Origin of the sequence: Streptomyces sp. NPDC058326 (assembly GCF_042879855.1) — a bacterium.
GTDB lineage: Bacteria > Actinomycetota > Actinomycetes > Streptomycetales > Streptomycetaceae > Streptomyces.
Window position 1 is genome coordinate 167466 of sequence record NZ_JBHVZO010000010.1, and the last position, 55497, is coordinate 222962.

The 55497-nt window shown below is 73.3% G+C and carries 52 protein-coding genes and 1 pseudogene (2 of these 53 running past the window's edge); 26 read left to right on the forward strand and 27 right to left on the reverse strand.

Annotated features, from left to right (window positions below):
• From ACFVYX_RS20185 to ACFVYX_RS20210, 6 genes are all read left to right on the forward strand, one after another.
• Nucleotides 1–326, forward strand: partial view of an MBL fold metallo-hydrolase gene (locus ACFVYX_RS20185; protein WP_389682751.1) — the 3' portion only. Its footprint begins 565 nt before the window's first position; 326 of the gene's 891 nt are visible here — the last part of the coding sequence; its start codon lies beyond the left edge, outside the window; its stop codon occupies nt 324–326.
• A 218-nt stretch (nt 327–544) separates the two neighbouring features.
• Entirely contained in the window at nt 545–2017 is a 1473-nt protein-coding gene (locus tag ACFVYX_RS20190) for a PLP-dependent aminotransferase family protein (protein WP_389682752.1), read from the forward strand.
• Nucleotides 2018–2283: 266 nt separating this feature from the next.
• Nucleotides 2284–3867: an alkaline phosphatase D family protein gene (locus tag ACFVYX_RS20195; protein WP_389682753.1), complete on the forward strand. Its 1584-nt coding sequence runs from the start codon at nt 2284–2286 to the stop codon at nt 3865–3867.
• Nucleotides 3868–3938: 71 nt separating this feature from the next.
• The gene (locus ACFVYX_RS20200) at nt 3939–5324 is read left to right on the forward strand and encodes an SWIM zinc finger family protein (RefSeq protein ID WP_389682754.1); all 1386 of its coding nucleotides are present in this window, start codon (nt 3939–3941) and stop codon (nt 5322–5324) included.
• Between the two features lie 53 nt (nt 5325–5377).
• Nucleotides 5378–8230 (forward strand): DUF6493 family protein, encoded by a 2853-nt coding sequence (locus ACFVYX_RS20205; protein ID WP_389682755.1) that lies wholly within the window; start codon nt 5378–5380, stop codon nt 8228–8230.
• Nucleotides 8231–8318: 88 nt separating this feature from the next.
• Nucleotides 8319–9746: a GNAT family N-acetyltransferase gene (locus ACFVYX_RS20210; RefSeq protein WP_389682756.1), complete on the forward strand. Its 1428-nt coding sequence runs from the start codon at nt 8319–8321 to the stop codon at nt 9744–9746.
• On the opposite strand, the gene ACFVYX_RS20215 is transcribed toward ACFVYX_RS20210, so the two are convergent.
• Nucleotides 9679–10899, reverse strand: coding sequence for a trans-sulfuration enzyme family protein (locus tag ACFVYX_RS20215; RefSeq protein ID WP_389682757.1), 1221 nt, complete (start codon nt 10897–10899; stop codon nt 9679–9681). The genes ACFVYX_RS20210 and ACFVYX_RS20215 overlap by 68 nt on opposite strands.
• A gap of 59 nt (nt 10900–10958) precedes the next feature.
• Here ACFVYX_RS20215 and ACFVYX_RS20220 point away from each other — a divergent pair, with 59 nt between their 5' ends.
• From ACFVYX_RS20220 to ACFVYX_RS20230, 3 genes are all read left to right on the forward strand, one after another.
• A complete protein-coding gene (locus ACFVYX_RS20220) occupies nt 10959–11456 on the forward strand; it encodes an Lrp/AsnC family transcriptional regulator (RefSeq protein ID WP_384114980.1) in 498 nt (165 codons plus the stop codon).
• 49 nt (nt 11457–11505) lie between these two features.
• Nucleotides 11506–13209 carry a DUF885 domain-containing protein gene (locus ACFVYX_RS20225; RefSeq protein WP_389682758.1) on the forward strand — a complete coding sequence of 568 codons (1704 nt, stop codon included), beginning with the start codon at nt 11506–11508 and terminating at the stop codon, nt 13207–13209.
• Between the two features lie 85 nt (nt 13210–13294).
• Entirely contained in the window at nt 13295–13744 is a 450-nt protein-coding gene (locus tag ACFVYX_RS20230) for an Lrp/AsnC family transcriptional regulator (protein ID WP_389682759.1), read from the forward strand.
• On the opposite strand, the gene ACFVYX_RS20235 is transcribed toward ACFVYX_RS20230, so the two are convergent.
• From ACFVYX_RS20235 to ACFVYX_RS20250, 4 genes are all read right to left on the reverse strand, one after another.
• On the reverse strand, nt 13734–16775 hold the full coding sequence (locus ACFVYX_RS20235; RefSeq protein WP_389682760.1) for an AAA family ATPase: 3042 nt from the start codon (nt 16773–16775) through the stop codon (nt 13734–13736). The genes ACFVYX_RS20230 and ACFVYX_RS20235 overlap by 11 nt on opposite strands.
• Nucleotides 16772–17941, reverse strand: coding sequence for an exonuclease SbcCD subunit D (locus tag ACFVYX_RS20240; protein WP_389682761.1), 1170 nt, complete (start codon nt 17939–17941; stop codon nt 16772–16774). Before ACFVYX_RS20240 ends, ACFVYX_RS20235 begins: the two co-directional genes overlap by 4 nt.
• A gap of 404 nt (nt 17942–18345) precedes the next feature.
• Entirely contained in the window at nt 18346–18972 is a 627-nt protein-coding gene (locus tag ACFVYX_RS20245) for a YigZ family protein (protein ID WP_389682762.1), read from the reverse strand.
• A gap of 9 nt (nt 18973–18981) precedes the next feature.
• Nucleotides 18982–20421, reverse strand: a complete 1440-nt coding sequence (locus ACFVYX_RS20250; protein WP_389682763.1) for a PucR family transcriptional regulator — start codon at nt 20419–20421, stop codon at nt 18982–18984.
• A gap of 186 nt (nt 20422–20607) precedes the next feature.
• Between ACFVYX_RS20250 and ACFVYX_RS20255 the strand changes: the two genes are divergently transcribed.
• Entirely contained in the window at nt 20608–22086 is a 1479-nt protein-coding gene (locus tag ACFVYX_RS20255; RefSeq protein WP_389682764.1) for a long-chain fatty acid--CoA ligase, read from the forward strand.
• Nucleotides 22087–22185: 99 nt separating this feature from the next.
• Nucleotides 22186–22626 carry a CoA-binding protein gene (locus ACFVYX_RS20260; protein ID WP_389682765.1) on the forward strand — a complete coding sequence of 147 codons (441 nt, stop codon included), beginning with the start codon at nt 22186–22188 and terminating at the stop codon, nt 22624–22626.
• 81 nt (nt 22627–22707) lie between these two features.
• On the opposite strand, the gene ACFVYX_RS20265 is transcribed toward ACFVYX_RS20260, so the two are convergent.
• Together ACFVYX_RS20265 and ACFVYX_RS20270 are read right to left on the reverse strand one after the other, a co-directional pair.
• Nucleotides 22708–23271 (reverse strand): YbaK/EbsC family protein, encoded by a 564-nt coding sequence (locus ACFVYX_RS20265; RefSeq protein WP_389682766.1) that lies wholly within the window; start codon nt 23269–23271, stop codon nt 22708–22710.
• A gap of 44 nt (nt 23272–23315) precedes the next feature.
• Nucleotides 23316–23888, reverse strand: a complete 573-nt coding sequence (locus tag ACFVYX_RS20270; protein WP_389682767.1) for a helix-turn-helix domain-containing protein — start codon at nt 23886–23888, stop codon at nt 23316–23318.
• Nucleotides 23889–23992: 104 nt separating this feature from the next.
• Here ACFVYX_RS20270 and ACFVYX_RS20275 point away from each other — a divergent pair, with 104 nt between their 5' ends.
• Nucleotides 23993–24856: an EamA family transporter gene (locus ACFVYX_RS20275; RefSeq protein ID WP_389682768.1), complete on the forward strand. Its 864-nt coding sequence runs from the start codon at nt 23993–23995 to the stop codon at nt 24854–24856.
• A 9-nt stretch (nt 24857–24865) separates the two neighbouring features.
• On the opposite strand, the gene ACFVYX_RS20280 is transcribed toward ACFVYX_RS20275, so the two are convergent.
• Nucleotides 24866–25633: an acyltransferase gene (locus ACFVYX_RS20280; RefSeq protein WP_389682769.1), complete on the reverse strand. Its 768-nt coding sequence runs from the start codon at nt 25631–25633 to the stop codon at nt 24866–24868.
• Nucleotides 25634–25765: 132 nt separating this feature from the next.
• On the opposite strand from ACFVYX_RS20280, the gene ACFVYX_RS20285 reads away from it, so the two are divergent.
• On the forward strand, nt 25766–26293 hold the full coding sequence (locus tag ACFVYX_RS20285; protein ID WP_389682770.1) for a gamma carbonic anhydrase family protein: 528 nt from the start codon (nt 25766–25768) through the stop codon (nt 26291–26293).
• A 107-nt stretch (nt 26294–26400) separates the two neighbouring features.
• On the opposite strand, the gene ACFVYX_RS20290 is transcribed toward ACFVYX_RS20285, so the two are convergent.
• On the reverse strand, nt 26401–27060 hold the full coding sequence (locus ACFVYX_RS20290; RefSeq protein ID WP_389682771.1) for a DedA family protein: 660 nt from the start codon (nt 27058–27060) through the stop codon (nt 26401–26403).
• Nucleotides 27061–27274: 214 nt separating this feature from the next.
• Nucleotides 27275–27712 carry a DUF4442 domain-containing protein gene (locus tag ACFVYX_RS20295; RefSeq protein WP_389682861.1) on the reverse strand — a complete coding sequence of 146 codons (438 nt, stop codon included), beginning with the start codon at nt 27710–27712 and terminating at the stop codon, nt 27275–27277.
• A gap of 157 nt (nt 27713–27869) precedes the next feature.
• Between ACFVYX_RS20295 and ACFVYX_RS20300 the strand changes: the two genes are divergently transcribed.
• Together ACFVYX_RS20300 and ACFVYX_RS20305 are read left to right on the forward strand one after the other, a co-directional pair.
• Nucleotides 27870–28973, forward strand: a complete 1104-nt coding sequence (locus tag ACFVYX_RS20300) for a hypothetical protein (RefSeq protein ID WP_389682772.1) — start codon at nt 27870–27872, stop codon at nt 28971–28973.
• Between the two features lie 176 nt (nt 28974–29149).
• Entirely contained in the window at nt 29150–30553 is a 1404-nt protein-coding gene (locus ACFVYX_RS20305) for an MFS transporter (RefSeq protein WP_389682773.1), read from the forward strand.
• Here the strand turns inward: ACFVYX_RS20305 and ACFVYX_RS20310 are convergent.
• The 3 genes from ACFVYX_RS20310 to ACFVYX_RS20320 all read right to left on the reverse strand — a co-directional run bounded on the left by ACFVYX_RS20310 (nt 30515) and on the right by ACFVYX_RS20320 (nt 33241).
• Nucleotides 30515–31360: a spermidine synthase gene (locus ACFVYX_RS20310; protein ID WP_389682774.1), complete on the reverse strand. Its 846-nt coding sequence runs from the start codon at nt 31358–31360 to the stop codon at nt 30515–30517. The two genes, ACFVYX_RS20305 and ACFVYX_RS20310, sit on opposite strands and share 39 nt — an antisense overlap.
• 232 nt (nt 31361–31592) lie before the next feature.
• A complete protein-coding gene (locus ACFVYX_RS20315) occupies nt 31593–32450 on the reverse strand; it encodes a patatin-like phospholipase family protein (RefSeq protein ID WP_389682775.1) in 858 nt (285 codons plus the stop codon).
• A gap of 47 nt (nt 32451–32497) precedes the next feature.
• Nucleotides 32498–33241, reverse strand: coding sequence for a DNA alkylation repair protein (locus ACFVYX_RS20320; protein ID WP_389682776.1), 744 nt, complete (start codon nt 33239–33241; stop codon nt 32498–32500).
• Nucleotides 33242–33487: 246 nt separating this feature from the next.
• Between ACFVYX_RS20320 and ACFVYX_RS20325 the strand changes: the two genes are divergently transcribed.
• Nucleotides 33488–34249, forward strand: a complete 762-nt coding sequence (locus ACFVYX_RS20325) for a TVP38/TMEM64 family protein (protein ID WP_389682777.1) — start codon at nt 33488–33490, stop codon at nt 34247–34249.
• A gap of 39 nt (nt 34250–34288) precedes the next feature.
• Here the strand turns inward: ACFVYX_RS20325 and ACFVYX_RS20330 are convergent, their stop codons facing one another.
• A complete protein-coding gene (locus ACFVYX_RS20330; RefSeq protein ID WP_389682778.1) occupies nt 34289–35458 on the reverse strand; it encodes a thiolase family protein in 1170 nt (389 codons plus the stop codon).
• 104 nt (nt 35459–35562) lie between these two features.
• Between ACFVYX_RS20330 and ACFVYX_RS20335 the strand changes: the two genes are divergently transcribed.
• Both ACFVYX_RS20335 and ACFVYX_RS20340 read left to right on the forward strand, forming a co-directional pair.
• Nucleotides 35563–36033, forward strand: a complete 471-nt coding sequence (locus ACFVYX_RS20335) for a winged helix-turn-helix transcriptional regulator (RefSeq protein WP_389682779.1) — start codon at nt 35563–35565, stop codon at nt 36031–36033.
• A gap of 81 nt (nt 36034–36114) precedes the next feature.
• The gene (locus ACFVYX_RS20340; RefSeq protein WP_389682780.1) at nt 36115–36987 is read left to right on the forward strand and encodes an undecaprenyl-diphosphate phosphatase; all 873 of its coding nucleotides are present in this window, start codon (nt 36115–36117) and stop codon (nt 36985–36987) included.
• Between the two features lie 101 nt (nt 36988–37088).
• Here the strand turns inward: ACFVYX_RS20340 and ACFVYX_RS20345 are convergent.
• A pseudogene (locus ACFVYX_RS20345) lies at nt 37089–37581 on the reverse strand (transposase).
• A gap of 442 nt (nt 37582–38023) precedes the next feature.
• Nucleotides 38024–38881, reverse strand: a complete 858-nt coding sequence (locus ACFVYX_RS20350) for a haloalkane dehalogenase (RefSeq protein ID WP_389682781.1) — start codon at nt 38879–38881, stop codon at nt 38024–38026.
• Between the two features lie 109 nt (nt 38882–38990).
• Here ACFVYX_RS20350 and ACFVYX_RS20355 point away from each other — a divergent pair, with 109 nt between their 5' ends.
• Entirely contained in the window at nt 38991–39593 is a 603-nt protein-coding gene (locus ACFVYX_RS20355) for a TetR/AcrR family transcriptional regulator (protein WP_389682782.1), read from the forward strand.
• A 144-nt stretch (nt 39594–39737) separates the two neighbouring features.
• Here the strand turns inward: ACFVYX_RS20355 and ACFVYX_RS20360 are convergent, their stop codons facing one another.
• Nucleotides 39738–40466 (reverse strand): alpha/beta hydrolase, encoded by a 729-nt coding sequence (locus ACFVYX_RS20360; protein ID WP_389682783.1) that lies wholly within the window; start codon nt 40464–40466, stop codon nt 39738–39740.
• A 298-nt stretch (nt 40467–40764) separates the two neighbouring features.
• Here ACFVYX_RS20360 and ACFVYX_RS20365 point away from each other — a divergent pair, with 298 nt between their 5' ends.
• The 3 genes from ACFVYX_RS20365 to lnt all read left to right on the forward strand — a co-directional run bounded on the left by ACFVYX_RS20365 (nt 40765) and on the right by lnt (nt 43328).
• Nucleotides 40765–40938, forward strand: coding sequence for a hypothetical protein (locus tag ACFVYX_RS20365; protein ID WP_389682784.1), 174 nt, complete (start codon nt 40765–40767; stop codon nt 40936–40938).
• A 142-nt stretch (nt 40939–41080) separates the two neighbouring features.
• Complete coding sequence (locus ACFVYX_RS20370) at nt 41081–41527, forward strand: nuclear transport factor 2 family protein (protein WP_389682785.1); 447 nt, start codon at nt 41081–41083, stop codon at nt 41525–41527.
• Nucleotides 41528–41609: 82 nt separating this feature from the next.
• Nucleotides 41610–43328: an apolipoprotein N-acyltransferase gene (lnt, locus tag ACFVYX_RS20375; RefSeq protein ID WP_389682786.1), complete on the forward strand. Its 1719-nt coding sequence runs from the start codon at nt 41610–41612 to the stop codon at nt 43326–43328.
• Here lnt and ACFVYX_RS20380 read toward each other — a convergent pair.
• Both ACFVYX_RS20380 and ACFVYX_RS20385 read right to left on the reverse strand, forming a co-directional pair.
• A complete protein-coding gene (locus ACFVYX_RS20380) occupies nt 43252–44157 on the reverse strand; it encodes a Gfo/Idh/MocA family protein (RefSeq protein ID WP_389682787.1) in 906 nt (301 codons plus the stop codon). The two genes, lnt and ACFVYX_RS20380, sit on opposite strands and share 77 nt — an antisense overlap.
• A 53-nt stretch (nt 44158–44210) precedes the next feature.
• Nucleotides 44211–45401 (reverse strand): FAD-dependent monooxygenase, encoded by a 1191-nt coding sequence (locus ACFVYX_RS20385; RefSeq protein WP_389682788.1) that lies wholly within the window; start codon nt 45399–45401, stop codon nt 44211–44213.
• Between the two features lie 92 nt (nt 45402–45493).
• Between ACFVYX_RS20385 and ACFVYX_RS20390 the strand changes: the two genes are divergently transcribed.
• From ACFVYX_RS20390 to ACFVYX_RS20400, 3 genes are all read left to right on the forward strand, one after another.
• Nucleotides 45494–46240 (forward strand): TetR/AcrR family transcriptional regulator, encoded by a 747-nt coding sequence (locus ACFVYX_RS20390; RefSeq protein ID WP_389682789.1) that lies wholly within the window; start codon nt 45494–45496, stop codon nt 46238–46240.
• Nucleotides 46241–46293: 53 nt separating this feature from the next.
• Nucleotides 46294–46821, forward strand: coding sequence for a DinB family protein (locus ACFVYX_RS20395; protein ID WP_389682790.1), 528 nt, complete (start codon nt 46294–46296; stop codon nt 46819–46821).
• 95 nt (nt 46822–46916) lie between these two features.
• Complete coding sequence (locus ACFVYX_RS20400) at nt 46917–47402, forward strand: hypothetical protein (protein WP_389682791.1); 486 nt, start codon at nt 46917–46919, stop codon at nt 47400–47402.
• A gap of 339 nt (nt 47403–47741) precedes the next feature.
• Here ACFVYX_RS20400 and ACFVYX_RS20405 read toward each other — a convergent pair whose 3' ends face one another.
• The 7 genes from ACFVYX_RS20405 to ACFVYX_RS20435 form a co-directional block, all read right to left on the reverse strand.
• On the reverse strand, nt 47742–48215 hold the full coding sequence (locus ACFVYX_RS20405) for a hypothetical protein (RefSeq protein ID WP_389682792.1): 474 nt from the start codon (nt 48213–48215) through the stop codon (nt 47742–47744).
• Between the two features lie 70 nt (nt 48216–48285).
• Nucleotides 48286–48969, reverse strand: coding sequence for a uracil-DNA glycosylase (gene ung / locus ACFVYX_RS20410; protein WP_389682793.1), 684 nt, complete (start codon nt 48967–48969; stop codon nt 48286–48288).
• Nucleotides 48970–49062: 93 nt separating this feature from the next.
• Entirely contained in the window at nt 49063–50640 is a 1578-nt protein-coding gene (locus ACFVYX_RS20415; protein WP_389682794.1) for an ABC transporter substrate-binding protein, read from the reverse strand.
• Nucleotides 50641–50788: 148 nt separating this feature from the next.
• Nucleotides 50789–51556 carry an SDR family oxidoreductase gene (locus ACFVYX_RS20420; RefSeq protein WP_389682795.1) on the reverse strand — a complete coding sequence of 256 codons (768 nt, stop codon included), beginning with the start codon at nt 51554–51556 and terminating at the stop codon, nt 50789–50791.
• A gap of 29 nt (nt 51557–51585) precedes the next feature.
• Entirely contained in the window at nt 51586–52347 is a 762-nt protein-coding gene (gene fabG / locus ACFVYX_RS20425) for a 3-oxoacyl-ACP reductase FabG (RefSeq protein WP_389682796.1), read from the reverse strand.
• Nucleotides 52348–52528: 181 nt separating this feature from the next.
• Entirely contained in the window at nt 52529–52912 is a 384-nt protein-coding gene (locus tag ACFVYX_RS20430) for a DUF3037 domain-containing protein (RefSeq protein WP_389682797.1), read from the reverse strand.
• Nucleotides 52909–53754, reverse strand: a complete 846-nt coding sequence (locus ACFVYX_RS20435; protein WP_389682798.1) for a HipA family kinase — start codon at nt 53752–53754, stop codon at nt 52909–52911. The genes ACFVYX_RS20430 and ACFVYX_RS20435 overlap by 4 nt, the downstream gene beginning before the upstream one ends.
• A gap of 408 nt (nt 53755–54162) precedes the next feature.
• On the opposite strand from ACFVYX_RS20435, the gene ACFVYX_RS20440 reads away from it, so the two are divergent.
• Nucleotides 54163–54729, forward strand: coding sequence for a hypothetical protein (locus ACFVYX_RS20440; RefSeq protein WP_389682799.1), 567 nt, complete (start codon nt 54163–54165; stop codon nt 54727–54729).
• 104 nt (nt 54730–54833) lie between these two features.
• Here the strand turns inward: ACFVYX_RS20440 and ACFVYX_RS20445 are convergent, their stop codons facing one another.
• Nucleotides 54834–55497: the 3' portion of a type III PLP-dependent enzyme gene (locus tag ACFVYX_RS20445; protein WP_389682800.1), read on the reverse strand. Its footprint extends 539 nt past the window's final position; the window shows 664 of its 1203 coding nt (coding positions 540–1203); its start codon lies beyond the right edge, outside the window; the stop codon is at nt 54834–54836.

Here is a 55497-nt window from a genome sequence, read left to right on the forward strand (position 1 = left end):
CGTCGATGCGGCGTTGCCGGGAGATCGGTGCCCGCTGGTACGGGACGGCCCATCAGAAGGGCGTGATCGAGGGCGCCGCGGAGTTCGCCGGACGGCTCGACGACTTCGCAGGGGTGGTGGAGCGGCGGGACGCGGCCCTCCTGGCGTACCTCGACGAGCCGCGGACGGTCGAGGAGATCGCCGAGCGCCGGCTGGTCTACCGGCCGCACGTCGATGGCGCCCATGTGAAGCCGGTCGAGCGACGGACCGCGGTGCGGCACCTGGACCGGCTGACCGGCGCGGGGCTGGTCGCGGAGGTCGGGGGAGGACGGTTCCGCGCCACGTAGCACCCAGTTGTCGCGGCGCCACCGGCCGGTTCAGGACGTCGGCCGATGGCCGGCCGTCGGTCTGCTGCTGCTGTTGCTGGGAGAGTGACCATCCGGCCCCGGCCGCGGACGAGTACGGGATGCCGAGAGGGATGATCGACGGGACTGCCGCGGCCGGCGCGGCGGAGGGGGACGGTCGGTATGAGGGCGTGCGACGGCGGCGGGGAGGGTCACACGGCATGAGCAGCCATGGACAGGCGGCATGGGAGCTGCTCCTGCCGGCCGTCGGCGCCCCGGCGCGGCGGCGGGGGCGGGCCCTTCAGGAGGCGCTGCGCGAGGCCGTGCGCTCGGGGCGGCTCATTGCGGGGACCCGGCTGCCGTCGACGCGTGAACTCGCGGCCGACCTGGGCGTCTCCCGGGGCCTGGTCACCGAGGCGTACGAACAGCTCACCGCCGAGGGGTATCTGCGCAGCGACCGGGGGGCGGGCACCTGGGTGGGTGAGGCGGCCAGGGCCCGGCGGGCGGACCGCTCCCGGACGGCGGACGCTCGTCACGGCCCCGGGCCCGACTGCGGCACGCCGGTGCGCGGCGCCCACGGCCCGGGTCCCGAGACCTCCCGCGTCCGGGTGGACTTCCGCCCCGGCACCCCTGATCTGTCGCTCTTCCCGAGGGCCGCGTGGGCGGCGGCCCAGCGTGCCGTGCTCACGCGGCTGCCCCATCCGGCGCTCGGGTACCCGGACCCGCGCGGGGTGCCCGAACTGCGGGAGGCGCTGGCGGGGATGCTGACGAGGCGCCGGGGCGTGGTGGCCGATGAGGAGCGGCTCGTGGTCTGCTCGGGCGTGGCACAGGCGTCGACGCTGCTCGGCTTCGTCCTGCGGGCACGGGGGCTCGACGCGGTCGGCATCGAGGATCCCGGCAGTCCTGAGCACGGGAGGCTGTTCGCCTCGACCGGTCTGGACACGGTGTGGCTGCCCCTGGACGAGGAAGGGCTGCGGACAGGGCCGCTCGCCGCCTCGGACGTGCGGGCCGTGGTCGTGACGCCCTCGCACCAGTTCCCGTCCGGGATCAGCTGGTCGGCCGAGCGCCGGGCCGACCTCCTCGACTGGGCGCGGACGGTGGACGGCTACGTCCTGGAGGACGACTACGACGGTGATTTCCGGTACGACAGGGCGCCCGTCGGCGCACTTCAGGGACTCGATCCGGAGCGGGTCGTCTACGCGGGCTCGGTCAGCAAGTCATTGGCGCCCGGCCTGCGGCTCGGCTGGATGCTCGTTCCCGAGGCGCTGCTCGGCGAGGTCGTCGAGCGCAAGCGGACGATGGACCTCGGCAACCCCGTACTCGACCAGGCGGTGCTCGCGGAGTTCGTGACGCGGGGCGGTTACGACCGGCAGCTGCGCCGCTGTCAGCGGGCCTACCGGGAGCGCCGGGACGCCCTGCTCGCCGCCCTCGCGGAGCACCTGCCCGGCACCCGGGTGAGCGGCATCGCGGCCGGACTGCACGTCATCGCGCGCGTACCGGGGGATTACGGCCCGCCGGAACGGTTCCTGGCGCGGGCGGCGGAGGCGGGTGTGGCGCTGCGGCGCCTGGAGGAGTACGGCACCGCGCGGCCCGCCGACGGGGACGTACGGCTCGTCATCGGGTACGCGCACCTGGCGCCGTCGGCCGTGACGGCGGGGATACGGCTGGTGGCGGAGGCCGTCGGCCGGGGGTGAGGGTTCCTGCGGGATCAGGCCGGGGTGTTCCTTCGGGGTCAAGCTGCGGTGTTCCGGGATCAGGCCGGGGGTTCCTGGGGACATGCGGCCGGCGGGGACACGCGCGCGGGGTCGGCCGTCCCTGTGACCGGCGGGGGCGTCCTGTCGGCAGGACGCTCGCCGGGCCCGATGATCTGTTCACGCGGGGTTCGTATGGGCGCCGTCCCCGGCCGTTAGGCATGGGGTGACGCCCCCCGCCGCCTGGACACCACCTCGGAGGCCCTTCCATGTCCCAGCCCGTACCCGGCCCCTCCCCCGCCCGCCGCAGCGTGCTGCGCGGTTCGCTGGCCGCATCGGCGGCGCTCGCCGTCGGCGGCGCCGGTCTCGCCGCGCCCGCGTTCGCGCTGTCCGGCCGGCCCCGCGCCGCGTGGGGTGTCCAGACGGGCGACGTGACGAGCTCCTCCGGGCTCGTGTGGGTCCGGTCGGACCGTCCGGCACGGATGCTCGTCGAGACCTCGGCGAGCGAGTCGTTCCGGCGGGTGCGCCGCCACCACGGGCCGCTGATCGGCTCGGGCTCGGACTTCACCGGCACCACCGCCCTGCGCGGCCTGCCGGCGGGCGAGCAGATCCACTACCGGGTCACCCTCGCCGACCCGGACGATCCGCGCCGCACGGGCGAGCCGGTCGTCGGCACCTTCCGTACGGCCCCGGACCGGCGCCGCGACGGGGTCCGTTTCCTGTGGTCGGGGGACGTCGCGGGGCAGGGCTGGGGCATCAACCCGGACATCGGCGGCTTCCGGGCGTACGAGGAGATGCGCCGCCTCGACCCGGACTTCTTCCTGTGCAGCGGCGACTCGGTCTACGCGGACGGGGTGATCCAGCCGAGCGTGACGCTGCCGGACGGACGGATCTGGCGGAACGTCACGACGCCGGAGAAGTCGAAGGTCGCGGAGACGCTCGACGAGTACCGGGGCAACTTCCGCTACAACCTGCTGGACCACAACGTCCGCGCGTTCAACGCGCAGGTGCCGTCGGTGGTGCAGTGGGACGACCACGAGGTGCGCAACAACTGGTACCCGGGCCAGATCCTGGACGACGCGCGCTACACGGAGAAGGACGTGGACGTCCTGGCCGCGCGTGCCCTGCGCGCCTTCGGCGAGTACACGCCGGTCTCCACGCTCCACGCGCGCGCGGGGCGGGAGCACCGGATGCACCGGGTGGTGCGGTACGGGCCGCTGCTCGACGTGTTCGTGCTCGACATGCGCTCGTACCGGAACGCCAACTCCCCCGGCCGCCAGGCCGACGACACCACCGGCATCCTCGGCGCCGCGCAACTGGCCTGGCTCAAGCGGGAGCTCACCGCCTCCACCGCCGTGTGGAAGGTGCTCGCGGCGGACATGCCGCTCGGCCTTGTCGTACCGGACGGCGCGACGAACTTCGAGGCGATCGCGCAGGGCGACCCGGGCGCGCCGCTGGGCCGTGAGCTCCAGATCGCGGAGCTGCTGCGCTTCGTCAAGCACCGCCGGATCACGGGCACGGTGTGGCTGACGGCGGACGTGCACTACACCTCGGCGCAGCACTACGCGCCGGAACGGGCGGCGTTCAAGGACTTCGCGCCGTTCTGGGAGTTCGTGTCCGGGCCGCTGGCGGCGGGCGGGTTCCCGGCGAACGCCCTCGACGCGACCTTCGGTCCCGAGCGGGTGTTCGTCCGGGCGCCGGAGCGGGCCAACCTGTCGCCGATGGAGAGCCCGCAGTACTTCGGAGAGGTCGACATCGACGGCGACAGCGGGGAACTGACGGTGCGGCTCCGCGCCGAGGGCGGGACGGTGCTGTTCAGCAAGGTGCTGCGGCCGGGCCGGGTCGGGCAGTAGGACCGGGTCGGGCGCGGGGCGCGGAGGCCCTGTCCCGGTGACTGTCAGTGCCGGGACCTACCGTCGTATCCATGACGCGATCCGTACAGGCGCTCGCCTACGCCCGCCCGTCCGCGCTGGAGTCCACGGGCTCCGGCCGGCTGCTCGGGCTGGAGACGGCGGGGGGTCTCACTCCCCGGGGGGCCGAGGCCCATCCCCGCTTCTTCTCCGGCTTCCTGGCTGCTTCGCAGGCCGCCGCCCGTGGGCTGCTCGCGGTCGCCGACGTGGCCGCCGCCCGGTACCACCAGCGGATACGGACCGGGTCGCTGGATCCGGTGGTGACGGGGAACGGGGACCGGCTGCGGTTCGAGTCCTTCTCCGGCTGCGGCGGGGTGTACGCGCGCCTGGACGTGCTCGACGAATGCCTGGGCGGTGCGGAGACGGGGCACGGCACCACCCATGTCGACGTCAACGATCCGCTGCGGCAGGCGCTGTCGCGGATGACGGGGGACGATCCTCTGCATCTGCGGGTGGGCCCGGAGGAGATGGCGGTGACCACGCTCGCCGGGGCGGTCGTGGAGAAGAAGGTCCCGCTGCCGGACCGCTGGCTGCGGGGCTTCGCCGAGGCTCAGGTCGCCTCTGCCCGGTTCGATCAGCGGGCCGGACTGAGCGGGGCGGAGGCCGTCCGCTTCCTCCGGTCCCTGCCCCGCGGCCAGGCCCGGGGACGCGGCTCGCTGTGGATCGCGCAGTCCGGCCGGACCCTGCGTCCGACGACCCGGCCCGGCGCCGGCGCGGTGTGTCTGCCGGGACCTGACCGGCTGACCGCCCTGGAGCGGGTGTTGCGGCACGCGACGGGCCTGCGGGTGTACGGGCCGGTGCCGGACGGCGCTCTGGCCACGGCGAGCGCCTGGGAGGTGACCCTGCCGGGCATGCGGCTCACGCTGACGCTGTCGCCTGACCCGGCGCGGGGCTTCTCCGGCGAAGGCGGGGTCCTGGAGGCCCTCGCGACGGAGGAGGCCGCGCAGGACGCCGAGCTGGTCGCGGTGCTTCTGGCCTGGGAGCCCAGGATCGACCTGGCGGATCTCGCGGCGCAGGCCGGGATCACGGTCGACCGGGTGCGCGCGGCGCTGACCCGGCTCGGCACGGCGGGCCGGGTGGGGTACGACGTGGCGGACGCGGCCTACTTCCACCGGGAGCTGCCGTACGACACCGACCGGGCCGAGCGGCACAACCCGCGCCTGGTGAACGCGCGCCGGCTGCTCGCGGACGGAGCGGTGGAACTCGACGGGGACCTGGCGACGGTCGCCTCGGAGGAACGGCGTTACCGGGTGCGGGAGTCGGACGGGGTGCTCAGTTGCACCTGCCCGTGGTGGGCGGACCACCGGGGCCGTCGGGGCCCGTGCAAGCACGCGCTCGCGGTACGGATGGCCCGGCGGGGCGCGGGACTCGCCGGTCCGGCGGCGGGAGCGGTCCGTTGAGGGGGCCCGAGGCGGAGTCACGGAAGACGGGGAACGGGGCAGGGGCGCGCGGCATGGATCACGCAGCGGGTACGAACAGAACCGAGGGGAGCGCGAAGGCCGTGGGCATCGAGAAGGCCGTGGGAACCAGGAAGGCCATGGGGACCGGGAAAGCCGTGGAGACCGGGAAGGCCGAGGAGACCGGAAAGGCCGAGGAGACCGCGAAGGCCGGGGAGACGGGCAAGGCCGAGGAGACCGGGAAGGCCGAGGGCATCGAGAAGCTGATGGAGGCCGTGCGCGCGGGGCGCGCCGAGGGGGTGCCCGCGCTGCTCGAACCGATGGGCGCCGCGGAGCGGAAGGCCGCCCTGCCCCGGCTGAAGGCGCTGCGCACCGAGGTGCGGAGCTGGGAGGCCGAGCGCCCGCGAGAGGCGGCCGATGTCCGGCGCGCGCTGTACGTCGCGGGGGCCGGCTGTCACCCGGGGGCGTCGGCGGCGGCGACCTGGCTCGGCGGCCGTGACCTGCTCGTCCGGTCCGCCGCGGACAGCGACCTGGTGCTGCGGGTGACCGCCGACCGCGGTCCGGAGTGGCTGGCCGATCTCGCGGACCGGCTCGCCGCGCGGCCGGCCGTGGCGGAGGCCGGCTACGGGCTGATCCGCGGTCTGGTGGAGCGGTCCGGCTGCCCGGTGCCGGCGTCCGACGGCTACGTCCGCGCCTGGGCACGTGAGATCACCCCCGGCAGCCGCTGGTTGCGGAGGGCCGACGCTCCCCTGCTCCTCGACCGGCTGCGGGAGGATCCGCAGACGCCGGTCCTGGCGGTCCACGCCCTGACGATGGCGGAGGCCCCGCAGCAGATGACCTGGGCAGGCGGTGACGACGCGCGGAGGCACTGGCCCACGGCGGTCGCGGCGCTCGTCGCGGAGGGCCTGCTCGACCGGGCCCAGGTCGTGGACGCCGCCGTCTCCCGGCTGCTGCGGGGCGGTCGCCTCCATGTTCTGCGGTTCCCGCTGGACGTGCTGCGGCTGGTCGAGCCGACCGCGGCCGAGTTCCGGGAGCGGGTGCCGGACCTGATAGGGATCGTGGCGGACGCTCCGTCGCCGGTCGCGGGGTACGCGCAGGAGGTTCTGGCCGGGCAGGCGGCCGACGGGGCGCTGTCCACGGACGCGCTGGCCGAGATGACGGGCGCGGCGCTGTTCAGGACCGAGAAGAAGCTGGTGCAGGCACAACTGGTCCTGGTCGGCGGGGTGCTGGCGCGGGAGCCGGGCGCGGCGGGCGCGCTGCTGCCCGCGGTGGCGGAGCTCTTCGGGCACGAGGACACCGGCCTCCAGGAGCGGGCGCTGAAGCTGGTGGGCCGGCATCTGTCCGCCGTGGACGCGTCCGTGCGGGCGGAACTGGCCGATGGGGCCGGTCTGCTGAGCCCTTCCCTCCGGCCGGGTGCCGCGGCGCTGTTCGGGGAGGTCCTGGCGGACGAGAGCCGGCTGCCGTACGAGGAGATCCTGCCGCCGGTGCCGGCCCCCCGGTCCGTGGAGCCTCCGGCGTCGACGGTCGAGGCGCTGGTGGAGGAACTCCTCTCGAAGGGGGTCTCCGACGATCCGGTGCGGTTCGAGCGGGCCTTCGACGGCCTGGTGCGGCACGCGCACCGGGACCGGGACGGGCTGACGCGAGCGGTACGGGAGGCGTTCACCGTCGCGGACTGGGAGCGGCCCCACCACTTCACGCACCACTCCCACGGACTGCACGCGGTGCTCGCGGGGCTGCTCGGAGTGGTGGACCGCTCGTGGATCGACGCCCGCCTGACGCGGGGGCAGGAGACGCCGGACTGCCTCCACCAGGCGCTCACGGAGATCAGGGACACCCGGCTGTGGGAGGCCGCCGCGCTGATCGGCACGGACGCTCTGCCCTTCCTCCTCGCCGCGCCGACCGTGGAGACCGGCGGCATCGACCCGTCGGTGCTCGTGGAGCGGCTGCGCGTCTGCCGGGACGCGGGCGTCGAGCCCGCTCCCGCGGATCTGGCGCAGGCCCTGCTGCGGGTCCTGCGGAGCGGTGCCCCGGCCGGGCGGGCGGCCGGGGAGGCGGCGGCGCTGGGGTCTCCGGCCGGGCGGCGGCTCGCCGCGTGGCTGCGGGCGGACGAGCCGACGGCGGTGACGGTGCGGTTCCTGCGGCGGGAGGAGGACCGGACGCTGCTGCGCCGGTCGGTGTCGGACCGTCTGGTGGTCGACATCGCGGACCGTGCCGTGCCGCGCGAGGAGTTCCCGCCCGCCTTCCGGTGGCTGGGCGGCACGCTGGAGGCGGCGCCCCGCCGCTGCTACCACTGGATCGAGGGCGCGGAGCACTGGGCCTCGGTCCTGCCGGCCGACCGCGAGGTGCTCGCGGCCTGCGTGCTGCCTTCGCTCGCGCGGGCCGTCGACGGCGCACGGGAGCCGGCCGAGCCGCTGACCGGGATGGCGGAGGCCGAGGGCCGGGTCGGCCGGGCCGTCGCCCTCGCCGTGGCGCTCGGTCTGGGCGGCGGGGACGCGGACGACCGGCTGCGGGCGGTGGACGCGCTGCTGGTGCTCGCGGCCCGGGGCGATCTGGACGCGCGCCGGGTGGGCGAGGAGCTCGGGTGGCTGGTGGCCGAGGGCTCGGTCAAGCCGAACCGGCTGGCGGACGCGGCTCGGACGGCGGCGGTCACCGGGGCGTACGGCACGGTCTGGGCGGTCCTGGCGGCGGCGCTGCCGGAGCCGCTGGCCGTGGCGAAGCCGGTCCGGGGGCTGGGCGAACTGCTCGCGGTGGCGGCCGACTGCGTGGAGCGGTGCGGGGCCCGCGGCGTGCCGCCGGGGCTCGACGAGCTGGTGGCGCGGGGCGGTTCCACACAGCTCGCCACACAGGCGAAGCGCCTGCTGAGCGCACTCCGCCAGGGGATCGATCGGAGTCTGACAGAAACGGTCTGAATCCTTATTTAAGCCGCCAGATGGGCGCTTAACCCGTCAGTCACAAAGCGTTCGTGATCACGCAACACCACTGGGTCACAGTGAGGTCATGACCGATGTGACGTCTTCGAAGAGCGCCCGCCGTCCCCACCACTGGCGGCACGACCTGATCGAGCTCGCCGCACTGTTCACCGCCGTGGTGGTGGCCGACACGATCGCCAAGACCATCGCCAAGGGGCCCGACGGCCACTACCTGCTGGTCTTCTCGGCGATCGCGCTGGTCGCCACCGCCGCCTTCCACACCTGGTGGGCACGGAGGCACAGTCATGCGAGCCATGCCCCGCCCGCCGGTCACCCCGGCGGGCACCCCCTCGCGACCCGCCCGGCCGAGGCCACCACGGCGGGAAGCCCGGAGGAGCGGGAGGAGTCCGGAGTGCCCGTCGAGACCACGCTGTGGCGGATGCGGACCACCGTCGCGGACACCCCGGGCAGCCTCGCCGCCCTGTGCACGGTCCTCGCCCGCCTGGGCGTGGACATCCTCACCCTCCAGACGCATCCGCTCGCCGACGGAACGGTCGACGAGTTCCTGCTGCGCGCTCCCGCCGACCTCTCCGCCCAGGCCCTCGCCCGCGAGACGGCGGCGGCCGGCGGCCGTGACACCTGGACCGAGCGGGCCGACGCCCACGACCTGGTGGACACCCCCACCCGGGTCCTCGGCCTGGCCACCCGTACCGCGCTCGACGCGGCCGAACTGCCGCTCGCGCTGCGCCAGCTGCTCGGCCGCTGCACCCTCCACTCGGTGCCGGCCGTCTCGCTCACGGGCCGTCCCACCGGCGAACAGGCCCCGGTCGAAGGCGTCCTGGAGGAGACGGCGATGCGGCTGCGCGACCCCAACGGCGGCACGCTCATCGTGGAGCGGCCCTATCTCCCCTTCACCCCGACCGAGTTCGCGCGGGCGCGCGCCCTCGTGGAGCTCGACGCGCGGCTCGGTCCGCGCGTCCCGCACAGCCAGGACGTGCTGACCCTGCCCGAGGGGAACGAGATCACCGTCCGCCGGGCCGACCAGCGGGACCTGGTGGCCGCGCGCGCCATGCACGACCGCTGCTCGGCCCGGACGCTCGGCCTGCGCTACCACGGCCCCGTCGGGGACGCCGACCGCTACCTCGACCATCTGCTCAGCCCCCGCTTCGGGCGCACCCTCGCCGTGCAGACGGCCTCCGGCCGTCTCGTCGCCCTCGGGCATCTGCTCTGGGACGGCGACGAGACGGAGGTGGCGCTGATGGTGGAGGACGACTGGCAGCGGCGCGGCATCGGCTCCGAACTCCTCGGCCGCCTCGTGGCGATGGCCGAGGAGGCCGGCTGCGCGAGCGTGTACGCCGTGACCCAGTCGTCCAACACCGGCATGGTGGCCGCGATGCGGGCGCTGAACCTGCCCCTCGACTACCAGATCGAGGAGGGCACCCTGGTGATCACCGCGCGGCTGGCCTCGGCACCGCGGCCGGCCGGCCGGCAGCGGGAACAGGAGCAGCGGCAGTGACGGGCGGAGCGCTGAGGGCCTGGGTCAGATCCCGCCACAGGTCCTCGACGTCCTCCAGACCCACCGACATCCTCAGGAGCCGGTCGCTGACGCCTGCCGAGCGCCGGTCGCCCTCGGCGACGATCCGGTGGCTGATGGAAGCCGGGTGCTGGATGAGGGTGTCGACGCTGCCGAGACTGACGGCCGGGGTGATGAGGCGGACGCCGGCGATGACGTCGTGCGGGTCGCCGTACACCTCGAAGGCGATCATCGCGCCGCCGATCCGCGGGTAGTGGACCCGGGCGATCCGGGGGTCGGTGGCCAGCCGTCGTACGAGCTCCGCCGCCGTCGCGGACGCCGCCCGCACCCGTACCGGCAGGGTGGAGAGACCGCGCAGCAGCAGATAGCCGGCGAGGGGGTGGAGCACCCCTCCGGTGGCGAAGCGGACCTGGCGGAGGGTACGGGCGAACTCCTCGTCGCAGGCGACGATGCCGCCCATGACGTCGCCGTGTCCGCCGAGGTACTTGGTCGCGCTGTGCAGCACGATGCGGGCGCCCTGCTCGACGGGCCGCTGCAGCACGGGCGTGGCGAAGGTGTTGTCGACCAGGAGCGGCACGGAGCCGCAGGAGTGGGCGAGGGCGCGGATGTCCGCCTCGGCGAGGGTCGGGTTGGCGGGCGACTCCACCATGACCAGGCCGGTGTCGGGCCGGATCGCCTCCGCGACGCCCGCCGGGTCGGTCCAGGTGACCTCGGTGCCGAGCAGGCCGGCGTCCAGGAGGTGGTCGCTGCAGCCGTACAGCGGACGGACCGCGACGACGTGGCGCAGGCCCTGGGCCGCCCGGGCGAGGAGGACCGCGGTGAGGGCCGCCATGCCGCTGGCGAAGGCGACCGCCGCCTCGGCGCCCTCGAGGCGGGCGAGGGCCTCCTCGAAGCGGGCGACGGTGGGGTTGTCGAGCCGGGCGTAGACGGGCGGCCCGTCGAGCCGGGCACCGGTGGTGGCGAACTCGTCGATCCGCGCGGCCTCGGCCCGTGCGTCGTACGAGGGGTAGGTGGTGGACAGATCGAGCGGCGGGGCGTGCAGACCGAGCGAGGCGAGGTCTTCGCGGCCGGCGTGCACGGCTTCGGTGGCGAGGGCCCTCGGGGTGACCGAGGAGCCGTAGTCCATGGCGTCCATGGCGGCACTGTGAACGGATACCGGGAAGTAGGGGGGAGACTCCGTGTTACGTTCGGCCCATGGCCGATTCTGTCGTACTGGACGCGGTCGATCTGCACATTCTTCGCCTCCTGCAGAACGACGCCCGGACCACCTATCGTGAGCTCGCCGCCGAGGTCGGGGTGGCACCGTCCACCTGCCTCGACCGGGTGGCGCGGCTGCGCCGCACAGGCGTCATCCTCGGACACCAGCTACGACTGGATCCGGCCAAACTCGGCCGTGGGCTCGAAGCGCTTCTCCTCGTCCAGGTCCGACCGCACCGGCGGGAACTGATCGGTCCGTTCGTCGACCGGATCCGGGCCCTGCCGGAGTCCCGTGCGCTCTTCCATCTGACGGGACCCGACGACTACCTCGTGCACGTGGCCGTCGCGGACCCGTCCGACCTGCAACGACTCGTGCTAGACGAGTTCACCTCGCGCCGTGAGGTGGCCCGCGTCGAGACCCGGCTGATCTTCCAGCAGTGGGAGTGCGGCCCGCTTCTGCCGCCCTCGACGGGCCCTTCCTTGTCAGCCGACTGAGGCCCGACGAGGGTGACGCGGGCCCGCCGGAGAGGCCAGGATGACCCCCATGCCAGAGACTTCCAGCAGCCCGCTGCCCCGCCAGGTCGCCGACGACCACGTCGACGCACTCATCGCCCTCGACCCGATCACCGGTACGTACCTGGGAGTCAAGGAGAGCGCCGGACTGCTGCCCGACTTCTCGCCCGCCGGCCAGCGGGCCGTGGCCGACCTCGCCCGCCGTACGCTCGCCCGGCTCGACGAGGCGGAGCGCGCCCCGGGCGCGGACAGCGAGGCCGAGCGGCGGTGCGCCCGGCTGCTCCGGGAGCGGCTGACGGCGGAGATCGCCATGCACGAGGCCGAGGAGGGGCTGCGTACGGTCAGCAACATGCGCTCGCCCGCGCACAGCGTCCGCATCGTCTTCACCGTGATGCCGACGGAGACCGAGGACGACTGGACGGCGGTCGCCGCCCGGCTGCGCGCGGTCCCGGCGGCCCTTGAGGGGTACCGTTCCTCGCTCGCCCTCGGTCTGGAGCGCGGGCTGCGCGGCGGGCCGCGTCCCACCGCCACCTTCGTGGACCAGCTCACCGAGTGGGCCGGCGCGGAGAGCGGGGAGCCCGGCTGGTTCGAGGAGTTCGCCACGGCGGGGCCCGGCACCCTGCCCGAGGAGCTGCGCGCCGAGCTCACGAAGGCCGGCCGGGACGCCTCCGCGGCCGTGGCGGCGCTGCGGGACTGGATGCGGGACGTGTACGCCCCCGCCGTCGCGGACGCCCCCGACACCGTGGGCCGCGAGCGCTACCAGCGCTGGACCCGCTTCTTCAACGGCACCGACCTCGACCTCGACCAGGCGTACGCGTACGGCTGGAGCGAGTATCACCGGCTGCTCGGCGAGATGCGGACAGAGGCCGAGAAGATCCTGCCCGGCGCGGGCCCCTGGGAGGCGCTCGCCCACCTCGACGAGCACGGCACGCACATCGAGGGGGTGGAGGAGGTCCGGGTCTGGCTCCAGGGGCTCATGGACGAGGCCATGGAGGCCCTCGACGGCACCCACTTCGAACTGGCCGACCGGGTACGCCGGGTGGAGTCCCGCATCGCGCCGCCGGGCGGCGCCGCCGCGCCGTACTACACCGGCCCGTCCGAGGACTTCTCACGTCCCGGCCGCACCTGGCTGCCGGTGGACGGCACGACCCGCTTCCCGGTGTACGACCTGGTGTCGACCTGGTACCACGAGGGCGTTCCCGGCCATCACCTCCAGATCGCGCAGTGGGTGCACGTCGCCGACCGGCTCTCCCGCTACCAGGCGACCATCGGCAAGGTCAGCGCCAACTCGGAGGGCTGGGCGCTCTACGCGGAGCGGCTGATGGACGAGCTCGGCTTCCTGCCCGACGCGGAGCGGCGGCTCGGCTACCTCGACGGGCAGATGATGCGCGCGTGCCGGGTCATCGTGGACATCGGCATGCACCTGGGCCTGGAGATCCCGAAGGACTCGCTCTTCCGCCCGGGCGAGCGGTGGACCCCGGAGCTCGCCCAGGAGTTCTTCCAGCGGCACAGCAGCCGTCCGCCGTCCTTCGTCGAGAGCGAGATGACGCGCTACCTCTCGATGCCGGGCCAGGCCATCGGCTACAAGCTGGGCGAGCGGGCCTGGCTGCTCGGCCGCGCCAACGCGCGGGCGGCGCACGGCGACGCCTTCGACGCGAAGGCCTGGCACATGGCGGCGCTCTCGCAGGGTCCGCTGGGCCTCGACGACCTGGTCGAGGAACTCTCGCGCCTCTGAACCGTGAGCGGCGGATTTCCCCGGCCGATCACTTGATCGACCGGGGAATCCCCTGCTATTCCTCGTTCATGACGAGCGAGCGTTCATGACCGGCGAGTACGCCCCCGACGCCACCGACTGGCGCATTCTCGAAGCCCTCCAGGCCGAGGGCCGCGCCAGCTTCGCCGAGCTCGCCCGCACCGTGGCGATGTCGCCGTCCGCGGTGACCGAGCGGGTGCGGCGCCTCGAAGAGGCGGGGGTGATCACGGGGTACACGGCGATCGTCGACCACGACCGGCTCGGCCTGACCGTCCTCGCGTTCGTACGGCTGCGCTACCCCCACGGCAACTACAAGCCGTTCCATGACCTGCTCGACACCACGCCGGAGGTCCTGGAGGCCCACCACGTCACCGGCGACGACTGTTTCGTGCTCAAGGTCGCCGCCCGCTCGATGCGGCACCTGGAGGAGATCTCCGGGAAGATCGCCACGCTGGGCGCGGTGACCACCAGCGTGGTCTACTCCTCGCCGCTGCCCCGGCGTTCGCTCAGCCGCTGAGCGCGTCCCCTCCGGTACGCAGCCGTACCTCCGAGCCCTGCCGCCCCTTGACGACCTCCAGCTGAGCCGGGATCCGGCGGCGCAGGTCGCCGACGTGGCTGACGATGCCGACGCTGCGGTCCCGTTCGCGGAGCGAGTCGAGGACGTCGAGGACCTCGTCGAGCGTCTGCTCGTCGAGGCTGCCGAAGCCCTCGTCGATGAAGAGGGTGTCGAGCCGCACACCGCCCGCCTCGTCGGTGACGACGTCGGCGAGACCGAGGGCGAGAGCGAGGGAGGCGAAGAAGGTCTCGCCGCCGGAGAGCGTGGCGGTGTCGCGCTCGTTGCCCGTCCACGCGTCGACGACGCGCAGGCCGAGCCCTGCCCGCTTGCCGCCGGAGCGCGCGTCGGAGTGGACGAGGGTGTAGCGGCCGGAGGACATCCGCTGGAGGCGGGCGGTAGCCGCGGCGGCGACCTGTTCGAGACGGGCCGCGAGGACGTACGACTCCAGGCGCATCCGGCGCTCGTTCTCGGCGGAGGTGCCGGCGGTGAGGGTGGCGAGGCGGGCCACCCGGTCGTACTCCTCGCGGAGCGGCCCCAGGCGGTGGACCTCGGTCAGGACCTGCCGGGAGAGACCGGCGAGGTCCGTCGCCCGGTCACGGGCGGCGGCCAGGGCGGAGGCGGCCTCGCGGAGCGCGCGTTCGGCCGCCGCGTGGGCGGCCTCGGCTGTGGCCGGATCGGCGGGCGGGAGGGCGGCCGCCGCCGCGGTGCCGGGCTCGGCGAGCCGGTCCGCGACGGCGGCGGCCTCGGCCTGCCAGGCGTCCACCCGGTGCTGGTGGTCCCGCCGCTCGGTCTCGCTGAGGAGCGCGGCGGCCGCCTCGGCGGGGGTGGTGAAGCCCGCGCGGTAGGCGGCGTCGGCGAGCCGGTCGTCGGCCTCCTTGAGGCGCTGCGCGGCGAGTTCGGCGGAGCGTACGGCTCCGGTGGCGTCGACCAGGAGGGCGATCCGCCGCTCCAGACGGGTGGCGTGCTCGGCCACGCTGCCGAACGCGCCGCGGCCACGGGCGAGTTCCTCGTCGAGAGCCGCCTGCTCCCGCTCCAGCGCTTCGCGCCGCGAGGTCCGTGCGGCGACCCGTCGCTCGGCCTCCCGCTGTGCGCCGACGCGCTCCTCGTACTCCCGCTCGGCCCGCGCGAGGGCCTCACGCACGCTGTGGCTCTGCCCGGCGAGCGCGTGGGCCTCCGCATGGAGCCGGGACAACTCCTCGACCTCCGCGGCGAGTTCACGGACGGACGGCTCGGCCGCCTCGGGGTCCGCGCTGCCCGCCAGGGCGTCGGTGCGGGCCGTCGACCAGGACTCGCGGGTGACGGCGAGGTCGCGTTCGGCGGCCGTACGGGTCTCCTCGGCACGGGCGTAGGCCGCATAGGCGGCTTCCTCGCTGGCGCGGTCGACGTGGTCGGCGGTGGTGCGGGCGGGGGCCGGGTGGGCGAGGGAGCCGCAGACCTGGCAGGGCTCGCCGTCGGTGAGGGTGACCGCGAGTTCGGCGGCGATGCCCTCCAGGCGGCGGGACTTGACGTCGAGCCAGTTCTCATGGCAGGTGTTCCGGCGCTCGCGCGCGGCCGCGAGGCGCTCATCGGCCGCCCGGGTGTCCTCGGCGAGCGCGTCACGGCGCCGGGCCGCGGCCAGCCGGCGGCGGGCGGGTTCGAGGCGGCCCGCGAGGTGCTCGGCACGGGCGGCGGCGTCCCTGGCGGCCTCGACGCGCTCGGTGAGGGCGGCGCGCCGCGGTTCCCAGCCCGCGAGCCAGTCGGCCGCGTCGCGGAGGACGTCGTCGTCGGCGCGCGCCTCGCGCGCGAGGACGGCACGCTCCTCGGCCGTCGCGGCGGCGCGGCGCTCGGCGCGGCGGGCGGCCTCCAGGCCGCCGAGCTCCTCGCGGAGCCGGTTCTCGAGGGCGGAGAGGTGTTCTGCACCGGCGTCGGCGAGGTCGGCGGGCAGCAGGGCGCGCGCGCGTTCCCTGGCGGCACGCGCGGTGGCGTGCTCGCGCTCGGCGTCCTCGCGCAGTCCGAGCGCGGGAGCCACCCGGTCCGCCTTGAGGCCGCGGTCGAGGGCGGCCTGGAGCCGCTCGCGCTCGGGGGCGCGGGCGGCGAGCCGCTCCTGGCGGAGGAGCGCGTCGGCGTGCCGGGCCTGGCGGGCGGCGAGGTCGTTCTCGGCATCGAGCGCGGCACGTGCGGCGCCCTGCCGCGCCTCGGCCGCGTCGAGCCGTACGCGCGCGATGTCGACGGCCTCGCGGGCCTCGGTACGGGCGATTGCGGCCCAGCCGAGGATCGCCTCGGCGAGCCCGGGGTCGCCGGGCCGTCCTTCGACGGAGGTACGGGCGACGCCGAGGCCCCCCGCGGCCTGGCCGGCCCGGTGGGCGAGGGCGAGCAGCCGCTCGTCCCCGTCCTCGACCTGCTGCTGCGCGGCGCGCCGGAGTTCGGCGAGGCGCTCCTCGACGGCGGCGAAGCGCCGGGTGTCGAAGAGGCGGCCGAGGAGCCTGCCCCGGGTCTCGGCGTCGGCACGCAGGAACTTCGCGAAGTCGCCCTGCGGGAGGAGGACGACCTGGCAGAACTGCTCGCGGCTCATGCCGACGAGCTGGGTGATCTCCTCCCCGGTCTCCTGGTGGGAGCGGCTGAGACCGGCCCAGGTGCCGGTGGCCGGGTCGTACTCGCGCAGCCAGGTCTGCGCCTTCTCGGTGGTGAAGCCGTCACCGCGCTTCTTGGGGCGCTGCTGGGCGGGCCGCCGGGTGATCTCCAGGCGCCGCTCCCCCACGGTCAGTTCGAGGACGACCTCGGTGGACGTGCCGAGGGGGGCGTGGTCGCTGCGCAGGGACAGGCCGGGGGTCTGCCGGACGCCGGGCACGCTTCCGTACAGGGCGAAGCAGACGGCGTCGAGCACGGAGGTCTTGCCGGCGCCGGTCGGCCCGTGGAGGAGGAAGAGCCCGGCGGAGGACAGGGCGTCGAAGTCGACGGTCTGGGTTCCGCCGAAGGGGCCGAACGCGGTGATCTCCAGACGGTGCAGCCTCACCGGCCCACCTCGCGCTCGGCCGTGTCGACCCGGACGTCGTCGAAGGCGCCGTACAGGACCGTCCGCTCGGGCCCGTCGAGGGCCGCGCCGCCGCGCACATGGGCCACGAAGTCCTCCGCGATCTGCTGGTCGGTGCGGTCCCTGAGCCGCTGGGCGTAGGAGGCGCCGGGGTCGTCGCCGGTCCGCTCGGGGTCGAAGACCAGGTTGAGGGTGTGCGGGAAGCGGCCGGTGAGCCGGGCCATGGGGTCGGCGGGGCGTACGGGGTCGGTGAGCGTGGCCTCGATCCAGGACTGCTCGTGGGGGGTGAGCGCGGGGTCGGCGAGGAGGTCGTCGAGCCGTCCCCTGATCCGGGCGAGGGGGCGGGGGACGGGGCAGTCGAGCCGCTCGGAGGTGAGGACGGCTCCGTCGGCGCCGAGGTCGATCAGCCACATCGTCTTGCGGTGGTCGGCCTCGGAGAAGGAGTACGCGAGGGGGGAGCCGGAGTACCGCACGCGCGGGGTGAGGGTCTGGCTGCCGTGGAGGTGGCCGAGGGCGACGTAGTCGACGCCGTCGAAGACGCCGGCGGGGACGGCGGCGACGCCGCCGACGGTGATGTCCCGCTCGCTGTCGCTGGGCGCGCCGCCCGCGACGAACGCGTGGGCGAGCACGACGGAGCGGGTGCCGGCGGGGCGGCCCGCGAGGTCGGCGCGGACCCGGTCCATGGCGGCGGCGAGCACGGCCTCGTGGCCGGCCTTCTCGGCGCCGAGCTGTTCCCGGACGAGGGCGGGTTCGAGGTAGGGCAGGCCGTAGAGGGCGACCTCGCCGTGCTCGTCGGCGAGGACGACGGGGGTGCCGATGCCGGCGGGGTCGGTACGGAGGTGGATGCCGGCCCGCTCGATGAGTCCGGCGCCGACGCCGAGGCGGCGGGCCGAGTCGTGGTTGCCGGAGATCATCACGGTGGGCACCCCGGCCCCGGCGAGCCGGTGCAGTGCGCTGTCGAAGAGCTCGACGGCGGGCAGCGAGGGCACGGCCCGGTCGTAGACGTCGCCGGCGACGAGGACGGCGTCCACCCGGTGCTGGTGGACGGTCGCCACGAGGTGGTCGAGGAAGGCGGCCTGGGCGTCGAGGAGGCCGACGCGGTGGAAGGACCGGCCGAGATGCCAGTCGGAGGTGTGCAGGAGCCTCACGATGCCGTCCCACCCCGCATGTGCGCCGCTCCTCGCCGCTGGTTCCCGTCGTGTGCGGCCTCCACGCTATCCCGCCGGGGCGGGTGGTCGGGGCCGTACGCGCTCCCCGGTGGGAGGTGCCGGCGCGCTCAACGGGCGGGCGGACGACGGGAGTACGGGCCGGGCGGCGCCGGTCGGGGGCGGGCCCGCCCGCGCCCGTCACGTGTCGGGCATCACGCGCGGGGGCCCGGGCGCCGGCGCCGGGCGCGGGGCCTCGGGGTCGGACGTCACGCGAGGGGACTCGGCGTCACGCGTGGGGCCTCACGATGCGGGCGTCACGCGCGGGCAGGCTCCGGACCTCACGCGTGGAGCCTCACGATCCGGGCGTCACGCGCGGGCAGGCTCCGGACCTCACGCGTGGAGCCTCACACGTCGCCGTACGCCTCGCCGCCCGGTTCGAACGAGGCCGTGCCCGCCGTGGCGTCGGCGAGCCAGGCGCGGAAGGCGGGGACGTCACTGTCGGGGAGTCCGATCTCGATGGTGACGGCGTCGGCGTACCGCACCTCGCGGACGGCCCGCCCGGTCGCCCGCAGGTCGTTCTCCAGCTTGCCCGCGCGCTGGTGGTCGACGGTGACGGTGGCGAGCCGGAAGCGCTGCCTGGTCACCGTGCCGAGCGCGTCGAGGGCCTCGCCGACCACTCCGCCGTAGGCACGGATGAGGCCGCCCGCGCCGAGCTTCACGCCGCCGTAGTAGCGGGTGACGACGGCGGCGACGTACCGCATCTCGCGGCGCAGCAGCATCTGGAGCATGGGGACGCCCGCCGTACCGCCGGGCTCGCCGTCGTCGCTCGCCTTCTGGACGGAGGCGTCGGCTCCGATGACGTACGCGAAGCAGTTGTGGGTGGCGGTCGGGTGCTCCCTGCGGATGCGCGCGACGAACTCCTGCGCCTCCCGCTCGTCGGCGACGGGCGCGAGCGCGCAGAGGAAGCGCGAGCGGTTGATCTCGGTCTCGTGCACACCCTCGCGGGCGAGCGTGCGGTACTGCTCCTGCATCCGGCCAGCCTACGTTCCCTCGGTGTCACGCTCCCCGGCGGCCGGATCGGCCGCGGTTCCCAGGCCCGCGTACGGCAGGGCGCGCAGGGCCAGGGCCCAGCCGAGGCGGGCCTCACCGGACTCGCTGGAGCGGCCGGTGAGCTCGGCGATGCGCCCGATGCGGTTGAGGACGGTGTTGCGGTGGCAGTAGAGCTGGTCCGCGGCCCGGGAGGCCGAGCAGCCGTGGTCGAGCCAGGCCCGAAGCGTGGAGAGGAGCGCGGCCCGTTCACCGCCGGTGGCGAGCACCGGCCCGAGGTGGACGGTGACGATCCGCTCGGCGATGTCGGTGCGCCCGCTGAGCAGCACCTGGGCGAGCCGGTCGTCGAAGACGGCGACCTCGCCGCTGCCCGCGCGGAGGGTGCGGAGGGTCTGTTCGGCGAGTCGCAGGGCGCGGCCCGCCTGGGAGAGGCGCTCGAACTCCGGGGAGACACCGGCGGTGGCCCCGGTCCGCCCGCCCAGGCCGTCGAGGAGGGCACGCAGGGCGGGGTCGGGTCCCTGACCGGCCGCCCGGAGCCGGCCGGCGGGCGCGTCACGGCGGGGCAGCCGGACGATGCCGGCGTACCGGCCCGAGCGGGGCCGCCAGAAGGACCACAGCCCCTGGGCCTCCAGGACGGGCGCGGGGTGCGGCGGAGCGGCCGGGTCCTGGGCCGCGACCACGACGACGTACCGGTCGACCGCGGGGACGCCGAGCGCGGCCGCGGCGGCCGAGGCGACGGCGGGGTCGTCGGCGCGGCCGTCGAGCAGCGCCTCGAAGAGCGCGACGCGCCGGGTGTCCTGCCGGCTCTGCAGCTCCAGCTGGGCGATCCGGTACGCGTCGGCCATGGCGACCGAGTAGCGGTCGATGGTCTCCCAGACACCGCTCGCCATGTCGAGCTCGACGTCGCGGCTGTCGGACTCCCGCCCGGCCCTGACCCGCAGGTGCTCGGCCATGACCTGCCAGAGCACCCGGCCACCGCGCCGGTAGGCCTGGAGGACGGTGTCGAGCGGCACTCCCTGCTCGGCGCGGCGGCGGCCGGTCTCGCGGGCCGCCCATTCGAAGTCGCCGCCCGTCGCCTGGAGGCCGCCGAAGTCCTCCAGGGCGCGCAGCAGGTTGTCGCGGCAGATCTCCCAGAGGTCCTCGCGGGTGACGGGGGCGTCGGAGGCGTACGTACCGGAGTGGGCGCGGATGTCGTCGACGGCGCGGTCGGTGAGCCGGTCGATGTCGGTGAGCATCGCGGTGGCGAGGGAGCGGCGGAGCGCGCCGGATCCGCTCAGGGCGGTGTGGATCCCGACGGAGCCGGTCAGAGGTGGCCGGCCGCCACCCGAGCCGCCCAGGGGTGGCCGGCTGCCGCCGGTGCCGCTCGGGGGGGTGCGGCGTCCGCCGGGGCGCGGGGCCGCGGGGTCGCCGGGCGCCGGCGGGTTGTGCGTCATGGCAGGCACCGTAGCGCCGGAATTTGGCGAATGCCACGGGTCGGGCGGGCCGCCGGGGCCGCTGCCCAGTTCGGCGGGCCACATGGTGGGCATGTGCACATGGCGTCCGGGCGGGGTCGCGGCGGATTCTGTGCCGTGTCACCGATCGTCAACAGAGCTGTTGACTCCGCGTCCCTGGAGCGTGTCATGTCACTGAGCGTCGCCGGCGTGCTGGGCGAGTCCGCCCGCCACTTCCCCGACCGGATCGCGGTCGTCGAGGGCGCGACCCGGCTCACCTACGGGGAGCTGTGGACGGAGGCCCTGCGCTGCGCCGGCGGGTTGCGGGAGGCGGGGGTGAAGCCGGGCGACCGGCTGGCCGTACTGCTGCCGAACACGATCGAGTTCCTGCGCGTGTACTACGGCGCGCTCGCGGCGGGCGCGACGGTCGTCCCGGTGCACGCCCTGCTCGTCGCCGACGAGGTGCGGTACGTCCTTGAGCACAGCGGCGCGGTGGGGATCGTGAGCGGCGGGCCGCTGTGGGCGGTCGCCGACGAGGCGGCGCGGGCGGCCGGGGTGCGCGCCTTCCAGGGGGCGCCCTCCGCGGTGGAGCAGCCCGCCGCGGCGGAGCCGGCCGAGCCGTCGGACATCGCCGTGGTCCTGTACACGAGCGGGACGACGGGCCGTCCCAAGGGCGCGCTGCTCACCCATCTCAACATCGTCATGAACGCCGCCGTGACCTCGCAGGACCTCCTCGGGCTCGGCGCGGGCGACGTGGTCCTCGGCTGTCTGCCGCTCTTCCACAGCTACGGCCAGACCTGCGCGATGAACGGGACGCTGCGGCAGGGCGCGACGCTGGTCCTGCTGCCCCGGTTCAGCGGCCCCGCGGCCCTCCGGGTGCTCGCCGACGAGGGCGTCACGGTCTTCATGGGTGTACCGACGATGTACCACGCCCTGGTGGAGGCGGCGGCCGGCACGGACGCGCGTCCGGCGGCCCTGCGCGCCGCCGTGTCGGGCGGGGCGGCGCTGCCGGTCGCCGTCCTGGAGCGCTTCGAGGAGGCGTTCGACACGCAGGTCCTCGAGGGGTACGGCCTGACGGAGACCTCGCCGGTGGCGACGTTCAACCAGCCGCACATCGGCCGGCGGCCCGGGACGGTCGGGCATCCGGTCTGGGGCGTCGAGGTCGGCATCGCGGACGCGGCCGTCGACCGGGAGGTCGTGCTCCTCGCGGACGGCGCCGTCGGCGAGGTCGTCGTGCGCGGGCACAACGTCTTCGCCGGGTACCTCGACGACCCGGAGGCGACGGCGGCGGCGGTCGTGGACGGCTGGTTCCGCACGGGCGACCTGGGCGTACGGGACGAGGACGGCTTCCTGCGGATCGTCGACCGGAAAAAGGACCTGGTCATCCGGGGCGGCTTCAACGTCTATCCGCGCGAGATCGAGGAGGTGCTCGTGCGCCATCCCTCGGTCGCGGAGGTCGCGGTGATCGGCGTCCCCGACGAGGCGAAGGGCGAGGAGGTGTGCGCGGTGGTGGTACGCCGTGAGGGCGCCGCCCCGCTCTCCGAGGAGGAGCTCGTGGACTGGTCGCGGGAGCGCCTCGGCCGCCACAAGTACCCGCGGCTCGTGCGTTTCGTCGAGGAGCTGCCGCTGGGCCCGACGGGCAAGGTCCTGAAGCGCGCGCTCGTCTGACGCTCGGACGGGAGGGGTGATCGTCCGTGCGGGAATCAGGGCGCGGGGCGGCTCGTTGACCGGGAGGACGGGCCGCGCCGAGGAAAGGCAGCAGAAACGATGAGCGTCGACACCACGACCACGGAACCCACCGAGTACTCCGCGTCGGAGACGGTACGGCGGATCCTGACGTCCACGGGCGACACATGGGCGGTGGTGGGCCTCTCCACGAACCAGCAGCGGGCCGCGTACGGAGTGGCGGCCGTCCTCCAGCGCTTCGGGAAGCGGATCGTCCCGGTCCACCCGAAGGCGGAGACCGTCCACGGCGAGCGGGGCTACGCGTCCCTGGCCGACATCCCCTTCCCGGTCGACGTCGTCGACGTGTTCGTCAACAGCGAGCAGGCGGGCGGCATCGCCGACGAGGCCGTCGCGATCGGCGCCAAGGCGGTCTGGTTCCAGCTGGACGTGATCGACGAGCAGGCCTTCGCCCGCACCCGTGCGGCGGGCCTGGACATGGTCATGGACCGCTGCCCCGCGATCGAGATCCCGCGTCTCGGCTGACCGGCCGGCCTCTCCCTGAGCGGCCCGCGTCTCCGTGACCGGCCCGCGTCTCGGCCGGCCGGCCCGTCGGCCGTGGGCTCCTCAGCCGACCGGCAGGCCCAGGCCCTCCAGGACCACCGCGCCGGGGAGTTGGGCGAAGGCCTTGCCGGGGAGGATGAGCTTGCCGCGGCGGCGGCCGCTGCCGACGAGCACCCAGGGGAGGTCGATCACGGCGGCGTCCACGAGGAGGGGCCAGGCGGCGGGGAGGCCGACGGGGGTGATGCCGCCGTACTCCATGCCGGTCTCGCCGGTCGCGGTGTCCATCGGCGCGAACGAGGCCTTGCGGGCGCCGAGATGCCTGCGTACGACCCCGTTGACGTCGACCCGGGTCGCCGACCTCACGACGCACGCGGCCAGGGTCGTCGACTCACCCCGTCTGCCCACGACGACCACGCAGTTGGCGGAGGAGTCGAGCAGCGCGGGCCCGTGGTGCTCGACGAAGACGGCGGTGTCGGCGATGGCCGGGTCGGTGTCCACGTACAGCAGCTGGTCGGCAGGTACGGGACCGGTCCAGGCGCGGACGGCGGCGGCGACCGGGCCGGTCAGCAGGTCGAGGCAGTCGGCGGCGGGCCTGGCGTCGTCGAAGTCTCCGATGGGTGCGCGCATGCGGCTCACGCTAGCAATTGCCGCCCCGCGCGCGGCCGGTCGTCTCAGCGTACGGGCGGGATGGAGACGGCCATCGTCATCTCGGCGGGCTCGGCCCCGTCGTTGCGGTAGCCGTGCGCCGTACTGGCTTCGAAGGTGGCGGAGGTGCCGGCGGGCAGCACGTGTTCCTCTCCGTCCACGACCAGGGTGAGGACGCCCGCTGTGACGTGCAGCAGCTCGACCGTGCCCTCCGGGTGCGGGTCGGAGGCGCTCCCGTCCCCCGGCATGAGGGTCCAGGACCACAGCTCCAGGGGCCCTCGGGCCTCGGTGCCGACGAGGAGCGTGGTGTGGCTGCCGGTGGAGGTGGACCACATGCGGACGGCCTGGTCCGGCGGGACGAGCCGGACCTGGGGGCCCTGCTCGTAGTCGAGGAGGGTCGTGATGGAGACGCCGAGGGCGTCGGCCAGCTTCACGGTGGTGCCGACGCTGGGGTTGGTCCGCGCCTGCTCGATCTGGATGATCATGCCGCGGCTGACGCCCGACCGTGCGGCGAGGACGTCCAGGGTGAAGCTCCGCTCCTTGCGCCAGTGCTTCAGGTTCCGGGCGAGCGACTGCGTGAGCTGGTCGAGGTCCGACACATTCCGTCCAATATTCTGGATGACAGAGTTCAATACAGTGAACTACGGTGAGGTGTACCCGATTGTTCATTGCACTGTACTGCCGTCCGTGACTGCGAGGCCCCATGACCGCCCTGTTCGCCCTGGCCACCAGCCTGCTGTGGGGCCTCGCCGACTTCGGCGGGGGGCTGCTCACGCGCCGGATCCCCGCCCTCACGGTCGTCGTGGTCTCCCAGCTCCTCGCGGTCCTTGTCCTCGGCGCCGTCGTCCTCGCGACCGGCGCGTGGACGGAGGCGGGACCGCAGCTCTGGTACGCGGTCGGCGCGGGTGTCGTCGGCCCGGCGGCCATGCTCGCCTTCTACAAGGCGCTCGCGCTCGGCCCCATGGGCGTCGTCTCCCCCCTCGGCTCGCTCGGCGTCGTCGTGCCCGTCTCGGTCGGCCTCCTCGTCGGCGACCGGCCCGGACTCCTCCAGTTCGCCGGGATCGGGGTGGCGATCCTCGGGGTCGTCCTCGCCGGCGGACCGGAGCTGCGCGGGGCGCCCGTCCAGCGCCAGGCGGTCCTGCTGACCCTGGTCGCGGCCTTCGGCTTCGGGTCGGTGATGGCGCTCATCGCCGAGGCCTCCACGACGGTCACCGGCCTCTTCCTCGCCCTGTTCGTCCAGCGGGTCACCAACGTCCTGGTGGGCGGCGGAGCGCTCTACGTCTCGGTGCGGCGCGGCGGCAGGGCCCTGCCCGAGGGCGGCCCGCAGGTCGTCCGCGCGGCGCTCCCGGCCCTCGCCTTCGTCGGCCTCGCGGACGTCGCGGCCAACGGTACGTACGCGATCGCCGCCCAGCAGGGCCCGGTCGCCGTCGCCGCCGTACTCGCCAGCCTCTATCCGGTGGTGACGGCCCTGGCGGCCCGTGGCCTCCTCAAGGAACGCCTCCGCGCGATCCAGGCCGCGGGCGCGGGCCTCGCCCTGGTGGGCACGGTCCTGCTCGCGACCGGCTAGCGCGGGCCTTCAGGAGGTCACGGCCTCGGAGTTCCCCGTACGGCCGGCCTCCCAGGCCGCGAGGGCCTCCAGCTGCGCGGCGGTGACATGCTCCGGGATCGGCACCGGGGCCGGGGTCCGCAGCGGCGGCTGCCAGCCCTTCTCCGGGTCCCAGCCCCGGACGACCTTGGCCGGGGCGCCCGCCACGACCGAGTGGTCCGGGACCTCGCCCCGTACGACCGCGCCCGCCGCGACGACCACGTTCCGGCCGAGCCGGGCGCCGGGAAGGATCACCGCGCCCGTGCCGAGCCAGCAGCCGGGGCCGATGGTGACGGGCTCCGAGCGGGGCCACTGGCGGCCGACCGGCTCGTCCGGGTCGTCGTAGCTGTGGTTGGTCGAGGTGATGTAGACGTACGGGCCGCAGTACGTGTCCGAGCCGATGGTCACCTTCGCGTCGGCGATCACATGGCTGCCCCGGCCAAGGACCACCCCGTCACCGAGCGTCAGGACGGTGTCCGTGCCGAGGTCGAGGCCCGGCAGCATCCCCGCCGTCAGCGTGACCTGTTCGGCGACGATGCAGCACTCGCCGATCTCGATCCACCGCTCGCCGAAGACCGTGCCCTGCGGGAAGGCGAGCCGGGTGCCCGCGCCGAGGCGGCGGAAGCGCAGCTTCCCCGGGTGCTCGGCGGTGACGGAGCCGGCCTCCCGCACCCAGTTCCAGCCGCCCTGCACGGCGCGGGCGAGGACCCGGCGCCGCCAGGCGGCGAGGGAGGAGAACGTGTTTCTGTTCCTGGGCACTCGGACACGGTAGTCGGCGCCGTCGTACCTGATCACCGCGGTGCGCTGTGATGTCCGTCATGAGCACGGCATAGGGTGCGGCCGGGGGCGGTCCCCGGGTGTGACACGACGGCAGACGATCAGGAGCGAACCATGACAGAGGCGTTGATCAAGGGTGTGGGCGGCAAGGAGCCGCTGATCGACCCGACCGCCTTCACCGCCCCCACCTCCGTGGTCCTCGGCGAGGTGACGCTCGGCGCCCGCGCCAACATCTGGTACCACACCGTGCTGCGGGCGGACTGCGGCCCCATCGAGATCGGCGAGGACGCCAACGTCCAGGACAACTGCACGGTCCATGTCGACCCCGGCTTCCCCGTCTCGATCGGGGCCCGCGTGACCGTCGGCCACAACGCGACCGTGCACGGCTGTGTCATCGAGGACGACGTCCTCGTCGGCATGGGGGCGACCGTCCTCAACGGCGCCCGGATCGGCGCGGGCTCACTCGTCGCCGCGCAGGCGCTCGTCCCTCAGGGGATGGAGATCCCGCCGGGCTCGCTCGTCGCCGGAGTGCCCGCGAAGGTGCGCCGCCCGCTCACCGAGGAGGAGAAGGCGGGCATCAAGCTGAACGCCGAGATGTACCTGCACCTCGCCAAGGCGCACGCCGAGGCCTTCGAGGACTGAGAACCGAGGGCTGGGGACGGAGGACTGAGCCCTGCGGCCCCGGTACACGGAGGAGGGGGGGCCCCCCGGGGGGGGGGCGCCCCCCCTCCTCCGTGTACCACCAGAGGTCAGTCGGCCACCGCGACCGGCTCCGGAGCCGGCTGGGCGGCCTCCGCGTGCTCCGCCGCGGCCTTCTTGGCGCGGTTCTTGATGATCAGCATCGAGGCGACACCGATCAGGACGGCGAGGACGAGTCCGAGCCACGAGAAGCGCTTCAGCCACGCCTCGGCGACGATCCCGACCGAGTAGATGACGGCCGTGGTGCCGCCGGCCCAGAGGATGCCGCCGAAGACGTTGGCGACGAGGAACTTCCAGTACGGCATGTGCAGGACGCCCGCGAGCGGCCCCGCGAAGATGCGGAGCAGGGCGACGAAGCGGCCGAAGAAGACCGCCCACATGCCCCACTTCTGGAAGGAGCGCTCGGCGAGGGCGATGTTCGCCTCGCTGAAGTGCTTGGGGAACTTCCCGCCCAGCCAGGCGAGCAGCGGCCTGCCGCCCTTGCGGCCGATCGCGTAGCCGATCGAGTCACCGATGATCGCTCCGGCGGTGGCGCAGGCGCCGAGCACCCACGGGTTGATGTCGCCGTGCTGCGAGGCGAGCAGCGCCGAGCTCACGAGCACGATCTCCCCGGGGAGCGGGATGCCCAGGCTCTCCAGCCCGATCACCACCCCCACAAGGACGTACACGGCGACCGCGGGGATCGTCTCCAGCCACTCCTGGACGTGCAACGCGGCTTCCTCCCGTTTCGACTGACCGCCGCGCCGGCCCGTGGTCGGGGGCCCTGGCGCCGCGCGCGCCGCGGCGGGCACGCCGGGGCAGCCTACCCGGTCACGGCGGGGAGTCCGGTTCGGCGCCGGGGGCCGGGAGCGCGGCCGCCCCCGCACCGTGAGGGTGCGGGGGCGGCGAGCGGCGTCCGGGACCGGGCCTGGCGTCCGGCCGGGATCAGGCCGTCGGGCGGAGCGTCCACACGACGGTCATCTCGCCGGTCACGGCGCCGTCCTCGCGGGTGATGTCGATCCGCACCGGGAACTCCGGGCGCTGTCCGGCGTCGAGCTCGGCGACGACCTCGGCGGCGGGGCGCCCCAGGGTGGCGGTGGCCGTCACGACGCCCATGGCGAGCTTCTTGTAGCCGATCTCGGCCTTGACGGCGAGCGGCACCGCGCGGCTCAGCTGGTCGCCGAAGGCGGCGAGCACGATGGCGCCGCTGGCGGACTCGGCAAGCGTGAACATCGCTCCGGCGTGCGGGCCGCCGACGTGGTTGTGGTAGGCGGTCTGGTCCGGCAGGCGCACGACGGCGCGCTCGGCGGTGGTCTCCAGGAACTCCAGGTTCAGGGTCCCGGCCATGGGGACCGTGGCGGCGAGCATCTCGCCGACGGTCATCTGGTCTGCGCTCATGAGCCGTGATGTTACCCGCGGGTAGCTGCCTTGGCCATCCCTGCGGCCCCGCGGTCCGGGGGCGGGCGTGGTCGAGTGACCCGGCGGTCCGGGGGGGGCGGGCGTGGTCGAGTGACCCCGCACCCCTCTATGGTTAGCGGCCATGTGGCCAGGACAGCAGCCGCCCGGGGGCGAGCAGAACCCGCAGGACCAGAATCCGAACCCCTACCAGCAGTCGGGGTACCAGCAGCCGAACCCGTATCAGCAGCCGCCGGCCCAGCCCGGGTACCCGCAGCCGCCGACGCAGCCCGGCTACCCGCAGCAGCCGCCGCCCGCGCAGCCCGGCTACCCGCAGGGGTACGGCCAGCAGCCCGGTTACGGCCAGCCGAACCCGTACCAGCAGCCGACCGTGCCGCAGCAGTACGCGGTGCCGGGTCCCGGACTGCCCGGCGGGCCCGACGGCGGGAAGAAGAAGCAGACGACGCTGGTGGCGATCGTCGCCGCGACCGCCGTGGTCGTCGCGGCCGGTGTCACCGGATACCTGGTGCTCGACAAGGACGACGACAAGCAGCCGACCGCCGGCGGCACGACTCCGCCCGTGGCGACCTCCACCCCGGCGGAGCCGAGCGCTCCCCCGTCCCTGGCCAACCCGCGCGACGGCGCCGGGCAGCAGCCGACCATCCCCGGCTGGAAGGTCGTCTACAACCCGAAGTACGGAACCCTCTTCGACGTACCGCCCGAGTGGGAGGTACTGAAGACCGGGATGATCACCGCCTTCGAGGACGAGAAGAAGAACGACGGCAGCCCCCTCATGACGATGACCTCGCCGGCGCGTTTCAAGGGCGAGTGGTGCACGTACGACACCGACAAGAACGGCACCAAGGAGACCTGGGGTCTGAGCACCGCCGGCACCAAGGGCGGCCAGGGCGCCAAGAACACCGCGGAGGCCGCGCGCGGCGAAGCCGCGTCGTGGGTGTGGGGCGGATACGCGCAGCACATGCCCAAGAACACCATCAAGATCACCAAGCCCGTGCCGTACAAGACGGCGTCCGGGCTCACCGGCAGCATGGCGACCGCCACGGCACCGGGCGTCAAGAAGCGCAACAAGTGCGAGTCGGACGGCAAGTCGATCGCCTTCACCTTCAAGAACACCGCGGGCGACTTCTCGACCTGGGTGCTCTACGCGGCCGACAACGTCGCGGGTGAACTGCCCGACGCCACCATCCGTCAGATCCTCTCGACGGTCCGCCTCGCGCCGACGACCTGACGACTCCGGACCGGCCCCGTCCGGCCCCAACCGGCCCCGTCCGGCCCGGCGCGCGACCCACGCGCGCGCCGGGTCGAGGCCATGACCGGACGCGCGCGGGCCGCCGGGCGGTCGCCGGGGCAGGGCGTCCGGATATCGGGTTGGCATCCGGGCGGACCGACAGGGATAGTCCCGGGGTGAACAGTCCCGCCCCCACCCGCCGTACCCCGCCGGGTTCCCGCCGCCCCGAGTGGGCCGGCCGCAACTACGTCCTCCTCACCGCCGCCACCATCGTGACGAACCTCGGTACGCACGGTGCCCTGATCGCCACGACCTGGGCGGTCTTCGAGTCCGGGGGCGACGCGGGCGACGTGGGGCTCGTGGCGATGGCGCGCTTCCTGCCGCTCGTCCTCTTCCTGCTCATCGGCGGCGCCATAGCCGACCGGGTACCCCGCCACCGGGTGATGGTCGCCGCCAACACCCTCAACTGCGTCTCGCAGGCCCTCTTCGCCGCCCTGGTGCTCACCGGCGACCCCCAGATCTGGCAGATGATGGTGCTCACCGCGCTCTGCGGCACCGGCCAGGCCTTCTTCAACCCGGCGGCCGAGGGCATGCTGATGGCCAGCGTCAGCGGGGAGCAGGCGAGCCGCGCCTTCGCCGTCTACCGGATGGCCATGCACGGCGCGACCATCGGCGGCGCCGCCCTCGGCGGTGCCCTGGTCGCCTTCGTAGGCCCCGGCTGGGTGCTGCTGATCGACGCGGTCGCCTTCGCCGTCGCGGGCGGGCTTCGCGCCTTCCTCGACGTGAGCGGCATCCCCGAACGCGCTCCCGGCGGCGGCCTCTTCGCCGATCTGCGGGAGGGCTGGCACGAGTTCATCGGCCGGCCCTGGCTGTGGTCGATCGTCGCCCAGTTCTCCGTCGTCGTGGGCCTGATCGGCGCGGTCGAGTCGGTGTACGGGCCGCTGGTCGCCCGGGCCGAACTGGGCGGCGCGCGGCCGTGGGGCATCGCGCTCGCCGCGTACGGCGTGGGAACGCTCGCGGGCGCCGTCCTGATGGCCCGGTGGAAGCCGCGCCGGATGCTGTTCGTGGGGACGCTGTGCGTGTTCCCGATCGCACTGCCGTCGGCGGCGCTCGCCGTGCCCCTCGACGCGGTGGGGCTCACGGCCGCGATGTTCGTGAGCGGCGTGGCCGTCGAGGTCTTCGGTGTCTCGTGGATGACGGCCATGCACCAGGAGATCCCGGAGGAGAAGCTGTCGCGGGTCTCGGCCTACGACTGGTTCGGCTCGACGGCCCTGCTGCCCCTGACCACGGCGCTGGCGGGCCCGGCGGAGAGCGCGTTCGGCCGGAGCGAGGCGCTGTGGGGGGCGGCGGCCCTGATGGTGCTCGTCACCGCTCTGGTCCTGCTGGTGCCGGACGTACGGAACCTCACCCGGCGTCCGCACACGAAGGAGATCGTTTCCCCGGCAACGGCAACGGCCCCGGCGTCGGCGTCGGCGTCGGCGTCGGCAACCGCGTCCGTCCCCGCTCCCGCGACTGGTTCCGCCCCCGCCGCGGCCCCCGCCTCAGCCGATTCCGAAGGCGCCGTCCGGCGGGACGGGTGAGGGGACGGCCCCGGAGTCGAGGACCGGTTCCGCGTCTCCTGTGAACCGGCCGAGCGTCTCCCCGTGCTCCACGCGCGCGGGGAAGGCGTCCCCTGCGGCGCGCCGGGCGAGGCGGGCGGTGTCGATCTCCCGGCCGGAGGCGACCAGGACCGCGTTCCCGAAACGGCGGCCGCGCAGTACGGCCGGTTCGGCGACCAGCGCGAGCTCGGGGAAGACGGCGGCGAAGGTGGCCAGCTGGGAGCGGAGGAAGGGGAAGGGCGCCCCGTCGGCCAGGTTGGCGGCGTAGATCCCGCCGGGTCGCAGGACGCGCCGGACCTCGCGCGCGTACTCGACGGACGTCAGGTGGGCGGGCACGCGCGAACCGCCGAAGACGTCACCGACGACCAGGTCGGCCGAGGCGGCGGGCGCGGCTTCCAGCCACCGCCTGGCGTCGGCGGCGTGCACGGTGATCCCGGAGTCCGGGGGCAGCGGCAGATGTTCCGCGACCAGGGCGAGCAGTCCGTGGTCCGACTCGACCACGTCCTGGCGCGAGCCGGGCCGGGTCGCGGCGACGTACCGGGGCAGGGAGAGCCCCCCGCCACCCAGGTGGAGGACGTCGAGCCGTGCGCCGTCGGCGGCGGCTCCGTCGACGACGTGAGCGAGGCGGAGCGCGTACTCGAACTCCAGATACGCCGGGTCGTCGAGGTCGACGTACGACTGGGGTGCGCCATCGACCGTCAGGAGCCAGGCCCGCTCCCGGTCCACGTCGGGCATGAGGCGCGCGGTGCCCTGGTCGACCTCGCGGATGACGGGAATGTGCTCGTTCACGTTCTCATTGTGCCGGGGCGGTGGTGCGGCGGGTCAGCTGGTCCGCTTACGCCGGGGAGGTGGGCAGCGGGCCCAGCCTGGGACGTGGTGCGGCGGGTCAGCCGGTCCGTTTACGCCGGGGCGGTGGGCCACAGCGACTCCAGCCGGCGTCGCCGTGGTGCGGCGGGGGTCAGCCGGTCCGTTTACGCCGGGGCGGTGGGCAGCGGCCCAGCCTGGGCCGTGGTGTGGCGGGTCAGCCGGTCCACACGGCGGCGACGGCCTCGGCGTGCCGCGCGGCCTGGGCGTGCCCCGCGCGGGCCGCGGTCGCCCGGTGGGCCGGGTCGAGCGCGTTGCGGCCGAAGGCCTTCCGGGCGTCGGCGTCGGCGGTGATCACCTCGACGCGCGCGCCCGCCTCCGCGAGGTCGGCGCCCTGCCGGGCCGGGGAGAGCACGACCTTGTTGCCTCGGCCGTCGGGGGCGATGACGACGACGCGGTCGTATCCGGCGGCGACGTGGGCGTTGGCCGTGGAGTGGATCCCTCCGTCGATCCAACGGCGGCCGCCGATCGTGGCCGGCGGCCAGAGGCCGGGGACGGCGCAGCTCGCGGTGACGGCGTCGATCAGCGGAATCCCACTGTCGGCGTCGTACGTGTGGAGTTCTCCGCTCACGGCGTCGACGGCGGTGACCAGCAGCCGCCGCCCGGGCCAGTCGGTGACCTGGTCGAGCCGCCGGGCCACGGTCTCGCGGCGGGCCGCCTCGTCGACGGTCCGGGCCGTGAGGGCGAGCCGGCCGACCTTCCGCCCGTACGCCTCCGGGGTGCGGGAGGTGAGGACGGCGACGGCGTACCGCAGCACGGTCGGGATCCCGAGGCGGGCGGCGGGCTCGGAGTCCGTCCCGTTCAGCTGCCGTTCGTACAGCCCTTCCACGGTGACGGCGCCGGAGGCGAGCTGGGCCCCGACGACCGCACCGGCGGAGCTGCCGACGATCAGGTCGGCGCAGGACAGATCGGTCCCGGCCTCGGCGAGGCCCCTCAGGATCCCGGTCTCCCACGCCGCCCCGACGAGCCCGCCCGCACCGAGGACCAGGGCCGTCCGCTTCTCACCACGCGTCATGTGCCCATCCTGGCGCAGCAGTTGCGGGCTCGCGCGGCCGGGGTCGCTCAGAGGTGCTTGAGGGCCTCACGGACGGAGAGGGGGGAGAGCCGGGTGGTGTGGGCGGCGACGAAGGCCCGTACCTCGCCGGGGGCGGTCTTGGCGTACTCGCGCAGGGCCCAGCCGATGGCCTTGCGGAGGAAGACGTCGGTGTCGGGGGCGCGACGGAGGCAGTGGGCGAAGAGCCGGTCGGCGTCCGTGGCCGCTTTGAAGCGGAGCTGGTGGAGGAGGGCGGTCCTGGCCACCCACGGGTCGTCGTCCTCGATCCACTCGTCCATGCGGGCGCCGAGGGAGGAATCGGCCGCGACGAGGCCGCCGACGACGTGGGCGGCGAGGTGGTCGACGGTGTCCCACCACGGGACGGTGGTGACGAGCCGGCGGGCGACGGGCAGGAAGGCGGCGGAGCAGCTCTTCACATGGCGGCGGAGGTAGTCGACGGCGAAGTAGTGGTACTCGCGCTCGGGCAGGGCGAAACAGCGCAGCGCGACGGCGGCGCAGTCGGCCTCGTCGGGCCGCGGGGTGCCGTCGAGGACGGTACGGGACAGGGCCCGGCGTTCGGGGGTGCGTACACCGAGGAAGGGGGCGACGCCCTTCATGTACGCGACCATCTCCTGCGCCCGGAAGGGGTTGCCCGCGGCCGGGTAGACGGTGGTGAGCCGGTCGAGGACGGTGTCGGCGAGGGCACTGTCAGGGGCGTCCCCGGCGAGCGCGGCACCGTCGGCGCCGCCGCCAGGTGGCGCGGTGTCAGTCATGGACCCTCCCTGTCGTGAGGTGTTCCGGCCCGTCATGGGCCGATCCGGACGCCCGTCGTGCGGGCCGCCGACGGACCGAGGGGGGACGACGGACCGGCCGGGCGGTGGGTCGGCCGACCGGGGGTCGACCGGGCGGGGGGGCGGCCTCATCGCCGCCCCCGGCGGCCTACCGGTCGTCCGTCCGCCGACGGACGGACATGACGCGCATTACGGCGATCATACGGACGCGTCCGCTACTCTCCCCCAATGCTCGCTCCCGCGCCCCGGCCGTCGGGCTCCTTCGCCGTCCGCTGCTCCCGGGCCCTGCTCTCGCCCCGCGCACGGCTCTCACTGCTCGTCCTGCTGCTGCTCACCGCGGCGTCCCTCGTGGTGCTGTACGAGCCGCAGCGGCTCCTCGCCTCGGGCTGGCCGCCACGGACGAGCGGCGCCGGGGCGGTGCTGCTCTTCGGCTTCGCGTACGGGGTGTGCACGGCGGCGTTCGTGCCGCGGCCGGTGCTCAATCTCGCGGCGGGCGCGCTGTTCGGTTCGGCCGCGGGTCTGACGGCGGCGCTCGCGGGGACGGTGCTGGGCGCCGGGATCGCGTTCACCCTCGGCCGGTTCCTGGGGCAGGACGCACTGCGGCCGCTGCTGCGGGGCCGCTGGCTGACGGCGGCGGACGGGCAGCTCAGCCGGCACGGGTTCCGTTCGATGCTGGCGATCCGGCTGTTCCCGGGGGTGCCGTTCGCCGCGGCCAACTACTGCGCCGCGGTCTCCCGTATGGGGTACCTGCCGTTCCTCCTCGCGACGGCGCTCGGCTCGGTCCCCAACACGGCGGCGTACGTCGTGGCGGGCGCCCAGGCCGGTTCGCCGGGCTCGCCCGCCTTCCTCTTCTCCGCGGGGTTCATCGTCCTGTCGGGCCTGGCCGCCGCGGTGGTCGCCTGGCGCAAGCGGCACGGCCTGCGGGCCCCCGCCGCGGCTCCCGCCCCGGCGGGCACACCGGAGCCGGAGCCGGTGGGCAGCACTCTCTGATACAAGGCCCCGCGCGGTTGTCGACGCGGGTCAACACACCTAGAGCGCCTCGACGATCATCGCGTTGGCGAGGCCGCCCGCCTCGCACATCGCCTGCAGACCGTATCGGCCGCCCCTGGCCCGCAGGGCGTGGACGAGGGTCGTCGTGAGGCGGGTGCCGCTGGCGCCGAGGGGGTGGCCGAGGGCGATGGCGCCGCCGTGGACGTTGACCTTGGCCGGGTCCGCGCCGGTCTCCCGCTGCCAGGCCAGGACGACGCTCGCGAAGGCCTCGTTGATTTCGAAGAGGTCGATGTCGGTGAGCGAGAGGCCCGCCCGGCGCAGGACCTTCTCGGTGGCCGGGATGACGCCGGTGAGCATGAGCAGCGGGTCGGAGCCGGTGACGGCGAAGCTGTGCAGCCGGGCGAGGGGCCGCAGGCCGAGGCTCCTGGCGGTGTCGGCGGCCATGACGAGGACGGCGGACGCGCCGTCGTTGACGGGGCTGCTGTTGCCGGCGGTGACGGACCAGTCGATCTGCGGGAAGCGGGCGGCGAAGGCGGGGTCCTCGAAGGAGGGCCGGAGTCCGGCGAGGATCTCGGGGCTTGTGGTGGGGCGTACGGACTCGTCACGGCGGACGTCCTCGTACGGGGCGACCTCGGCGTCGAAGAGGCCGGCCGCCCAGGCGCGGGCCGCCTTGGCGTGCGACGCGGTGGCGAAGGCGTCCATGGTCTCGCGGTCGATCGACCACTTGGCGGCGATGAGTTCGGCGCTCACGCCCTGCGGGACGAGGCCCTCGGGGTAGCGCTCGGCGACGCCGGGGCCGAAGGGGTCGGCGCCGGGCGGCACGTTGGACCACATGGGGACCCGGCTCATGGACTCGACTCCGCAGGCGACGGCGATGTCGTACGCCCCGGAGAGGACGCCCTGGGCGGCGAAGTGGACGGCCTGCTGGGAGGACCCGCACTGCCGGTCGACGGTGGTGACGGGAACGGACTCGGGGAATCCCGCGCCGAGCCAGGCGTAGCGGGTGGTGTTCATGGCCTGCTCGCCGACCTGATCGACGGTGCCGCCGATCACGTCGTCGACGAGGGCGGGGTCGATGCCGCTGCGTTCGACGAGGGCGCGCAGGGTGTGGGAGAGGAGGGCGACGGGGTGGACGTGGGACAGGGCTCCGCCCGCCTTGCCCTTCCCTATCGGGGTCCGGACGGCTTCGACGATGACGGCGTCGCGCATGACAGGCTCCTGAGTTGGAGAAGTGGACCAACACTCGTCGGTAACATATCCGAGTCAGTTGGGTTTTCAAACCCACTTCTCGGACGCTGCCCTACGCTGGAGCGATGAAGGTCTCCCCCCGCCCCTGCTCCATCGCCGACACCCTCGCGCTCGTCGGTGAGAAGTACGCGCTCCTCGTGCTCCGCGAGGTGTCGCTGGGGGTGCACCGCTTCGACCGGATCGCCCGCAACACCGGCGCTCCCCGCGACATCCTCACCGCCCGCCTCAAGCGGCTCGTCGAGGCCGGAATCCTGGAGAAGGTGCCGTACAGCGAGCGTCCCCCGCGCTTCGAGTACCGGGCCACCGCCGCCGGCGAGGAGCTCCAGCCGGTGCTGGTGACCCTGATGGCCTGGGGCGACCGCCACCTCAACGCCGACGCCGGCCCCGTGGTCCTGGAGCACGAGTGCGGCGAGGTCCTCAGCCCCCGCCTGGTGTGCGCCCACTGCGGCGGCGAGGCCGGCCGCGAGAGCCTCAGCGCCCATGTCAGGGCACCGGGATGGACGACGGCCGGGCCGACAGGCCCTCAGGAGGCCTGAGCACGGGCGCGTCATCTTGGGACGGTACGCTGCGCACGACCTTCTGACGGCACACGTACATAACGGGACGGCCCTAGCCCCATGAGTTGGTTCGAATCGTTCATCCTCGGGCTCGTCCAGGGGCTGACGGAGTTCCTTCCCATCTCCTCCAGCGCGCACCTCCGTCTCACCGCGGCGTTCGCCGGCTGGCACGACCCGGGTGCGGCCTTCACCGCGATCACCCAGATCGGCACGGAGACCGCGGTCCTGATCTACTTCCGCAAGGACATCGCCCGGATCGTCTCGGCCTGGTTCCGCTCCCTCACGAACAAGGCGATGCGCTCCGACCACGACGCCCAGATGGGCTGGCTGGTGATCGTGGGTTCGATCCCGATCGGAGTCCTCGGCGTCACGTTCAAGGACCAGATCGAGGGCCCGTTCCGCGACCTGCGGCTCATCGCCACCACGCTGATCGTCATGGGCGTCGTCCTCGGCATCGCGGACCGTCTCGCCGCCCGCGACGAGATCGGCGGTCGCCACCGGGTGGTCCGCGAGCGCAAGACGCTCAAGGAACTCGGTGTGAAGGACGGCCTGATCTTCGGCCTCTGCCAGGCGATGGCACTCATCCCGGGCGTCTCCCGCTCGGGCGCGACGATCTCCGGCGGCCTGCTCATGGGCTACACCCGCGAGGCGGCCGCCCGTTACTCCTTCCTCCTCGCGATCCCCGCGGTCCTCGCCTCCGGAGTGTTCGAACTGAAGGACGCGGGCGAGGGGCACGTCTCCTGGGGCCCGACGATCTTCGCCACGGTCATCGCCTTCGTGGTGGGCTACGCCGTGATCGCCTGGTTCATGAAGTTCATCACCACGAAGTCCTTCATGCCGTTCGTGATCTACCGGATCCTGCTCGGCATCCTGCTGTTCTTCCTGGTGGGCACGGACGTCCTGAGCCCGCACGCGGGCGAATCCGGCGGCTGAAACCGGGCCGCGCAGCTAGCGCCATCCAGCATTTCCCAGCGCCTGATTGCAGCACCACGCCATGATCACCTCCCACTCGCGTGGGCAAGGCGCTTCAGCGGTCACGCGGCTGTCCAGATGAGGATGGCGGCGAGGTGGAGTGCGGCCTGGTAGGCGATGGCGGGCTTGTGGGTCCGGATCGCGCGGGACGCATACGCCTTGTCGGCCAGGACCACATCCGGTGTGGTCCTGGGCCGGCCGCGGCACCCGCGGCCATGGCCTCGGGGAACGCGGGTGCGTCACCTGCCTGGCCGGGCGTGAGGACGAAGGCGAGCGGGCGGCAGCGGCTGTCCGCGGTGAGGCGGATCTTGGTGGTCAGTCCGCCGCGGCAGCGTCCGAGGGCATGGTCGTCCGGCTCGCCGGCCGGAGCCCCTTTTGGGCACCCTTCCACGAACCGAAGTGCTCGGGCAGATCCATCCACGGTGTGCCGATGCGGTAGTTGAACGCGATCGCGTCGATCACCTGCCGGTGATCACGCCGTCACCCGCCCCGCCGCGGAGTCCGGTCCGGCACCAACGGCTCGATCCTCGCCCACTGGGCATCAGTCAACGACACACATCAACCAACGATCAGATGATCCGAAGGAAACGTCCTGGGGGCAGCTACCGCGGGGCTTCCGCGCGGAAGACCTCTGGATTCGCTCGGCGTCCGTCTCGATGCCCCGGCGGCGGCCGGCCCGCCGGAGCATGCGGTCAGCCTCCACATCTGCAGCTTGGCAGCCAGGACAGGCGTGGGTGCGACGGCGAGAATGCGGCGGGCATCAAGGCGGTCAGAGTTCCAGGCTTGTCCCTGAACGCCTCGATCATCGCCGGGAAGTACTCCCTCGGCAGGGACCGCAGCTGATTGGCGACCTGCCGCCGGTTCCAGACCGCGTCCTGCTGCGGGGATCGGGCACCATGGCGACCGGCTCCTCGACCTCCACGCCGCGTCGTCGTTCCCGCCTGGCACGATCCGGCGGCCGAAGGGACCGCCGGGGATGGAAATTCGCCGATCGCGCTCACGGGAATCGCTTCGCGATCGCCGCCGTGATCACATCCGGCGCGTGTTCCTGAATGAAGTGCCGCGCGTGTGGCAGCTCGACCACGGTCAGATCGGTGAAGGCCGCACGCATCCGCGGGACAGAGGCGTTCGGACGGAACACCCTGTCCTTCATTCCCCACACCAGCAGGGCCGGCTTGTCGCCGAGCTGGGCAGGCACGTCCTGTGCAAGCTGGTCCAGCAGCGGGCGGGCGGCACGAATTTCCCTGGGCGTCATGGCGAGTCCGCGCCGGGCCTCCGCGGTGGGCTGCACCGCGCGGTAGTGGTCGGCTTCTGACGCGGTGAGCTTGCGCCCCAATTCTGCGAGCAGGACGCGCTCAACGAGAAAGTTCTGTTCGAGTATCCGCCGCTGCATGGGACGGCTGCCCATAACCACGCTGAAAGCCCGATTCGCCATCGCTTCGACCGGCCAGAACACTGTGTTGCCCAGCACGATCCCTCTCACCCGGTCCGCGCGCGCGGTGATCGCGCCCAACCCGATGGGGCCGCCCCAGTCGTGACCCATCAGGACGAAGCCGTCGAGCTGCAGGTGATCGATCAACTCGCCGAGGACCGTGGTGTGCTCGGCGATGGTGTAGCCGAAACCCGCAGGGCGTTCGGACAATCCGAACCCCAGGTTGTCGACGGCGACACACCGGTACCGGTCACGGAGGGCCTTCACGATGTGACGGTAGAGGAAACTCCACGCCGGAGCACCGTGACAGAACAGAAGCGTTGGCCCGGTTCCCTCATCGATGTAGTGAACCCTGCCTGCGGACGAGTCGAACCAGCGTGTTCCGAAGGGGTACAGGCTCGGGTCGGGAACGAAGTCGATCATCGTTGCACTCTCCTCCTGGTCTGCGCTGCGTCCTGTCGGCCTGGATCCTCGTCGCCGCTACAGGTGTAGAGCCTCCGCGATCGGGACTCTACACCTGTAGCATCGGGTCGTGTCTTCGATTGCGGCGAGTGGCAGTGAGCGGCGGGAGGCGATCGCCGAGAGTGGAATTCGCATCATCGCCCGCGAAGGCGTTCGCGCCCTGACCCATCGAGCCGTCGACCGCGAAGCGGGGATACCGCAGGGATCGACCTCACATCACGCGAGGACGCGGCTCGCGCTTGTGGAACTCATCGTCGACGCACTCGCTGCCCGTTCGAAGGCCGACGCCGAAGAACTCGCAGACTCTCTGAACACGACGTTCGAGCGCGAACACCGGCTCGGCGTCGAAGAGCTTGCCGCGCTGATCGCAGGACTCGCCGAGACTCTCGCACTCCGTCGCTACGACATGAGAGCCCGATACGCCCTCATCCTCGAACTCGATGACGCGCCACACCTTCGAGCAAAGCTGACAGCAGACTCCGAGGTATACGCCATCACCCAAAAGTTGACGGCGTCGGCCCTCAACAGAGCAGGACTCCCCAACTCAGACGCGCGTGTTGAGGAACTGATCGCCCTCACGGACTCGCTGGTGTTCCACCGGACCGCCATCAACGAGACCGTCTCGCTACAGACCATTCTTGCCGCCTACCTACGCGGCATAGCCAGAACCTAGTGCTGCATCAGGCAATGTCCGCCCTGTAGTTCGTGACGCGCCCGGTCGGGTTGCCGGCCGCCGCCATCGAGGAGGGCCTGTCCTCGATGGCGGCATCGTGACCCGGCAGCTCCTATCGTCTGCTGCCGGCCCGACGGGCTGGCCTCACTTCAGGTGCCGGGCGAGGAATCGTCCCGCTTCGTCGCCTGCGGACTGCGGGACGCCGGTGTGCCCGCCCATGTTGGCGTGCAGTGTCTTCTCCTTGGAGCCGAAGGCGTCGAACAGGTCCAGGGCCGCCTGCCGGTCGTTCCCTTCGTCGTCCCACTGCAGCAGGACGTGCAGCGGAATGGTGACCTGGCGGGCCTCCTCGAGCATAGCGCGGGGCACGAAACTCCCGGCGAACAGGACGGCGGCCGCGATGCGCGGCTCGACCGCTGCCAGCCGGGTCCCGATGGAGATCACTCCCCCCGAGTACCCGACCGGGCCGCCGATCTCGGGCAGCGAAAGGAGGGCGTCCAGGGCGGCCTGCCATTCCGGGACCGCCTTGTCGACCAGGGGGAGGATGAGCGCGTCGATGATCTCGTCGCTGACCCGCTCGCCGGCCTCCATCGCCCGGCGCAGGTCGGCGAGGGCCTGCTCGGCGGCGGGCCAACGGGGCCTGTCGCCGCTCCCGGGGAGCTCGATGGTGGCCGTGGCGAAGCCGTCCGCCGCGGAGTGTCGGGCTCGGGCCACCAGCCGGGGGTACGTCTTGCGCAGCCCGAGAGGCGGGGGGCCGAGCAGGATCAGCGGGGCCGGTGCGGAGGCGGGCGTCCACAGGATGCCGGGGATCTCGCCGAGGGTGAATTCGCGCTCGAGGACGCCGTCGTCGAGGCGTTGTTCGGAAGTGACTTGCATGGCCGTGCCTTTCGGGAGTGCTCATGAAGAGGCGCTCCCGGACGACCTATCGCTGTCGCCCGACCGTGACCCCGGAGGGGAGCACCCATGTCGATACTGCGTTCACGGGTACCACCTCCTTGTTCTCTCGCACGGCCTCCGGAAAGGTAGCAGTGGTCGCCGTGGTCCGCCAATGGGCCTTTACGGGCCTGTCCGGTCGCGTGTCGGCCGGTCTCGAAGGCATCGAGCAGGCGCCGAGCTTCTTCCTGTTCAGCCATGGACCGGTCACGCCGGCGTCTGTCTAAAGGTTCCCCTGACCGTGGAGCGGGAGATTGCCGATTCGCTGCAAACCAGGTGGCTGCGCTTCGTGGCCGGCGAGGGAGAGCACTGGAAGGTGCCGTCTCCCACTGCTCTTCCATTCGATCTTGATGAGCTCGGCATCCTGCTGTTCATCCTGGTCGGCTGTTCATCCTGGTCGGCACGGACGTCCTGAGCCCGCACGCGGGCGAGTCCGCGGGCTGACCCGCCGTCGGCCGGGGGTGCCTCGCCCCCGGCCCCGCGCCGCTCCCCCGCCGCGACGGTACGGGGCCGCGCACGCCTCTTGGCCACGGGCGCGGCCTGCCCGACACTGAACCATGACGCAGCGCGTGGACCTCGCGACCGTGATGGACCGAATCGCCCTCGACGACCTGATCACCGGGTACGCGACGGCCGTGGACGACGCCGACTGGACCGCCTACCTGGCCCTGTTCACCCCGGACGGCCGGGCCGACTACCGGGGCTCGGGCGGGATCGAGGGCCCGGCCGCCGACGTGGCCGGCTGGCTCGCCGAGGCGATGACGCTCTTCCCCGTCCGCCAGCACCTCATCGTGAACCGGCGGGTCCTCTTCCGGGAACCGCCCGGGTATCAGGAACCGGGTGACGCGGCCGACGTGCGCGCCGACTACGTCAACCCGATGCGGTTCGCCTCCGGCGAGGACTTCGTCTGCGGGGGCCGCTACGCCTTCGCGGCCCTGCGCACCGCCGAAGGCTGGCGGCTGCGCTCGGTCGTCGTCGACGAACGGTGGCGCCGGCACCGGTGAGACGGCGGGCCGGGCCCTGGCCCCCACCGTGCCGCGCCGGCCCCAGTCACGCCCGACACTGGAGACAAGGGCGGGAGGACCCATGCGGATTCCGTTCGGAAGCCAGAACCGGGGCCGAGCCGAGCCCCCGGGCCCGGACCAGGGCCTGGCGCGGCCGCGCCAGGGCGGACGCTCCCTGCTCGCCATCGCGCGGGGCCGGACCGAAGGACCCGGACCCGGCCACCGGCAAGGCCCCGGGCAGTGGGTCCGGGGCGGGCGGTCGTTCGTCGCGGTCTGCTGCGGCGCGCTGCCCGCGCTCGCCTTCCCCGCTCCCGGCCTGTGGTGGTGGGCGTACCTGGCGCTCGTCCCGTGGCTGCTCCTCATCCGAACGGCTCCGGGGGCCCGCCGTGCCGCCCTGGACGGCTGGCTCGGCGGTATCGGTTTCGTCCTCGCCGTCCATCACTGGCTGCTGCCCAGCCTCCACGTCTTCCTGCTCCCGCTCGCCGCGCTCCTCGGTCTGCTGTGGCTGCCGTGGGGCTGGCTCGTACGGTCCCTGCTCGGCGGCGCGCCGTCACCGTCGCGGGCCGCCGCGGCCCTGCTCGCGGTGCCGTCCGGCTGGCTGCTCATCGAAATGGTCCGTTCCTGGGAGGGGCTCGGCGGCCCGTGGGGTCTGCTCGGGGCGAGCCAGTGGGAGGTTCCGGCGGCGCTGCGGCTCGCCTCCATCGGCGGGGTCTGGCTGGTGAGCCTGCTCGTCGTGGCGGCGAACACGGCGGTGGTCCTGCTCCTGGCGGCGCCGGGGCTGCGTACCGTCGGGGTCGCGGGGGCCGCCGCCTGCGCGCTCGTGGCGGGCACGGCGGCCTGGGGCGTCGGTGCGCCGGCCGAGAGCGGGACGGTGCGCGTGGGCCTCGTACAGCCTGGGGTGTTCGAGGGTTCCGAGGGACCCGAGCGGCGGTTCGCCCGGGCCGAGGAACTGACCCGTACGCTCGCGGGGCAGCGTCTCGACCTGGTGGTCTGGGGCGAGAGCGGTGTGGGCGTCGACCCGGCCGGCCGGCCCGAACTCGCCGCCCGGCTCACCGCCCTCGCGCGAGCGGTCGACGCGCCGCTCCTGGTGAACGTGGACGCGCGCCGGGCCGACCGCCCGGGCATCTTCAAGAGCGCCGTCCTGGTCGGTCCGGCGGGGCTCACGGGTGAGCGCTACGACAAGATGCGGCTCGTGCCGTTCGGTGAGTACGTCCCGGCGCGCGAGGTCCTGGGCTGGGTGACCTCATTCGGCAGGGCGGCCGAGGAGGACCGGCGGCGGGGTACGGAGCCGGTCATCATGACTCTCGCTGGTTCCGGCGGGGGCCAGGACCTGCGGATCGGGCCGCTGATCTGTTTCGAGTCGGCCTTTCCCGACATGAGCCGGCGTCTCGTCAGGGACGGCGCGGGTCTGGTGGTCGTCCAGTCGGCGACGAGCACCTTCCAGGAGAGCTGGGCGCCCGCGCAGCACGCGTCCCTGGCGGCACTGCGGGCGGCGGAGACGGGCCGGCCCGTGGTCCACGCGACGCTCACCGGCGTCAGTGCCGCGTACGGCCCCGACGGGCGCCGGATCGGGCCCGTCCTCGGCACGGACGCGAGCGCCGTCGCCGTCCGTGAGCTCCCGCGCTCGGCGGCGACGACGTTCTCCGTCCAGTGGGGCGACTGGCCGTTGTACGGGGCGCTCGTCGTGGTGGGCGCGGTGTGCGCCGCGGAGGGAGCGGGCGCGTTCAGGAGGCCTGGGCCAGTGCCTCGCGGACCACGCGCTCGCACAGCTCGTGGGTCAGCAGGGCGTCTCGGGCGCTGAGCAGCCGCCCGTCCCGTACGGCGCCGAGGAAGGCGAGTACGGCCTGCTCGATCCCGCGCTGGCGGGCGACCGGAACCCAGTCTCCGCGCCGGCGCAGGGTCGGCTGGCCCTTGTGGTCGACGACGTCGGAGAGGTTGAGGACCTGGCGCTTGGTGTCCTGGCCCGAGACCTCCAGGATCTCCTCGGTGGAGCCGTTCATCCGGTTCATCATGCCGAGGGCGGTGAAGCCGTCGCCGGAGAGCTGGAGCACGACGTGGTGCATGAGCCCGTCGCGGACCCGGGCCCGCACGTCCACGTGCTCGACCTCGCCGGGCAGCAGGAACCGCAGGGTGTCGACGACGTGGATGAAGTCGTCGAGGACGAGGGTGCGGGGGTCCTCGGGCAGGCCCACCCGGTTCTTCTGCAGGACGATCAGGTCCCGCGGGTGCTCGGCGCACTGGGCGTAGGAGGGGGCGAGCCGCCGGTTGAAGCCCACGGCGAGGCTGACGGCACGCTTCTCGGCGAGTTCCACGAGGCGCTCGGAGTCGGCGTACTCGTAGGCGAGGGGCTTGTCGACGTACGTGGGGACGCCCGCTTCGAGGAGGCGGCCGACGATCTCGGCGTGGACGGAGGTCGGCGCGTGGACGAAGGCCGCGTCGAGTCCGGCGGAGAGCAGCGCGTCGAGGTCGCGGTGACGCTGGGCGGCCGGCAGGTGGTGGGCCTCGGCGACACGGTCCAGGGTCGTGGCGGTACGGGTCTGGAGGTGGAGCTCGACCCCGGGGAGGGTGGCGAGGACCGGGAGGTACGCCTTCTGCGCGATGTCGCCGAGTCCGATGCAGCCAACCTTCACGGGGTCTCCCTTGTCGTGTCCGGCGGCCCGTCCGCGTGGGCCGTCCGCGCAGGTCAGCTTACGCGGGTGGCCCGAGCCACCGGCGGGTGCCAGTCGGCGATGCCGTCGAAGCCGCGCAGCACGAGGCCGGGTCCGAAGCGGGAGACGGCGCCGACCAGCGTGGAACGCAGGGCGACGGCGGGCCGGACGGAGAGCAGGGTGACAGCGCCGGTGCGGGCGGCCTTGCGGACGATGGCGGTGGTACGCGGCAGCCGGTCCGCGGTGTACGCGGCGAGGGCGCTGCCGGGCACGAAATCGGGTGCCGAGCGGGCGTGGTGGGCGAGGACGACGGCGTCCTCGATCGCCTGGTTCCCGCCCTGGCCGAGGCTCGGCATCATCGCGTGCGCCGCGTCGCCGAGGACGGCGACCCGGCCCCGGTGGAAGGCGGGCAGCGGGACGGGCAGGTGGTGGACGTCGTGGCGGAGGACCTGGCCGGGGTCGACCGCGGCGAGGATCTCGGGGACGGGGTGGTGCCAGTCGCCGAAGAGCCGCAGGAGTTCGGCCTTCTCGTCGTCGGGCGCGCGGCCGCCGGCGGGGGCCGCGGCCATGGCGTACGCGTAGATCCGGCCGTCCTTGAGGGGCTGGGTGCCCCACAGGCGTCCCGCGCCCCAGGTCTCGTGCGGGGCGAAGGGCCGCTCGGGGGCCGGGACGACGACGCGCCAGGTGGTGCAGCCCGCGTACTGGAGGCCGGGATGGTCGGGGAAGAGCGCGTGCCGGATCGCGGAGCGGATGCCGTCGGCGGCGACGACGAGTTCGGCCTCGACGTCGCCCTGCGGGGTGGTGAGGCGGGCGGGGCCGCGGTCGTCGCCGGGGTCGACGAGTGAGGCGGGCGCTCCGGTGCGGACGGTTCCTTCGGGGAGGGCTGAGGTGAGGATCTCGACGAGGGTGGCCCGGTGCAGGAGGACGAGCGGCCCGCCGAAGCGCGCGGCGGCGGCCTTGGCGTTCGTCCGGGCGAGCCAGCGGCCGGCGGGGGTGCGCATGCCGCCGTCGCCCTGCCAGGCGGCGAGGGCGCGGACGCGGTCGCCGAGGCCTATGACGTCGAGGGCGCGCTGGGAGTTGGGGGCGAGGCCGATGCCGGCGCCGACGGGGGTGAGGTCGGCGGCGCGTTCCAGGACGGTGACCTTCCAGCCGTTCCTGTGGAGGGCGACGGCGGCGGTGAGCCCGCCGATTCCGGCTCCGACGACGACGGCGCGGGGCTGTTCCATGGGTGCTCCTCGGATCAGGGAACTACAGGTGTAGTGCGTCCGGCATCCTGACCGTACTACAGGTGTAGTCGGCTCGGTAGTAGGTTGTCCCCATGACCGCACCCACGGCATCCCCGACTTCCTCCTCCGGCTCGTCCGCGACCGGCAGCCGCGACGCCGCCGGCTTCTCCACGGCCGGTACCCGCGACGCCGCCGACTCCCCCGCGGCCGGTACCCGCGACGCCGCCGGCCCGGAGACCCCAGCCTCCCGCGCCGAGCGGATCGGCGACGCCGCCCTCGACCTCCTGGTGGAGCGCGGCATGCGGGGCCTGACGCATCGCGCCGTGGACGAACGGGCGGGACTGCCGCAGGGATCGACGTCCAACCACGCGCGCACCCGCCAGGCCCTCCTGGAGGCCGCCGTGCGGCGCCAGGTCCAGCTGGAGGCACGGGTCCTGACCCCCGACGAGATGCCGGGCAGTACCGGCGACGGCGCCATGGACACCACCGCACTCGTGGACGCCCTCGCCCTCGCCCTGCACCGCTATCTCACCGACCACCGCGCCCTGCTCGTCTCCCGCTACGAGCTGGCCCTCGAAGCCACCCGCCGCCCCGAACTCCGCGCCTTCTTCGACACCGCGGGCTCCGTGTTCCACCGCCCGCTGGTCGCGATGATGACGGCGGCCGGATCGCGGGAGCCCGAGCGGCACGCGCTCTCCCTCATCGCCTGGAGCGAGGGGCTGATGTTCTCCTGCGCCGCCGGCTCCTTCCACGCGGCCGTGCCCAGCCGCACGGAACTGCGCACCGGTGTCGGCGAGTTGCTGAGGGGCATGCTCGGCGGCCGAACCCCGGCACCCTGAGGGAGACCGCAAAGCGGTGGCACGAACGGTGATCATCGGGCACGATGCCGCGCATGACCACCGAACGCACCGAATCCGTCCCCCGTGTCGACCCGTCCACCACCTCGGGCGAGCGCGAGGCGCTGGAGCAGTGGCTCGACTTCCACCGCGCGACCCTCGCGAGGAAGTGCGAGGGGCTCGACGACGCCCAGCTGCGCACCCTTTCCGCCGCGCCCTCGGACCTCAACCTCCTCGGCCTCGTCCGCCACATGGCCGAGGTCGAGCGCGGCTGGTTCCGCCGCACCCTGGCCGGCGAGGAGACCCGGGCGATCTACTCGACGGACGAGGACTACGACCGGGACATCCACACCACCGACGAGGACACCTACGAGGAGGCGTACGCCACCTGGCAGGCCGAGATCGACCACGCGCGCAGCGTGGCGGCGGGCCGCGGCCTCGACGATCTGGCCACGGGCCGGCGCCCCAGCGGAAAGAGCTACAACCTCCGCTGGATCTACCTCCACATGATCGAGGAGTACGCCCGCCACAACGGCCACGCGGATCTCCTCCGGGAGCGCATCGACGGCGCGACCGGCGACTGAGCGGGTCAAGGCAGGCCCCGTGGCGGCTCACCCGTGCGGGGCATTCCCCGCCGGTAGGGGCGCGAAGATCACCGCGGGGCCAGCAGAGTGGCGCGGTGCATGGAACCCGAACCACAGCGAAGATCCTGGTCGGAGCGGCCGTGGCCGCCCTCGCGGGCTGCGTCTCGGTGGACGCGGCCCCGCCGAGGACACCCGCCCCCGCGCCCGCCGCGGAGACCGTACGCCCCGCCCAGGAGGTGGCGCCGCAGATCGTCGAGGGCCCGGCCCGCGAGGCCCTCGAAGCGGCTCTGCCCGCTCCCCCGCCGACCGCCTCGCCCCGTGTGACGCCCACGTCGGACGTACGCCGGCAGGCGGTGGCACCGCCCCGGCCGGAGGCGCGGCGCCCCCAGTCCGTACCGCGACAGCGTGAGCGCCCGCGCCCGGCGCCCCGGCCGGCACCCCCCGAACTGCCGGAGCTGACCGGCCTGCCGAAGAAGGCGCCGGTGTCCCGGGCGGAGGTCTGCGAACTGGGTGAGCGGTACGGGGGCTGGGCCCCCGGCAGTGATCCGTCCAGGATCTGCCACGTGACGTACGGCCGCTGAGCCGCACACGGACGATCCACGACGGGGCCGGGGCGAACCACCCACGGACAGACCCACCTCCGGGCTGGGGCGACCCACCCCCGGGCAGACCCACCGCCCGGCCGGGCCCCACCCCCCGGGCGACCCACCACCGGGCCGGGGCGACCCAGCCCCGGGCGATCCACCACTGGGTCGGGGCAACCCTCCCACGGGCAGACCCACCGCCCGGCCGGGCCCCACCGCCGGGTACGGCTGCCGCCGGGCGGCTCGTGCCGATCGCGCGGACGGGCGCGGCGGCGGGCAGGGGGGCGCGCCTGCCCTGCCCGCTACCTCGCTCCCGCGCCCGCCCTGCCCGCCGCCTCACTCCGCCCGGAGTCGTAGCTCCAGGCGCTCGATGGCGGCCCGTACCCCGTTCCCGTAGCCGTCGTCGTCCAGGTGGTCGGAGGCCGCCCGGGCCCGGTCCAGATGGACCCGGGCGGCGTCGAACCGCCGGAGTGTGACGTAGTCGGCGGCGAGGTTGAGGTGGAGCGAGGGGTACAGCGCCCGGAGCGCGACGGCCGAACCGTGCGTGGCGAGCCGCTCGTCGGCGAGCCCCTCGGCCGCGCTCAGGGCCCGGAGGTCCCAGGCCAGCTCGGCGTCGGGGTCGTCCTGGGCATCCGCCATGTAATGCGCGAGGGTGCAGCGGTGCAGCGGGTCGCCGTCGGGGCCGATCTGCTGCCAGAGGAGCCCGAAGCGGTTGCGGGCCTCCTCCCGGTCGCCACCGTGGAGCAGCATCATGGCCTGCCCGATCCTGGTCATGACCCCGTCGTCCGACACCTGCTGCTGCTCGGTCACCGCGACCTCCACCCGCTCACCCACTGGGAGAGCCGACGCTAGCCGCACCCGGGCCCGATCGGGCCGAGGCTCAGCCGAGGTCCGGGATGCGCCAGTCGATCGGCTCGTGTCCCTGGGCCGCGACGGCCGCGTCGATCTGCGTGAAGGGCTGCGATCCGAAGAACTTCTTCGCCGAGAGCGGCGAGGGGTGGGCGCCCTTCACCACCACGTGCCGCTCCTCGTCGATGAGCGGCAGCTTCTTCTGCGCGTAGTTGCCCCAGAGGACGAAGACGGCGGGGTCGGGGCGCGAGGCGACGGCGGTGATCACCGCGTCCGTGAACTTCTCCCAGCCCTTGCCCTTGTGCGAGTTCGCCTCGCCGGAGCGAACCGTCAGAACCGCGTTGAGCAGGAGGACGCCCTGCTCGGCCCACGGCATCAGATAGCCGTTGTCCGGGATCGGGTGGCCGAGCTCGGCCTGCATCTCCTTGTAGATGTTCCGCAGGGAGGGAGGGGTCTTCACCCCGGGGCGGACCGAGAAGCAGAGGCCGTGACCCTGCCCCTCCCCGTGGTAGGGGTCCTGACCGAGGATCAGCACCTTCACCTTGTCGTACGGGGTGGCGTCGAGGGCGGCGAAGACCTCGTCCTTCGGCGGGAAGACCGGCCCCCGGGCGCGCTCCTGCTCGACGAACTCGGCGAGCTGCGCGAAGTACGGCTTGCGCAGCTCCTCGCCGAGAACGTCGCGCCAGGACTCGGGCAGCATGCTGGTGTCGGTCACGGTCAACAACCTCCGGTGGACGTTCCTGTCTATGTCCCCGAACCTACCGGGGGCCACTGACAGTGGCCCCCGCAGGCCTCCCGCGACCGTCTCCTACCAGCTGGCCCGGCGGTGCAGCTGCCAGAGCTGCATGACCGTCTGCGGGTCGAGGGCGACCTCGCCGCCGCCGATGTCGTCACTGGCCGCAATGTACAGCTTGCCCTGCCACAGCGGCAGCAGCCGGACGTCCTGGACCATGATCTCCTGGGCCTCGACGAACTCGTCCGTGACGGTCCCGCGGTCGCTCTCGCGGCGGGACTTCGGGAGCAGCTCGCCGGTGATCCTGGAGCTCACATAGGGCGTGCCGAGGACGTTCTCCTCGCCGATGAAGGGGGCGACGAAGTTGTCCGGGTCCGGGAAGTCGGGGAACCAGCCGCGCCCGAAGACCGGGTACTCCCCCTTCTGGTAGCCCGCCTGGAACTCCTTCCAGGGCTTGCCCTCCACGGTGACCCGGAAGAGTCCGGACTCCTCCAGCTGGCGCTTGAGCTCCTTGAACTCGGCGGCGGTGGAGGAGCCGTACCGGTCCGTCGTGTACCAGAAGGTCAGCTCGACGGGGTCGGTGATGCCCGCGTCGCGGAGGAGCTTCTTTGCCTTCTTCGCGCTCGGCGAGCCGAAGCGGTCGTAGAACTTGGTGGTGTGGGCCGCGATGCCCTTGGGCACCATCGAGTACAGGGGCTCGGCGGTGCCCTGGTAGACCCTGTTGACCAGTTCGTCGCGGTCGACGAGCTGGGCGATGGCCTTGCGCACGGCGGGCTTGGCGACCGAGGGGTCCTGGGTGTTGAAGACGAGGTAGCGGATGTCGGCGCCGGTCGACTCGATGAGCTGCAGGCCCTTGTTCTCGGGCTTGTCCTCCTGGAGCGCGATGACCTCCTCGGCGGTGAGGCCGCGGTAGGTGGCGTCGATCTCCTTCTTCTTCAGCGCGGCGACCATCGCGTCGGACTGGTCGAAGTACTTGATGGTCACGCCGCCGTTCTTACGGTCGGCGAAGCCCTTGTACGTGGGGTTCTTGGTCAGCTCCGCCGACTCCCGCTCGGTGTACGAGTCGAGGACGTACGGTCCCGAGCCGGTGACCTTGCCGTCCTTGCGGAGGCTGTCGGCCGGGTATTCGGCCGGGTCCACGAGGGACATGGCCGGCGTGGCGAGGACGAACGGGAAGGTGGCGTCCGACTTGTTGAGCCGGAAGACGACGGTCCTGTCGCCCACGGTCTCGATCTTGTCGAGCGAGCCGAGCATCCCGTTGGGGCCGCCCTTGTGGTTGATCGTGCGGATGCGCTCGATCGAGTACTGCACGGCCTTCGCGTCCAGCTTGTGCCCGTTGGAGAACGTGAGGCCCTCCACGAGCTTGCACTCGAAGACCCGGCTGGCGGTGTCGGAGAACTTGCATTCGGCGGCGTCCGAATCCGGGATCGTACTTCCGGTCGGGAAACTCACCAGGGTCTGGAAGACATTCCGGAAGAGCTCCCAGGAATTGTCCCAGGCGGCGGCCGGATCAAGCGTGGTGGGAGAACTCGTCGTGCCGACGACGATCCTCTGATCCCCGGCGGATTCGCTGTCCGAGAAGACACCGCATCCGGACACCAGGGATATGGACACAAGGGCTGCAGCGGCCTGCAGACTGGTCCGGTTGAACACGTGCACGCTCCTCGTTCAGCCAGGGGTCGGCCGACGATACCGCAGCACCCCGCCAGGTCAATCTTCGAGCCTGACGGGGCACTTGAGGCATTCACTGCACAACCGGGCTCAATCCGGACACAGATTCCGGAAAGTGTCCGGATATCGGTCACCCGACTCCGGCGTTCAGGAAAATCCCGCCGTCGACGACGAGCGTCTGACCAGTGATCCACTCCGACTGTGACGAGGTGAGGAAGGCGGCGGCGCCGCCGATGTCCTCGGGCTCGCCGAGCCGGCCGAGGGGATAGGCGGCGGCCGCCTCCGCTTCCCGGCCCTCGTACAGCGCCTGCGCGAATTTCGTCTTCACGACGGCCGGGGCGATGGAATTGACCCGCACGAGCGGGGCGAATTCATGCGCCAGCTGCAGGGTGAGATTGACCATCGCGGCCTTGCTCATGCCGTACGCGCCGATGAAAGGCGAGGCGGAGACTCCGGCGACGGACGCGATGTTCACGATCGCGCCGCCGTGCTCCTTCTGCCAGGCATGCCAGGTCCGCTGGGCGAAGCCGAGCGCGGAGACCACGTTCGTCTCGAAGACCTTGCGGGCCACGCCGAGATCCAGATCGGCGATCGGTCCGAAGACCGGATTCGTGCCGGCGTTGTTGATCAGGAAGTCCACCCGGCCGAAGCCGTCCATCGCCGCCTCGACGGCGGCGGCCTGATGGGCCTCGTCATGGGCCTTGCCGGGGACGCCGATCGCCCGGTCGGCGCCGAGCCGCTCGACGGCCTCCTTGAGGGCCTCCTCGCCGCGCCCGGTGATGACGACCCGGTCGCCACGGGCGACGAGCGCCTCGGCGATGCCGTACCCGATGCCCCGGCTCGCGCCGGTGACGAGGGCGACCTTGCCGGACAGCTCCGGCCGTTCCTGTGCGGTCATGTGTGCCTCGTTCCTCTCGCTTCGGATCGTCAGTTGAGCGGGCCGCCGGCCACGTACATGACCTGGCCGGAGATGAAGCCCGCGTCGTCACCGGCGAAGAAGGCGATGGCGTTGGCGACGTCCTCGGGGCGGCCGACCCGCTGCACCGGAATCATGGACGCGGCGGCCGCCTGGAACTCCTCGAAGCCCATGCCGACGCGTTCGGCGGTCTGCGCGGTCATCTCGGTGACGATGAAGCCCGGGGCGACGGCGTTGGCGGTGATGCCGAACTTGCCGAGCTCCTTGGCGAGGGTCTTGGTGAAGCCCTGCAGTCCGGCCTTGACGGCGGCGTAGTTGGCCTGGCCGCGGTTGCCGAGCGCCGAGGAGGAGGAAAGGGAGACGATCCGGCCGAAGCCCGCGTCCACCATGTGCTTCTGACAGGCCTTCGCCATCAGGAAGGCACCCTTGAGGTGCACGTTCATGACGAGGTCCCAGTCCGACTCGGACATCTTGAAGAGCAGGTTGTCGCGGAGCACACCCGCGTTGTTGACGAGGATCGTCGGCGCGCCGAGCTCGGCGGCGACGCGTGCGACGGCGGCCTCCACCTGCGCGCTGTCGGAGACGTCGCAGCCGACCGCCAGGGCGGTGCCGCCCGCGGCGGTGATCTTCTCGACGGTGTCCTTGCAGGCCGCCTCGTCGAGGTCGAGTACGGCGACGGCGCGGCCCTCGGCCGCGAGGCGGAGCGCCGTGGCGGCCCCGATTCCCCGTGCGGCACCCGTGACGACGGCTACGCGCTGCTCGGTGGTGGACATGCTTGGTTCTCCTCGCCCTTGGATGGCCCTGGTGGCGGCCGAGCCGGTCACCCGCTCCTGCGTCCCGCACATGAGCGACCGCTTAGTATCGTCCGCAGAACGAGACGCTAGAAGCCCTGGCACCCGGTGTCAACGGCCCACCGGGTGCACCCCGTCACTCCCCGTCCCCCTGCTGGTGCGCTCAGCGCACCAGCAGGTCGAGCAGCCGTTCGACCTCAGCCTCCGGGTCCGCGGTGAGTCCGGTGTGCACGGGCCCCGGCTGGACGACCGTGGAGCGCGGCGCGATCAGCCAGCGGAAGCGCCGCCCCGCGTCGTCCCGCGCGGCCTGACCCGCGGCGTCCCCCCCGAGACACACCCCCTCGACCGCGCGCAGCGCGGCCCGGACACCGGTCACGTCGGCCGCCGGGTCGAGCGCCGCCAGCTTCTTCTCGTCCAGATGCGTACGGGCGGCGACGAAGGAGCGGGCGCGGCAGTAGACGACCACCCCGGCGTTGAAGTACTCGCCGCGCTCGACCCGCGGCACCACGCGCAGCAGCGCGTACTCGAAGACATCGCGGTCGGTCACGGGGTGCTGTCCTTCTCGGTGGAGTACGTGCGGGGCACGAGGCGCTCGGCGAGCCAGCCGGGCGGCTGCTGCGGGCGGCTCTCGGTGCGCGGGCCGAGCGTGATCCGCTCGTGGATGGTGGCGGCGCGCGACAGCAGCGCCTCGACGTACGCGGCACGCACCTCGTCCGTACTGTCGAAGCCGGGCTCGTCGACGAGCCACTCGTCGGGCACGTCGGCGGCGACCTCGTCGAGCAGCTCGCGGGTGACGAGCGGCGCGAGATCGGCGGCCGCCGCGGCGACGTCCGGGGCGAAGGGGGCGAGCGCGTGGTCGGAGGCGTCGTATCCCTTGGCGGCGGAGGTCTGCGCGCCCGGCCAGTTGTGGTGCCAGATCATGGTGGCGCCGTGGTCGATGAGCCACAGGTCGCCGTGCCAGACGAGCATGTTCGGGTTCCGCCAGGAGCGGTCGACGTTGTTGATGACGGCGTCGAACCAGACGACCTTGCCGGCCTCCGCGGGGTCCACCTCGTACGCCAGCGGGTCGAAGCCCAGCGACCCGGGCAGGAAGTCCATCCCCAGATTGAGCCCGCCGCTCGCCTTCAGCAGCTCCTGCACCTCCTGGTCGGGTTCGGAGAGCCCGATGACGGGGTCGAGCTGGATGGCGACGAGCTCCGGCACCCGCAGCCCGAGCCTGCGGGCGAGCTGCCCGCAGATGACCTCGGCGACGAGGGTCTTGCGCCCCTGTCCGGCGCCGGTGAACTTCATGACGTACGTGCCGAGATCGTCGGCCTCGACGATCCCGGGGAGCGAGCCGCCCTCACGCAGGGGCGTGACATAGCGGGTCGCTACAACCTCTTCCAACACTTTCCCAGGCCACCCATCTCTTCAGCCTTGCAGTCCGGGGACGGCTTCGTCGGGGCGTGGAGGCGGGAAACCGCCGGTCGGCGGCGCTGGAAAGAATCCGGGGAGTTCCGGCCGCCTGGCCGGTCTCCCCGATCCCCCGAGCAGTCCGTCGAAGGTGCCGCGCCCCTTGCTGCCGGCCTCCGGCATGAAGTGAGCATCGTAACCGGGGGTGATCGCGGGCGAGGAGTGGCCGAGCCACCACCACTGGACTTCGTGAGCGTTGCCGGGAAACGTCGTGCCTCTGGGGCGGTCGACTCCCGTGCGTCAGTGGTACAACAGCGAGCGCGGCACGGGTCACGGGCTCGGGAACCACTCCCGCGGATCCTGCGTGAAGCCTTGACGGTGTACTCGGCGGGTGGAGGGGATCTGATGAAAACGCGGACCATGGTGAGCGCGGCGGTATCGGCCTGCGTAGTGCTGGCGGCGTCCGCCTGCGGGCCGGAGAAGGCGAAGGACGACGCGGCCGCGAAGCCTTCGCAGCCGGCCGCGTCCACGACGACGAAAGGGCCGCCGGCTTCGCCGTCCGCGTCGGCCGGCACCGGGAAGCCGTCGGCCGCCCCTACCGGCAAGCAGCCCGCGCCCATGACGAAGGAGCGCGCGATCCAACGGTACGAGCAGTACCTCCACGGCCTTGGACGTGAGGACATCGAAACGGTCTGCGAAGTGGCCGGGCCGGGCGCGAAGAAGGCTCAAGACCAGGGATTCGGTCCGTGCACGTCGACGTACGTCATCGTGTTCCAGATGATCTCGCCGGAGCAGAAGAAGGCCCTGCGAACCGCGACCGTCGATCCGCGGCGCGTCGTCGTGCGCACCCTCGACAAGATCGAGATGCCGCTCGAAGCGGTCAGGTCCTCCGCCACCTTCACCGAGAGCGACCTCGGCAGCTACACCCTGGAATACCTCAAGAACGACTATTACATCACCGACGGACAGTGACCTGCGCCGGCCGCCCGGCCGCGACCGGCTCTCCGCGCCACAGGGCGCCGGTGGGACGGCGGCCCTGTGCGCGGTGCGGTCCGACCGTGGGGTCCGGTCGGGGGTCAGTCGAGGAAGTGGAACTCCGGCCTCGGGTGCATGAGGAAGTCGTGGTGGGAGATGTTCCACGCGTACGCGCCCGCCAGGGCGAACGCCACCCGGTCCCCAGCCCGCAGGCCGGGCGCTGGAACGTGTCGGGCGAGGAGGTCCTTGGGGGTGCACAGCTGGCCGGTGAGGGTGACCGTGTCGGATCCGGCGGCGGGGCGCGGCCAGGGGTGGGGCCAGGCGTCCACGGGCAGCACCGCGCAGGGCTGGTCGTGGCCCTTGGTCGCGGGGGTACGCAGATGGTGGGTGCCGCCGCGTACCACCGCGAAGTCCTCGCCGTGGCTGCGCTTCACGTCCAGGACCTCGGTGGCGTACCAGCCGCAGTACGCGGTCAGGGCACGGCCCGGCTCGATGCGCAGCGTCAGGTCCGGGTGCTCCGCCATGAGCTGGGCGAGCCCCTTGCCGTAGACGGACCACTCGAAGCGGCGTTCGGGGGTGGTGTAGTCGACGTGCATGCCACCGCCGACGTTGACCTCGGCGAGGCGGACACGATGACGGGCGGCGAGCCCCGTGGCCCAGCGGACGACCGACTCGGCGACGCCGACCTGCTCCTCCGCCTCCAGGCCGCTGGCCAGGTGGGCGTGGACGCCGAGGAGCCGCAGGTGCGGGAGCGTGCCGCCGGTC

Excerpts from the sequence above, each read along its gene's own strand:
- ACFVYX_RS20335 (WP_389682779.1), top strand. The coding sequence starts at position 35,563 with ATGAAGGTCTCCCCCCGCCCCTGCTCCATCGCCGACACCCTCGCGCTC.
- ACFVYX_RS20300 (WP_389682772.1), top strand. The coding sequence starts at position 27,870 with ATGTGGCCAGGACAGCAGCCGCCCGGGGGCGAGCAGAACCCGCAGGAC.
- ACFVYX_RS20250 (WP_389682763.1), bottom strand. The coding sequence starts at position 20,421 with ATGACGCACAACCCGCCGGCGCCCGGCGACCCCGCGGCCCCGCGCCCC.
- ACFVYX_RS20260 (WP_389682765.1), top strand. The coding sequence starts at position 22,186 with ATGAGCGTCGACACCACGACCACGGAACCCACCGAGTACTCCGCGTCG.
- ACFVYX_RS20275 (WP_389682768.1), top strand. The coding sequence starts at position 23,993 with ATGACCGCCCTGTTCGCCCTGGCCACCAGCCTGCTGTGGGGCCTCGCC.
- ACFVYX_RS20190 (WP_389682752.1), top strand. The coding sequence starts at position 545 with ATGAGCAGCCATGGACAGGCGGCATGGGAGCTGCTCCTGCCGGCCGTC.
- ACFVYX_RS20220 (WP_384114980.1), top strand. The coding sequence starts at position 10,959 with ATGGCCGATTCTGTCGTACTGGACGCGGTCGATCTGCACATTCTTCGC.
- ACFVYX_RS20325 (WP_389682777.1), top strand. The coding sequence starts at position 33,488 with ATGCTCGCTCCCGCGCCCCGGCCGTCGGGCTCCTTCGCCGTCCGCTGC.
- ACFVYX_RS20370 (WP_389682785.1), top strand. The coding sequence starts at position 41,081 with ATGACGCAGCGCGTGGACCTCGCGACCGTGATGGACCGAATCGCCCTC.
- fabG (WP_389682796.1), bottom strand. The coding sequence starts at position 52,347 with ATGTCCACCACCGAGCAGCGCGTAGCCGTCGTCACGGGTGCCGCACGG.
- ACFVYX_RS20390 (WP_389682789.1), top strand. The coding sequence starts at position 45,494 with ATGACCGCACCCACGGCATCCCCGACTTCCTCCTCCGGCTCGTCCGCG.
- ACFVYX_RS20340 (WP_389682780.1), top strand. The coding sequence starts at position 36,115 with ATGAGTTGGTTCGAATCGTTCATCCTCGGGCTCGTCCAGGGGCTGACG.
- ACFVYX_RS20265 (WP_389682766.1), bottom strand. The coding sequence starts at position 23,271 with ATGCGCGCACCCATCGGAGACTTCGACGACGCCAGGCCCGCCGCCGAC.
- ACFVYX_RS20230 (WP_389682759.1), top strand. The coding sequence starts at position 13,295 with ATGACCGGCGAGTACGCCCCCGACGCCACCGACTGGCGCATTCTCGAA.
- ACFVYX_RS20225 (WP_389682758.1), top strand. The coding sequence starts at position 11,506 with ATGCCAGAGACTTCCAGCAGCCCGCTGCCCCGCCAGGTCGCCGACGAC.
- ACFVYX_RS20210 (WP_389682756.1), top strand. The coding sequence starts at position 8,319 with ATGACCGATGTGACGTCTTCGAAGAGCGCCCGCCGTCCCCACCACTGG.
- lnt (WP_389682786.1), top strand. The coding sequence starts at position 41,610 with ATGCGGATTCCGTTCGGAAGCCAGAACCGGGGCCGAGCCGAGCCCCCG.
- ACFVYX_RS20285 (WP_389682770.1), top strand. The coding sequence starts at position 25,766 with ATGACAGAGGCGTTGATCAAGGGTGTGGGCGGCAAGGAGCCGCTGATC.
- ACFVYX_RS20195 (WP_389682753.1), top strand. The coding sequence starts at position 2,284 with ATGTCCCAGCCCGTACCCGGCCCCTCCCCCGCCCGCCGCAGCGTGCTG.
- ACFVYX_RS20320 (WP_389682776.1), bottom strand. The coding sequence starts at position 33,241 with ATGACTGACACCGCGCCACCTGGCGGCGGCGCCGACGGTGCCGCGCTC.
- ACFVYX_RS20315 (WP_389682775.1), bottom strand. The coding sequence starts at position 32,450 with ATGACGCGTGGTGAGAAGCGGACGGCCCTGGTCCTCGGTGCGGGCGGG.
- ACFVYX_RS20350 (WP_389682781.1), bottom strand. The coding sequence starts at position 38,881 with ATGATCGACTTCGTTCCCGACCCGAGCCTGTACCCCTTCGGAACACGC.
- ACFVYX_RS20245 (WP_389682762.1), bottom strand. The coding sequence starts at position 18,972 with ATGCAGGAGCAGTACCGCACGCTCGCCCGCGAGGGTGTGCACGAGACC.
- ACFVYX_RS20395 (WP_389682790.1), top strand. The coding sequence starts at position 46,294 with ATGACCACCGAACGCACCGAATCCGTCCCCCGTGTCGACCCGTCCACC.
- ACFVYX_RS20295 (WP_389682861.1), bottom strand. The coding sequence starts at position 27,712 with ATGACCGTCGGCGAGATGCTCGCCGCCACGGTCCCCATGGCCGGGACC.
- ACFVYX_RS20420 (WP_389682795.1), bottom strand. The coding sequence starts at position 51,556 with ATGACCGCACAGGAACGGCCGGAGCTGTCCGGCAAGGTCGCCCTCGTC.
- ACFVYX_RS20440 (WP_389682799.1), top strand. The coding sequence starts at position 54,163 with ATGAAAACGCGGACCATGGTGAGCGCGGCGGTATCGGCCTGCGTAGTG.
- ACFVYX_RS20360 (WP_389682783.1), bottom strand. The coding sequence starts at position 40,466 with ATGCAAGTCACTTCCGAACAACGCCTCGACGACGGCGTCCTCGAGCGC.
- ACFVYX_RS20330 (WP_389682778.1), bottom strand. The coding sequence starts at position 35,458 with ATGCGCGACGCCGTCATCGTCGAAGCCGTCCGGACCCCGATAGGGAAG.
- ACFVYX_RS20255 (WP_389682764.1), top strand. The coding sequence starts at position 20,608 with ATGTCACTGAGCGTCGCCGGCGTGCTGGGCGAGTCCGCCCGCCACTTC.
- ACFVYX_RS20205 (WP_389682755.1), top strand. The coding sequence starts at position 5,378 with ATGGATCACGCAGCGGGTACGAACAGAACCGAGGGGAGCGCGAAGGCC.
- ACFVYX_RS20385 (WP_389682788.1), bottom strand. The coding sequence starts at position 45,401 with ATGGAACAGCCCCGCGCCGTCGTCGTCGGAGCCGGAATCGGCGGGCTC.
- ACFVYX_RS20215 (WP_389682757.1), bottom strand. The coding sequence starts at position 10,899 with ATGGACGCCATGGACTACGGCTCCTCGGTCACCCCGAGGGCCCTCGCC.
- ACFVYX_RS20200 (WP_389682754.1), top strand. The coding sequence starts at position 3,939 with ATGACGCGATCCGTACAGGCGCTCGCCTACGCCCGCCCGTCCGCGCTG.